At 37.5% G+C, this 57,671-nt stretch carries 59 protein-coding genes and 1 other RNA gene (1 of these 60 running past the window's edge); 33 read left to right on the top strand and 27 right to left on the bottom strand.

The genetic code is table 11. The features are described 5' to 3' along the window. The 3 genes in view from cobU to FEDK69T_RS08580 are tightly spaced (at most 49 nt apart) and all read right to left on the bottom strand, a layout consistent with a single transcriptional unit that may run on beyond the window. A protein-coding gene (cobU, locus tag FEDK69T_RS08590) for a bifunctional adenosylcobinamide kinase/adenosylcobinamide-phosphate guanylyltransferase (RefSeq protein ID WP_023573762.1) crosses the window boundary here: on the bottom strand, positions 1-342 show its 5' portion. The gene continues 171 nt to the left of window position 1, outside the view; the window shows 342 of its 513 coding nt (coding positions 1-342); its start codon is at positions 340-342; the stop codon falls past the left edge of the window. Between the two features lie 35 nt (positions 343-377). After that, positions 378-1,088, bottom strand: coding sequence for a hypothetical protein (locus FEDK69T_RS08585; protein WP_023573761.1), 711 nt, complete (start codon positions 1,086-1,088; stop codon positions 378-380). A gap of 49 nt (positions 1,089-1,137) precedes the next feature. Beyond that, complete coding sequence (locus FEDK69T_RS08580; RefSeq protein ID WP_023573760.1) at positions 1,138-1,518, bottom strand: DUF5522 domain-containing protein; 381 nt, start codon at positions 1,516-1,518, stop codon at positions 1,138-1,140. Between the two features lie 97 nt (positions 1,519-1,615). Here FEDK69T_RS08580 and FEDK69T_RS08575 point away from each other — a divergent pair, with 97 nt between their 5' ends. The 5 genes from FEDK69T_RS08575 (at position 1,616) to FEDK69T_RS08555 (ending at position 6,198) form a co-directional block, all read left to right on the top strand. Further along, on the top strand, positions 1,616-2,758 hold the full coding sequence (locus tag FEDK69T_RS08575) for an ABC transporter substrate-binding protein (protein ID WP_023573759.1): 1,143 nt from the start codon (positions 1,616-1,618) through the stop codon (positions 2,756-2,758). A 1-nt stretch (position 2,759) separates the two neighbouring features. Further along, on the top strand, positions 2,760-3,791 hold the full coding sequence (locus FEDK69T_RS08570) for a FecCD family ABC transporter permease (RefSeq protein ID WP_023573758.1): 1,032 nt from the start codon (positions 2,760-2,762) through the stop codon (positions 3,789-3,791). Positions 3,792-3,806: 15 nt separating this feature from the next. Then, complete coding sequence (locus tag FEDK69T_RS08565) at positions 3,807-4,586, top strand: ABC transporter ATP-binding protein (protein WP_023573757.1); 780 nt, start codon at positions 3,807-3,809, stop codon at positions 4,584-4,586. Between the two features lie 52 nt (positions 4,587-4,638). Further along, positions 4,639-5,412: a dienelactone hydrolase family protein gene (locus tag FEDK69T_RS08560; protein ID WP_023573756.1), complete on the top strand. Its 774-nt coding sequence runs from the start codon at positions 4,639-4,641 to the stop codon at positions 5,410-5,412. Between the two features lie 291 nt (positions 5,413-5,703). Then, on the top strand, positions 5,704-6,198 hold the full coding sequence (locus FEDK69T_RS08555; RefSeq protein ID WP_023573755.1) for a hypothetical protein: 495 nt from the start codon (positions 5,704-5,706) through the stop codon (positions 6,196-6,198). Between the two features lie 85 nt (positions 6,199-6,283). On the opposite strand, the gene FEDK69T_RS08550 is transcribed toward FEDK69T_RS08555, so the two are convergent. The 4 genes from FEDK69T_RS08550 to FEDK69T_RS08535 are packed head-to-tail and all read right to left on the bottom strand — an operon-like array spanning position 6,284 to position 8,767. Then, positions 6,284-6,709: a VOC family protein gene (locus FEDK69T_RS08550; RefSeq protein WP_023573754.1), complete on the bottom strand. Its 426-nt coding sequence runs from the start codon at positions 6,707-6,709 to the stop codon at positions 6,284-6,286. Between the two features lie 44 nt (positions 6,710-6,753). Next, positions 6,754-7,722, bottom strand: coding sequence for an acyltransferase family protein (locus FEDK69T_RS08545; protein ID WP_023573753.1), 969 nt, complete (start codon positions 7,720-7,722; stop codon positions 6,754-6,756). Between the two features lie 4 nt (positions 7,723-7,726). Next, positions 7,727-8,182, bottom strand: coding sequence for a tRNA (cytidine(34)-2'-O)-methyltransferase (locus FEDK69T_RS08540; protein WP_023573752.1), 456 nt, complete (start codon positions 8,180-8,182; stop codon positions 7,727-7,729). 12 nt (positions 8,183-8,194) lie between these two features. Beyond that, complete coding sequence (locus FEDK69T_RS08535; RefSeq protein WP_023573751.1) at positions 8,195-8,767, bottom strand: pseudouridine synthase; 573 nt, start codon at positions 8,765-8,767, stop codon at positions 8,195-8,197. A 104-nt stretch (positions 8,768-8,871) separates the two neighbouring features. On the opposite strand from FEDK69T_RS08535, the gene FEDK69T_RS08530 reads away from it, so the two are divergent. From FEDK69T_RS08530 to FEDK69T_RS08515, 4 genes are all read left to right on the top strand, one after another. Next, complete coding sequence (locus tag FEDK69T_RS08530; RefSeq protein ID WP_023573750.1) at positions 8,872-9,297, top strand: SRPBCC family protein; 426 nt, start codon at positions 8,872-8,874, stop codon at positions 9,295-9,297. Between the two features lie 12 nt (positions 9,298-9,309). Then, positions 9,310-9,717 (top strand): VOC family protein, encoded by a 408-nt coding sequence (locus FEDK69T_RS08525; RefSeq protein WP_023573749.1) that lies wholly within the window; start codon positions 9,310-9,312, stop codon positions 9,715-9,717. Positions 9,718-9,728: 11 nt separating this feature from the next. After that, complete coding sequence (locus tag FEDK69T_RS08520; RefSeq protein WP_023573748.1) at positions 9,729-10,568, top strand: VOC family protein; 840 nt, start codon at positions 9,729-9,731, stop codon at positions 10,566-10,568. Positions 10,569-10,715: 147 nt separating this feature from the next. Continuing rightward, entirely contained in the window at positions 10,716-11,840 is a 1,125-nt protein-coding gene (locus tag FEDK69T_RS08515) for a sensor histidine kinase (protein WP_051385103.1), read from the top strand. Positions 11,841-11,868: 28 nt separating this feature from the next. Here the strand turns inward: FEDK69T_RS08515 and FEDK69T_RS08510 are convergent, their stop codons facing one another. The 5 genes from FEDK69T_RS08510 to FEDK69T_RS08490 all read right to left on the bottom strand — a co-directional run bounded on the left by FEDK69T_RS08510 (position 11,869) and on the right by FEDK69T_RS08490 (position 18,015). Then, entirely contained in the window at positions 11,869-14,058 is a 2,190-nt protein-coding gene (locus tag FEDK69T_RS08510) for a multicopper oxidase domain-containing protein (RefSeq protein ID WP_023573745.1), read from the bottom strand. An 11-nt stretch (positions 14,059-14,069) separates the two neighbouring features. Continuing rightward, entirely contained in the window at positions 14,070-14,543 is a 474-nt protein-coding gene (locus tag FEDK69T_RS15460) for a DUF3347 domain-containing protein (protein ID WP_023573744.1), read from the bottom strand. A gap of 3 nt (positions 14,544-14,546) precedes the next feature. Further along, positions 14,547-14,768 (bottom strand): heavy-metal-associated domain-containing protein, encoded by a 222-nt coding sequence (locus FEDK69T_RS08500; protein WP_023573743.1) that lies wholly within the window; start codon positions 14,766-14,768, stop codon positions 14,547-14,549. 190 nt (positions 14,769-14,958) lie between these two features. Then, complete coding sequence (locus tag FEDK69T_RS08495; protein ID WP_023573742.1) at positions 14,959-17,373, bottom strand: cation-translocating P-type ATPase; 2,415 nt, start codon at positions 17,371-17,373, stop codon at positions 14,959-14,961. A gap of 81 nt (positions 17,374-17,454) precedes the next feature. Further along, positions 17,455-18,015, bottom strand: a complete 561-nt coding sequence (locus tag FEDK69T_RS08490; RefSeq protein WP_023573741.1) for a helix-turn-helix domain-containing protein — start codon at positions 18,013-18,015, stop codon at positions 17,455-17,457. Positions 18,016-18,905: 890 nt separating this feature from the next. Between FEDK69T_RS08490 and FEDK69T_RS08485 the strand changes: the two genes are divergently transcribed. The 5 genes from FEDK69T_RS08485 to FEDK69T_RS08465 all read left to right on the top strand — a co-directional run bounded on the left by FEDK69T_RS08485 (position 18,906) and on the right by FEDK69T_RS08465 (position 23,238). Next, on the top strand, positions 18,906-20,270 hold the full coding sequence (locus tag FEDK69T_RS08485; RefSeq protein WP_023573739.1) for an RCC1 domain-containing protein: 1,365 nt from the start codon (positions 18,906-18,908) through the stop codon (positions 20,268-20,270). Positions 20,271-20,288: 18 nt separating this feature from the next. Next, on the top strand, positions 20,289-20,804 hold the full coding sequence (locus tag FEDK69T_RS08480; RefSeq protein ID WP_023573738.1) for a hypothetical protein: 516 nt from the start codon (positions 20,289-20,291) through the stop codon (positions 20,802-20,804). Positions 20,805-20,942: 138 nt separating this feature from the next. Continuing rightward, positions 20,943-22,313: a DNA recombination protein RmuC gene (rmuC, locus tag FEDK69T_RS08475; protein WP_023573737.1), complete on the top strand. Its 1,371-nt coding sequence runs from the start codon at positions 20,943-20,945 to the stop codon at positions 22,311-22,313. 6 nt (positions 22,314-22,319) lie between these two features. Further along, entirely contained in the window at positions 22,320-22,685 is a 366-nt protein-coding gene (locus FEDK69T_RS08470; RefSeq protein ID WP_023573736.1) for a hypothetical protein, read from the top strand. Positions 22,686-22,689: 4 nt separating this feature from the next. Then, a complete protein-coding gene (locus FEDK69T_RS08465) occupies positions 22,690-23,238 on the top strand; it encodes an acyl-CoA thioesterase (protein WP_035630762.1) in 549 nt (182 codons plus the stop codon). Positions 23,239-23,295: 57 nt separating this feature from the next. Here FEDK69T_RS08465 and FEDK69T_RS08460 read toward each other — a convergent pair whose 3' ends face one another. Beyond that, the gene (locus FEDK69T_RS08460; RefSeq protein ID WP_023573734.1) at positions 23,296-24,174 is read right to left on the bottom strand and encodes a DUF5777 family beta-barrel protein; all 879 of its coding nucleotides are present in this window, start codon (positions 24,172-24,174) and stop codon (positions 23,296-23,298) included. Positions 24,175-24,325: 151 nt separating this feature from the next. Continuing rightward, complete coding sequence (locus FEDK69T_RS08455) at positions 24,326-24,721, bottom strand: OB-fold protein (protein ID WP_023573733.1); 396 nt, start codon at positions 24,719-24,721, stop codon at positions 24,326-24,328. A gap of 93 nt (positions 24,722-24,814) precedes the next feature. On the opposite strand from FEDK69T_RS08455, the gene FEDK69T_RS08450 reads away from it, so the two are divergent. The 4 genes from FEDK69T_RS08450 to FEDK69T_RS08435 all read left to right on the top strand — a co-directional run bounded on the left by FEDK69T_RS08450 (position 24,815) and on the right by FEDK69T_RS08435 (position 29,897). Then, a complete protein-coding gene (locus FEDK69T_RS08450; protein WP_023573732.1) occupies positions 24,815-25,171 on the top strand; it encodes a hypothetical protein in 357 nt (118 codons plus the stop codon). 7 nt (positions 25,172-25,178) lie between these two features. After that, the gene (locus FEDK69T_RS08445; protein WP_023573731.1) at positions 25,179-25,721 is read left to right on the top strand and encodes a YceI family protein; all 543 of its coding nucleotides are present in this window, start codon (positions 25,179-25,181) and stop codon (positions 25,719-25,721) included. Positions 25,722-25,821: 100 nt separating this feature from the next. Further along, the gene (locus FEDK69T_RS08440) at positions 25,822-27,744 is read left to right on the top strand and encodes a transglutaminase-like domain-containing protein (protein WP_023573730.1); all 1,923 of its coding nucleotides are present in this window, start codon (positions 25,822-25,824) and stop codon (positions 27,742-27,744) included. A 5-nt stretch (positions 27,745-27,749) separates the two neighbouring features. Beyond that, positions 27,750-29,897, top strand: a complete 2,148-nt coding sequence (locus FEDK69T_RS08435; protein WP_023573729.1) for a hypothetical protein — start codon at positions 27,750-27,752, stop codon at positions 29,895-29,897. 35 nt (positions 29,898-29,932) lie between these two features. On the opposite strand, the gene FEDK69T_RS08430 is transcribed toward FEDK69T_RS08435, so the two are convergent. After that, positions 29,933-30,892, bottom strand: coding sequence for an ion channel (locus tag FEDK69T_RS08430; RefSeq protein ID WP_023573728.1), 960 nt, complete (start codon positions 30,890-30,892; stop codon positions 29,933-29,935). Positions 30,893-30,979: 87 nt separating this feature from the next. Between FEDK69T_RS08430 and FEDK69T_RS08425 the strand changes: the two genes are divergently transcribed. Next, positions 30,980-31,459 (top strand): GyrI-like domain-containing protein, encoded by a 480-nt coding sequence (locus FEDK69T_RS08425; RefSeq protein WP_035630783.1) that lies wholly within the window; start codon positions 30,980-30,982, stop codon positions 31,457-31,459. Between the two features lie 65 nt (positions 31,460-31,524). Here the strand turns inward: FEDK69T_RS08425 and carB are convergent, their stop codons facing one another. Together carB and rpmH are read right to left on the bottom strand one after the other, a co-directional pair. Further along, positions 31,525-34,377 carry a carbamoyl-phosphate synthase large subunit gene (gene carB / locus FEDK69T_RS08420; RefSeq protein WP_023573726.1) on the bottom strand — a complete coding sequence of 951 codons (2,853 nt, stop codon included), beginning with the start codon at positions 34,375-34,377 and terminating at the stop codon, positions 31,525-31,527. A 114-nt stretch (positions 34,378-34,491) separates the two neighbouring features. Further along, positions 34,492-34,653, bottom strand: coding sequence for a 50S ribosomal protein L34 (gene rpmH / locus FEDK69T_RS08415; RefSeq protein WP_008464848.1), 162 nt, complete (start codon positions 34,651-34,653; stop codon positions 34,492-34,494). Between the two features lie 252 nt (positions 34,654-34,905). On the opposite strand from rpmH, the gene FEDK69T_RS08410 reads away from it, so the two are divergent. Further along, a complete protein-coding gene (locus FEDK69T_RS08410) occupies positions 34,906-35,421 on the top strand; it encodes a hypothetical protein (RefSeq protein ID WP_023573724.1) in 516 nt (171 codons plus the stop codon). A 144-nt stretch (positions 35,422-35,565) separates the two neighbouring features. Further along, positions 35,566-36,270 (top strand): TlpA family protein disulfide reductase, encoded by a 705-nt coding sequence (locus FEDK69T_RS08405; protein WP_023573723.1) that lies wholly within the window; start codon positions 35,566-35,568, stop codon positions 36,268-36,270. On the opposite strand, the gene FEDK69T_RS08400 is transcribed toward FEDK69T_RS08405, so the two are convergent. From FEDK69T_RS08400 to FEDK69T_RS08390, 3 genes are read right to left on the bottom strand one after another with little or no spacing between them, the layout of a single operon-like run. Next, positions 36,271-36,636 (bottom strand): sulfite exporter TauE/SafE family protein, encoded by a 366-nt coding sequence (locus tag FEDK69T_RS08400; RefSeq protein WP_023573722.1) that lies wholly within the window; start codon positions 36,634-36,636, stop codon positions 36,271-36,273. An 11-nt stretch (positions 36,637-36,647) separates the two neighbouring features. Continuing rightward, entirely contained in the window at positions 36,648-37,541 is an 894-nt protein-coding gene (locus FEDK69T_RS08395; protein ID WP_023573721.1) for a lytic transglycosylase domain-containing protein, read from the bottom strand. 9 nt (positions 37,542-37,550) lie between these two features. After that, positions 37,551-38,207: an alpha/beta hydrolase family protein gene (locus FEDK69T_RS08390; protein ID WP_023573720.1), complete on the bottom strand. Its 657-nt coding sequence runs from the start codon at positions 38,205-38,207 to the stop codon at positions 37,551-37,553. A gap of 210 nt (positions 38,208-38,417) precedes the next feature. On the opposite strand from FEDK69T_RS08390, the gene FEDK69T_RS08385 reads away from it, so the two are divergent. Then, positions 38,418-38,702: a GNAT family N-acetyltransferase gene (locus FEDK69T_RS08385; protein WP_023573719.1), complete on the top strand. Its 285-nt coding sequence runs from the start codon at positions 38,418-38,420 to the stop codon at positions 38,700-38,702. Positions 38,703-38,773: 71 nt separating this feature from the next. Further along, a complete protein-coding gene (locus tag FEDK69T_RS08380; RefSeq protein WP_023573718.1) occupies positions 38,774-39,115 on the top strand; it encodes a hypothetical protein in 342 nt (113 codons plus the stop codon). An 85-nt stretch (positions 39,116-39,200) separates the two neighbouring features. On the opposite strand, the gene mtaB is transcribed toward FEDK69T_RS08380, so the two are convergent. Continuing rightward, the gene (mtaB, locus tag FEDK69T_RS08375; RefSeq protein WP_023573717.1) at positions 39,201-40,535 is read right to left on the bottom strand and encodes a tRNA (N(6)-L-threonylcarbamoyladenosine(37)-C(2))-methylthiotransferase MtaB; all 1,335 of its coding nucleotides are present in this window, start codon (positions 40,533-40,535) and stop codon (positions 39,201-39,203) included. 181 nt (positions 40,536-40,716) lie between these two features. Here mtaB and FEDK69T_RS08370 point away from each other — a divergent pair, with 181 nt between their 5' ends. Next, positions 40,717-40,923, top strand: coding sequence for a hypothetical protein (locus FEDK69T_RS08370; RefSeq protein ID WP_023573716.1), 207 nt, complete (start codon positions 40,717-40,719; stop codon positions 40,921-40,923). Positions 40,924-41,046: 123 nt separating this feature from the next. Here the strand turns inward: FEDK69T_RS08370 and aspA are convergent, their stop codons facing one another. The 3 genes from aspA to FEDK69T_RS08355 all read right to left on the bottom strand — a co-directional run bounded on the left by aspA (position 41,047) and on the right by FEDK69T_RS08355 (position 44,080). Next, a complete protein-coding gene (gene aspA, locus FEDK69T_RS08365) occupies positions 41,047-42,441 on the bottom strand; it encodes an aspartate ammonia-lyase (RefSeq protein WP_023573715.1) in 1,395 nt (464 codons plus the stop codon). A gap of 86 nt (positions 42,442-42,527) precedes the next feature. Continuing rightward, positions 42,528-43,703: a GlmU family protein gene (locus tag FEDK69T_RS08360; protein ID WP_023573714.1), complete on the bottom strand. Its 1,176-nt coding sequence runs from the start codon at positions 43,701-43,703 to the stop codon at positions 42,528-42,530. A gap of 125 nt (positions 43,704-43,828) precedes the next feature. Beyond that, a complete protein-coding gene (locus tag FEDK69T_RS08355; RefSeq protein ID WP_023573713.1) occupies positions 43,829-44,080 on the bottom strand; it encodes a type B 50S ribosomal protein L31 in 252 nt (83 codons plus the stop codon). A 229-nt stretch (positions 44,081-44,309) separates the two neighbouring features. On the opposite strand from FEDK69T_RS08355, the gene FEDK69T_RS08350 reads away from it, so the two are divergent. From FEDK69T_RS08350 to FEDK69T_RS08330, 5 genes are read left to right on the top strand one after another with little or no spacing between them, the layout of a single operon-like run. Next, positions 44,310-44,840, top strand: a complete 531-nt coding sequence (locus tag FEDK69T_RS08350) for a DUF4199 domain-containing protein (protein WP_023573712.1) — start codon at positions 44,310-44,312, stop codon at positions 44,838-44,840. Between the two features lie 3 nt (positions 44,841-44,843). Continuing rightward, positions 44,844-45,800 (top strand): glycosyltransferase family 2 protein, encoded by a 957-nt coding sequence (locus FEDK69T_RS08345; protein WP_023573711.1) that lies wholly within the window; start codon positions 44,844-44,846, stop codon positions 45,798-45,800. Positions 45,801-45,813: 13 nt separating this feature from the next. Next, the gene (locus tag FEDK69T_RS08340) at positions 45,814-47,541 is read left to right on the top strand and encodes a phospho-sugar mutase (protein WP_023573710.1); all 1,728 of its coding nucleotides are present in this window, start codon (positions 45,814-45,816) and stop codon (positions 47,539-47,541) included. Further along, complete coding sequence (locus tag FEDK69T_RS08335) at positions 47,542-49,371, top strand: ABC transporter ATP-binding protein (protein WP_023573709.1); 1,830 nt, start codon at positions 47,542-47,544, stop codon at positions 49,369-49,371. A gap of 52 nt (positions 49,372-49,423) precedes the next feature. After that, positions 49,424-50,125, top strand: coding sequence for a DUF2971 domain-containing protein (locus tag FEDK69T_RS08330; RefSeq protein WP_023573708.1), 702 nt, complete (start codon positions 49,424-49,426; stop codon positions 50,123-50,125). Between the two features lie 10 nt (positions 50,126-50,135). On the opposite strand, the gene FEDK69T_RS08325 is transcribed toward FEDK69T_RS08330, so the two are convergent. Genes FEDK69T_RS08325 through FEDK69T_RS08315 form a run of 3 tightly spaced genes read right to left on the bottom strand, consistent with a single transcriptional unit; the run spans position 50,136 to position 55,078 of the window. Then, positions 50,136-50,858, bottom strand: coding sequence for a hypothetical protein (locus FEDK69T_RS08325; RefSeq protein WP_023573707.1), 723 nt, complete (start codon positions 50,856-50,858; stop codon positions 50,136-50,138). A gap of 46 nt (positions 50,859-50,904) precedes the next feature. Then, on the bottom strand, positions 50,905-53,373 hold the full coding sequence (locus FEDK69T_RS08320) for a TonB-dependent receptor (protein ID WP_262488005.1): 2,469 nt from the start codon (positions 53,371-53,373) through the stop codon (positions 50,905-50,907). Further along, positions 53,357-55,078 (bottom strand): M23 family metallopeptidase, encoded by a 1,722-nt coding sequence (locus FEDK69T_RS08315; protein WP_023573706.1) that lies wholly within the window; start codon positions 55,076-55,078, stop codon positions 53,357-53,359. Before FEDK69T_RS08315 ends, FEDK69T_RS08320 begins: the two co-directional genes overlap by 17 nt. A gap of 201 nt (positions 55,079-55,279) precedes the next feature. Between FEDK69T_RS08315 and FEDK69T_RS08310 the strand changes: the two genes are divergently transcribed. The 4 genes from FEDK69T_RS08310 to rny all read left to right on the top strand — a co-directional run bounded on the left by FEDK69T_RS08310 (position 55,280) and on the right by rny (position 57,642). After that, entirely contained in the window at positions 55,280-55,570 is a 291-nt protein-coding gene (locus tag FEDK69T_RS08310; protein WP_023573705.1) for a hypothetical protein, read from the top strand. Between the two features lie 5 nt (positions 55,571-55,575). Next, a complete protein-coding gene (locus FEDK69T_RS08305) occupies positions 55,576-55,869 on the top strand; it encodes a cell division protein ZapA (RefSeq protein ID WP_023573704.1) in 294 nt (97 codons plus the stop codon). A 53-nt stretch (positions 55,870-55,922) separates the two neighbouring features. Then, positions 55,923-56,028, top strand: a non-coding RNA gene (gene ssrS, locus FEDK69T_RS15685) — 6S RNA. 51 nt (positions 56,029-56,079) lie between these two features. After that, positions 56,080-57,642 carry a ribonuclease Y gene (gene rny / locus FEDK69T_RS08300; RefSeq protein WP_023573703.1) on the top strand — a complete coding sequence of 521 codons (1,563 nt, stop codon included), beginning with the start codon at positions 56,080-56,082 and terminating at the stop codon, positions 57,640-57,642. Positions 57,643-57,671 lie beyond the last annotated feature (29 nt).

The following is a 57,671-nucleotide window of genomic DNA, read 5'->3' as shown; positions in this document are numbered from 1 at the left end:
ATCCAATTGATTTGCAATTTTATCGAACTCTGCCTTAGCCTGTTCAAGACTTGCCTGCACATCATTTTTGGTATCAACAAAAAAATTGGTCAGCCAAAGCGTTACGCAATCGACCACAGCCACTTTTCCGGAGAAATCGATTTCGCCCAAGTGCTTTTCGTTTTCTATATTAATCCATCTCTCATCACGATCTTGCTGATGGCGGTCGATGCGTTTTTGGAAATCATCGTCCCATTTCCGGGCTGTGGCCACATACATGGGGCTAGCTGATAATTCTTTTGCCAGATTTTCGGCATAGGAACTCTTCCCGGAGCGTTCCCCTCCTGTTATTAAATAAATCATCTATTAGTATTACTTCTATTTTCTATTCTGTCACTCTATTCTTTTCTCAAAAGTTGTCTGATGGATACCAAATGTCCGAACAAAACAATCGGAACAATAAAAACGGGCAGCCAGATAAACGGAAAATCCAAGAGTGCCACATTCGGTTGATCGAACGCAAATTGCTGTATTGGTATTGGTAATGATAATACTGCATTTACGACAATATTGATTAAAAGTCCGAGACAAATAAAATTCCACATTAAAATAATTTTTCTACTCAATCGTGCTTTTCCGAATCCAAAATAAGCAACAAAAGGAGCTGAAAGCCCCGCAAAGATATCAAAATTACGGCCTGCAAAAGTCATTAATTCGGGAACAGTTTTATTCAGGAACAACCAATACAAAACGAGCTCCACCGGAATCCTTATGGTGTTCAAGTAAATGATGTTCAGTAACGGTAACGAATCGATAAACTTTCGGCCTTTTGCAGTCGCGAACAAAAGAACTATCGTCAGGATTGCAGGCCAAACCCCAAACATCGCAATTTTCGGAGGAAATGAATCCAGATTGGAATTGTAAACATCGTTAAGAGCCAAAACAGCCGTCAAAGCAAGCCAGACAATCATCCCGAAAGCTATGGCGTTTGCTTTTCTTCTGATGCTCTCATTATTCGAATTCTTAATTACGTGATAAAAAAGTAGCAGTGTTGCTAAAGTTGTCAGCACAAAAACAACAGAAATGTAGATTGGCAAATTTGTCATCATAATTTACTATTTTTTATAGTAAATATAAGAGATTTCCGCGACTTCACTCCTATCCCTCCTTTTCAAAACCATACGGACAATGTCGGCATCCATTTTGGCAACAATGTCCTCTTTTTAAATGAAACCAGGCTTTGAAAACATAATTGCCGTTCTCAACATAATAATCGATTCCTTCAATCAGGCTTGTGGTTTTCGGAAGATCTTTAGCTCGATTATCCAATGCAGAATCCGGTGAAACTGTCGTAACGTAGTCTTCAATTTTTACGGCGCAGGCATTCTTAAAACAAACAGGGCAAAGACAATCGACTACATCCGTTGGAGCGAAAATTGGCGGAAAATCATTGCACCAGCATTTGTTTCCTTCCGGTGTGTCTCCACAATTAAAAGCGGTTCCACAACTGGAGCATTTTTTTACTTTTATGGTATTCATGGGGTAAAGATATTATTTGTTCCTTTCTGATGAGTCAAAAATAAGCAGGATTTTTTTGCAAATTCTTATACCTTTGCGGGCATCGAAATACAACATAATGAAGATTTATTTTTATAAAATGATGTTTGTTTTCTTTCTTCTGACCTTCGTAGGATGCAAGAAAAATGAAAAAACAGCAACAGAAAAAAACGTAACTACCGAAAACACAATCAAATATGCCAGCGGATTAGCGATTTACGACTACGATGGTTATTCCGTAGTAAAAGTGACCAATCCGTGGCCTGATGCGAACAAAGACTTCACTTATGTCCTGAAAGAAAAAAACGCCGTAGTTCCCGACAGCTTACAAAATCACATTTCAATTCAGGTGCCATTACAGTCAATCGTTGTTACCTCAACAACCAATGTCCCTTTTTTAGAAATGCTGGGTGTTGAAAAAAAACTGGTTGGATTTCCGCATACAGATTATATTTCATCTGAAAAAACACGTGCCTTAATTGATAAAGGCTTGGTAAAAAATGTAGGACAGAATGAAAAACTTAACATGGAGCAGCTTATCGACTTGGCTCCCGAACTGATTGTAACCTTCGGAGTAGACAATAATAATCCGATGCTGCAGAATCTGGAAAAAAGCGGATTGAAAGTGATGATCCAGGGCGATTGGATGGAGCAGTCACCACTTGGAAAAGCAGAATGGATAAAATTATATGCCGCCTTATTCGGAAAACAAAAAGAAGCCGAAAAATTATTCAACAGCATCGTAAATGATTACAACCAAGCCTTGGAATCCGTAAAAAATTCTAAAGCTGAAACCACGGTTCTTTACGGATCAATGTATCAGGACCAATGGTATGTTGCCAAAGGAAACAGCTGGGTAGCTCAGTTTTTACAGGACGCCAAAGCCGATTATCTTTGGAAAGATGTTGAAGGAACCGGAAGTTTAGGATTGTCTTTTGAAAACATTCTGGACAAAGCCAAAAACGCAGGCTGTTGGATTGCCACAGGTTCTTTTAAGACCTTAGCAGAAATAGAAGAAAGCAATCCGCATTACAATCAGTTTGATGCTTTCAAAAAGAAAAACGTTTATACTTTCGAGGCAAAATTGGGCGCTACCGGAGGAACGGTTTATTACGAATTGGCGCCTAGTCGTCCGGATTTAGTTTTGAAAGATTTCGTAAAGATCTTCCATCCGGAATTACTTCCCGATTATACCTTTACCTTTGCACAAAAGCTGAATTAAGTTGGCGAACAAAAAACGAAATACGATTTTATTTATTCTCCTTGGTTTAGGATTGATTGTACTGTTTCTGATTAACATCAGTTTTGGTTCCGTAACCATTCCTTTCAAAGAAGTTTTCAGCAGTTTGACTGGAGGTCAGGCAACAAAATCAACTTGGGAATATATCATTATCAATTATCGTCTACCAAAAGCCATCACTGCAGTTCTTGTTGGCATGGGACTTTCCATTGGCGGATTGTTAATGCAGACACTATTTCGAAACCCTCTTGCCGGCCCAGATGTCTTAGGATTAAGTTCAGGTGCAAGTTTGAGTGTAGCTTTTACAATATTGGGCGCGAGTTTTATGCCGTCTTTTTTGAGCACCGTTTTACTTTCATCTTATGGTTTGGTTTTCGCTTCGACATTTGGAAGTTTTGTTGTTTTAATAGCTGTGCTATTAGTCTCACAGCGTTTGCGCGACACTATGGCGATATTAATCATGGGACTGATGTTTAGCAGCTTTACCAATTCGTTTGTAAACATATTGACGTATTTCAGTTCAGCAGAGCAGCTTCAGAAGTTTACTTTCTGGTCGCTTGGAAATCTGGGTAATTTGTCCTGGTCTTCCATCGGTATGTTATTCGTTTCGGTAATGATTGGGCTTTTACTGGGGCTTTTCAGTGTAAAACCTTTAAACGCCTTGCTATTAGGTGAAAATTATGCCCGAAGTTTAGGTTTAAATTTCAAAAGAACCCGATTGGTAATCTTATTTGCTACCAGTATCTTAACAGGAAGCATTACAGCCTTTGCAGGCCCGATTGCCTTTATTGGCCTGGCTGTCCCTCATATTGCAAAATTACTGTTTCAGACCAGCAACCATTTTGTTTTATTCTGGTGTACGCTGCTTCTGGGAGCAGCAATAATGCTGATTTGCGATGTCGCTTCACAAATGCCTGGCATGGAAGTTACTTTACCTATCAACGCCATTACTTCCCTGATTGGTGCTCCTGTCGTGATCTGGCTATTAGTTAAAAAAAGAAAGATGATGAACTAACGGCAATACCATCTGATGATAAAAACGATACTACATACCGACAATCTCACTACCGGCTACAAGTCTAAAGCAGGGGAAACTGTCATTGCCAAAAACCTGAATCTGAAATTAAGCACAAGTAAGCTGACCACTTTAATCGGGGCGAACGGGATCGGAAAGTCAACTTTATTAAGAACTATTACCGGAATCCAAAAACCTCTGGCGGGCAATGTTTATCTAAGCGGTAAAAAGGTAACGGATTACGAGCCGCTTGAACTGGCACAAAACCTCAGCGTTGTATTAACTGAAAAATTGCCTCCAAGCAATCTGACTGTTTTCGAATTAGTTGCTTTGGGGCGTCAACCATATACCAATTGGATTGGAACCTTAACCGAAGAAGATATACGTAAGGTACACGAAGCCATGGAGCTAACGCAAATCAGTCATCTTTCCAGTAAAAAACATTACGAGATCAGCGACGGTCAATTGCAGAAAGTACTGGTCGCACGGGCATTGGCGCAAGACACCAACCTTATTATTCTCGATGAACCAACTACCCATCTGGATTTGGTTCACAAAGTATCGCTTTTCAAATTACTAAAGAAACTCACCCACGAAACTGAAAAATGCATTTTATTTTCAACACACGATGTTGATCTGGCCATTCAGCTGAGCGATGAAATGATTGTTATGACGCCCGAAAAAGTGGTTCAGAACGAGCCCTGCAATTTAATTTCGGACGGAACCTTTAACACTATCTTTAAAGACGAGAATATCTTTTTTGACGCAGAAAGAGGTAAATTCATCATCCAATAAACTAAAAATACCTTAAGGTTTTTGTAACTTTATACATCAAAATTCATGATGTATGAAAACAAAAACTCTACTTGTTTTGGTACTGACAATTTCTTCGACAGTACTGGTCCAGGGACAACTGAAAGCTGTTTCTTATGCTGATGGCAATCAAAAATTAGAAGGTTTTTCCGGTAGTCCGAAAAAAAGCAACCCAAAAAAAGCAGGCGTTTTAATTTTACCAGCCTGGATGGGAATCGACGCTCATTCGAAAGAAAGCGCCGAAGCATTATCAAAATTAGGGTATTATACTTTTGTAGCTGATATTTATGGTGTAGGCAACAAACCTGCCAATGCACAGGAAGCCGGAAAAAAAGCCGGTCATTTCAAAACCAATTACAAAGAGTACCAGAAACGTATTCATTTGGCTTTGGAACAATTAATCAAATCAGGCGCAAATCCAAATGACATTGCGGTAATTGGTTATTGCTTCGGAGGTTCAGGGGCTTTGGAGGCGGCAAGAGCCAATATGAATGTAAAAGGAGTGGTTTCCTTTCATGGTGGTTTAGGCCGTGACGCCGCAAGGTCAATTGAACCCATCAAACCGAAAGTCCTTGTGTTGCACGGTGCCGATGATTTTTATGTTTCGGAAACCGAAATTAAAGCGTTTCAGGACGAAATGCGTACCTCGAAAGCGGATTGGCAAATGGTGTATTATGCCGATGCAGTTCACGCATTTACCCAGAAAGATGCAGGAAACGACAAGAGTAAAGGTGTTGCTTACAATGAAAAAGCCGACAAACGCTCCTGGAAAGCCATGCTGGATTTTTTTGGTGAATTGTTTCAATAATAAGTAAAAAAATAGGGTCTTTGAAAACATAACCGACAATACTGGTTCTATATGTTCGCATTTTATTTCCTAAAAAACAGAAAAACAAAAACACCAATTGAAAACGACTTCTCATTATCGCACTGATTGTACCTGCAAAGAAAACGAACTGCATACAACTCCACTCTGGTAGAAAACACTCAAATTATCACACCTATGAGTATCTGAATTAGAGCGTTAAACATATAATATGGTTCCTTACTAAGTATACCTATGCTAAGTTAAATTTTTTAAATTTTAAATTACTATACTATGAATGATGCACATTTACACTTGGTACTGAATCATCTGCCAATTATTATTCCTATAATAGGGCTCTTGGTAATGTTAGGTGGTTTTATTTTTCGCTCTGAAGCTGTAAAACAAACAGCCTATTTCATTTTTATCTTAGGAGCTATTACTACCTTTCCTACATTTAAAACAGGCGGAGGTGCAAAAGAAGTCGTAGAACACTTGCAGGGCGTAGAAAAAAAATTTATCAAAACTCATATACAAGCAGCAAAAACTTTCGCTATGCTTTCTTATGCCTTAGGAGTTTTTTCATTACTTGGTATTTGGGCTAATTACAAACAAAAAAGCTTTTCAAACATTCTTTCAATAGCTACGATGGTTTTTTCAATTATTGTGCTATTCTTTGCAAAACAAACAGGAACAACTGGTGGTGAAATCAGACACTTAGAAATTAGAAAAGATTTTAAACCGCCAAACAAAAATAAGGAAAATACTGAAAAAAGTGATAGTCACTAAAACAAGATAATGCGTTTTCTTTGACGAAATTTTCAAATAAAAAAGGCCCAATAAAGGGCCTTTCTATTTTTTATGATTCCGAAGATTATTTTTGCTCGTAATCGTAGTTAACCATCCAGTTAATTCCGAATTTATCGGTGAACATTCCGAAATAAGCACCCCAAAATGTTTTGTTTAATGGCATGCCCACTTTTCCGCCGGCAGAAAGTCCGTTAAAAATTCTTGTAGCTTCATCTTCACTGTCGGTGTTAATAGAAATGGTAATATTGTTACCTTCTTTAAAATTATCACCAAAACCAGCAGCTGCATCACTCCCCATCAAAACGGTATTCCCGATAGGCAATGAAATGTGCATGATTTTATCTTTTTCTGATTCTGCTATCGGGTACTCAGAAGGCATATCTTTATATTTCCCCGAATAAGGAAAATCGCCTCCGAAAATTGATTTGTAAAAATTAAATGCTTCTTCGCATGTACCGTTAAAGGTAATGTACGGATTAACTGCTGCCATATTTTTTTAAAGTTTTTTGATTAGAATCAAATTTAAAAAATAAACTAAAAGAAGTAAGAAAACCTTCGGTTAATTTTTTCCACGACATACCAAAAAATAATTGCCAGAAGACAAATCATGAAGTATTTCAACACTATGTATTCGAAAGTTCTTTGGGGCAATAATTTGTAAACTAATCGGATTGCATAGGGATGACACAAATAAATTCCCAGAGAAATGGTTGAGTTAATATTCCAATTTAGAGAACTCTGCTTTTCGACCACTATTGAGAATAGTAATAAACTTAAAGGCAATATCGCTATATTAAAATCCAAAGCCCCAATTTTAAGCGTATAATACAGATACACTTCCGAAAACAAAAGCAGCAAAAAAGGCACAAACAGAAAGCTTATTTTAGTGGCAGCTTTGCGCCAATACTCATATAACGTACCCAAGACTAAAAAAGGATACCCCATAAAAATAAAATTGCGCGATGTACCTATCACTTCATATAAAAATTTCAAAGCCGGAACATCATTCAGCAGATTGGTTTTATAAGCCAATTGATAAACATATCCGCCAAAAAATAACAACAGGGCTATTATAATTTTTTTGGATTCCGATTGCATTCTCAGGAAATACAGCATGAAAACGGCGCAGAATGTTGCCTGAAGATACCATAAATGCCAATAACCGTGAATAAGGTATAAAATAAGGTCAAAGGTTGAAAGCTGTCCCAATTTGTAAGGTTGAATCAGACTGAGGAGATAAATAAGCTGCCAGACCAAAAAGAGAATCAGTATCCGTTTTGCATATTTAATCAGATAGGCTTTATCATTTATTTTGTTCCGAAGAAAATAGCCTGAAATAATAAAGAACGTCGGCACCCCAATCCGGGTAATCCCATTTGCTATTTCATAAGAAATCAATCCGGGGATCCCCTTTAGTCCCGAAACCGGAAAAACATGCAATGCCACAATCAGAAAAGACAATCCTAACTTCAGAATATCGATTAAAGAATTTCGTCTTTCCATACTATTATCTTTTCAGGCTAATCTGCCTTTTAGCTTCCCCTACTACAAAAGCAACGGAATTGGCGATATTATAGCTTCTGATTTTATCCGACATCGGGATTGTAAGATGGTTTTCAAATTGACTTAGCACCTCTTGGCTTAACCCTACACTTTCTTTCCCGAAAACCAGCCAGTCGCCATCCTGAAATTCAGTTTCAAGATACGATTTTTCGGCATGGGAACTCATCAGAAAAACGCGTGACAAGTCAGGAATCTGAGCTTTCCATTCGGCTACATTCTGATACTGACACCAATCCAGATGTACCCAGTAATCCAAACCGGAACGCTTTAGGTTTTTGTCTGTGATCTCAAATCCAAAGGGATGAATCAGATGCAGCCTGCATCCGGTCCCCACACATAAACGGCCAATATTCCCGGTATTGTTAGGGATTTCCGGTTCCACTAAAACTACATTTAACATATTTTCTTTTGGTTATTTGGATAGTTGAAAGTCGGAAACTTCTAAAACTTCCCCTGCTTTTAATCCATGTAAATCAATTGTTCCCACACGCACGCGAATCAACCGCAGCGTTGGTAATCCAACTGCCGCCGTCATCTTACGTACCTGACGAAATTTACCTTCGGTCAATGTGATTGAAAGCCAACTGGTTGGTCCGTGCCGCTCATCACGGATTCGTCTGCCCTCGCCTATACAATCCGGTAAATCGGTAATGATTCTCGCTTCACATTCTTTGGTCACATAGCGGATGCCTTTAAAACCGATTTCGACACCGCTTTTTAATCGCATTATTGCTTCTTCAGTTACTATGCCATCTACTTGTGCAAAATATTCTTTTTCGACGGTTTTACTCCTTACGAGTTCACTCATCATTCCGTCTGTAGTTAGCAACAGCAAGCCTTCGGAATCTTCATCCAAGCGACCGATGGCCATTGTTCCTTCAGGAAAATCAAACAACTCTCCCAGCTTTTTCTTAGCGCGCTTCTTCTCATAAATAAACTGACTTAAATAGCCATGGGGCTTATGAAGCAAAAAGTGTTGATGCATTGATTTTTTTTTGCAAAAATACATTTTATGTTTTATCGCTTGGTTAAAGTGTCGTAATTTTATGACTATTCATTTCAACCTTCATCTGACGAAAATAAGAAGCAATGGCAACAAACGAAAGAATAACAATTACAGTCACAACAAGCGTAAACGCTCCTGTCGATAAAGTGTGGAAATTCTGGACACGACCTGAACACATTACCCAATGGAACAATGCTTCCGACGATTGGCACACTCCTCAGGCGACTAATGATTTGAGGCCAAAAGGAAAATTTATATACAGAATGGAAGCCAAAGATGGCACTTTTGGTTTTGACTTTCGTGGTATTTACAGCAACATCAAAATCAATGAACTGATCGAGTATGCCATCAGTGACGGACGGAAAGTACGTATTTCATTTGAAGCCAATGAAAATTTGACAACGGTCACCGAAACCTTTGAACCGGAAGAAGTCAATTCTTTAGAAATGCAGCAAAGCGGCTGGCAGGCAATTCTCGACAATTTCAAAAAATATACGGAATCCAACTAATCAAGATAAATTATGAAATCACAAATTTTTATCAACCTTCCCGTAAAAGACCTTGCAAAAGCAATGGCCTTTTACACTCAAATCGGATTCACCAACAATCCGCAGTTTACAGACGAGACTGCAGCCTGTATGGTTTTCAGCGAAGAAATTTTTGTAATGCTGCTGACCCATGACAAGTTTAAAAACTTTATCGTAAAGGAAATTGCAGACACTTCCAAAACCTGTGCAGTCATTAATTCACTATCCCTTGAAAGCGTTACCAAAATGAATGAAATGGCTGACAAGGCAGTACAAGCCGGAGCAGTAGAATATTCTGATGCCAAAGATTACGGTTTTATGCAACAGCGCAGTTTTGAAGATCTTGACGGTCACTGCTGGGAAGTTTTCTTTATGGATATGAGCAAATTCCCGAAACAATAAATTCTAAAAGCATGAAAAATCCAATATATCCTTGTCTTTGGTTTGAAGGAAATGCCAAAGAAGCTGCCGATTTTTACTGTAACGTTTTCAAAGACACAAAGATTACTGACGAAAATCCAATCGTGGTCATGTTTGAATCTGCCGGGCAAAAATTCATGTGCCTTAACGGAAATCCGCAATTTAATATGAATCCTTCCATCTCATTTTTTGTGGTATGCGAAACGGAGGAAGAACTTATGAAAGCATGGAACATTCTGATTGATGGAGGTTCTATACTTATGGCATTGGACAAATACGAATGGAGCGAAAAATACGGTTGGGTTCAGGATAAATTCGGCGTTAACTGGCAATTGTCTTTTGGTAAATTAGCAGATGTTGGCCAGAAATTCACTCCAACGCTAATGTTTACTGAAAACGTGCATGGTAAATCGGAAGAAGCCATCAATTTCTACACATCGGTATTTAAAAACTCTGACGTAGTTGGGATTTTACGTTATGCCGAAGACGACCATGATGTAACCGGAACCATTAAACATGCACAATTCAAACTGAACAATAATGTTTTCATGACAATGGACAGTGGTTTGGCAAAAGGATTTGGATTCAATGAAACTATTTCTTTTGTTGTGGAATGCGAAGATCAGGGAGAAATTGATTATTTCTGGGAAAAACTAACGGAAGGCGGAGAAGAAAGTATGTGCGGATGGCTGAAAGACAAATATGGGGTTTGGTGGCAGATCATCCCGGAGATTTTAAAAGAATTGATGAGCAATCCCGATAAATCACAAAAAGTTGTAGAAGCCTTTTTGAAAATGAAAAAATTCGACATCAATACATTGGTTAATGTATAATTTGAATTCATAAAAAAATTATAACAATCTCTGTATTTACTACTCTTTTCATATGAAGAAGTAAAATTCCTACTTTGTTTTTTATTCTTACGAAAAAATATATTACTTTAGTTACGCATTTAACATGTTAACTAAATAGGAATCCGTATGAATAAGCAGACCTTTTTAGAGAATTCAAGACAGCCTCTAGGGGTATTCGTTTTAGTGACACTTTTTTTAACATGTTCCTCTTTTATACATTCCAGTCATAGTTCATTAAAAAGAAGCTCTAAAGAACTGGCAATCGTTTCATCGGAATCAAATTTTACAAAGAGGCCAAAACAAATAGTAAACACATCCCATTTAGGTTCGGGCTTTCGAAAAAGATTGGTTTCAAATACACATCTTTTGATGGCCACACCATCTGAAACAGGAAAAAATCAAGTCGTTGCCCCAAATGAAGTCAACTTAAACAATAAAAACTACTTCATTTGGGGCAACGTCATTTTCCTCCTATTGGTAATCTGCCCAATCGTTTTGTATTATAGGTCAACTTTAAAAAATCTTATCCGTTCCAAAAAAGAAACCGAAGAACAAAATAATGATTTAACGGTCGCCAATAAAGAATTATATCGTTTTGTATATAGTGCTTCTCATGATTTACGATCTCCAATCAACTCTGTAAAAGGATTAATTGAAATCGCGCAGGAGGAAGAAGACATTCGCAAGATAAAAGACTACTTAAATTTAATGCATGAAAGTCTTACGCAGCAAGATCAATTTATAAGTGACATTATTGATTATTCCAGAAACAAGCGAAAACAACAATGTATAGAATTGGTCAGTCTGGACAAATTGATTGACGAGATTATCGGCCAGCATCAGTACATGAATAAAGCGCATTCCATTATCTTTACAAAAGACATTTCAGCCGATAATATAATCACAGATAGCTTAAGAGTGAGAATCATCCTGAATAATCTTCTCTCAAATGCTATCAAATATTCCGATGAAAATAAAGATAACAAACAGATTGCAATCAAAACGTATGACCGTAATCCATTTTATGTTATTGAAATTGAAGACAACGGCATAGGGATCAATCGGGAAAATCAGGATAAAATTTTTGACATGTTTTTTGTCACCAATGAAAAAATGGGATCCGGGCTAGGACTTTACATTGCAAAAGAAGCCGCTGAATGCCTTAACGGAAACATTGCAGTACATTCAGAAAAAAATATCGGCACTACCTTTACGGTAACCCTACCCAAATTAAATAAAAACCAAATGTAATTTTCTGCTAAAACTATTTCGGTTCTTCTTAATACTGAAACGTAATTCCGGCACCCCAATTCATATCGCTATCGTAATGCGTTGACAAGGACCAATATTTTGTCATAATATATTTTGCGCCCACAGTCCATTCTTTATCCGTGTTCCACATCCCGCGCAAACGCAATCTTTCCGTCACAGGAATATCATCCCGGGAAAAACCAAATCTAATTTTTGCGTCAGAATCAATTCGGGCATCGGCTACAATAAACCAAGGCATGGTGTACTGCACTCCCATTGAAAAAACACTTCGCTGATCTTTGGTACTCGCCTGATTAAATAAATTTGTTTCGTGTCCACCTCCTGGGCGATATCGAAAATCCCAACCTACATAAGGCATCCAAAATTGGTTTTTACCTAAAAGCCTTCCAAAACGAAGTTCATTTTCATAACCGTATTCTTTTTTAAAACCAACATGCCATTCCGTTTGCAGCATCCATCTGGTATTTGAATACCTAATTTCTCCATCACTGCTATTGCTTTCTAAACCGATTTCTGCTCCCAGATAAAAACGACGGTCGTCCGCGTAGACTTTACGCAACGCTTTTTTTGGGTCGCCTAATTCTGGATTTACAGGCGAATTTTCATAGCTGAAAATCTTCCCCATGCCCGACATCATATGATACAGAATATGACAGTGAAAATACCAGTCACCGTAATTTTCCGAAGCGTGAAACTCAATCACGTTGGTTTCCATCGGCATGATATCCATAACATTTTTCAATGGAGAATAATCGCCGTGCTCATTGACGATACGGAAGAAGTGACCGTGAAGGTGCATCGGATGGCGCATCATCGAATTGTTTTTCAGAATGATACGAACATTTTCACCTTTCTTTATCAGGATCTTATCGGTTTCGGATATCGTTTTATTGTCCATTGTCCAGACATATCGATTCATATTCCCTGTTAATTCAAATGTGAATTCCCGAAAAGGAACATCCGGCAGCTTCGATTTGCTAACCGATTGCAGCATATTGTAATTTAGAGTCACCTTATCTTCCTCAGGAGTTTCGGCGTGATTATGATGATTTTCTTCAACTTTTTTATTCTTTTCTTCCGAATAACTTCCAGTAATCTCAGGATACATTACAGCGTTCATATCCATTTGCTGCAGACTCATGTTCATACCCATGTCGTTCATTTTTCCGCTGACAGTCATCATTTCATTCATCATTTTCATCCCTTCAAAATACTTTAAGCGTTCCATCGGTTTCATTGCCTTTTGGGAACCTTCCCCTAACCAAAGCGACACCGATCCTGTTCGGTCTTCCGAAGTGGCTGAAAATTCATAACTCCCTTTTTCAGGGATAGTAACTATAATATCATACGATTCGGAAACACCTACAATCAATCGGTCAACGGCAACAGGCACAACATCGGCACCGTCACTGGCAACCACTTTCATTTTTCCGCCCGAAAACTGTAGCCAAAAATAGGTTGAAGCACTTCCGTTTATGACCCGAAGCCGTATTTCCTCTCCTGGTTTTAGATCGGAAACTGATTCAGAGAGATTACCATTGACAAGGAACTTTTCATAATAAACGTCGCTCACATCCATGGCCATCATGCGTTTCCATTCGTTTTCCAATTTGGTAGAAAAATGGCCTTCTTTAATCGCCTGGAAATAATTTTGCGTTGCATTTTTTTTTATGGCATACCAATCGGTTGCCTGATGCAATGAGCGCTCAATTTGATGCGGATTTTCATCGCTCCAATCACTCAACAAAACGACTTTCTCTCTTACCCGAGAAGGCTCTTTTTTATGGATGATGAAAGCACCATACATACCACTCTGCTCCTGCAACATGGTATGCGAATGATACCAGTACGTTCCGTTTTGAACTATCGGAAAACGATACACCGCTTCAGAATGAGGCTTGACTGGAGCAGTGGTCAAATAAGGGACCCCATCCATTTCGTTGGGCAAAATAAGTCCGTGCCAATGCAAAGACGTTTCATGATGCATATGATTATGAACATGGATTTCGGCAATATCCCCTTCGGTAAATTCTAAGATAGGCGCAGGAATCTGACCATTAATAGCTATTCCCGGTTTTGTTTTCCCCGTGTAATTCACCAGCGTATCCTTTACATGCAGATCGTAACGTTTTACTTTTTGTCCGATTGCTACAAAAGAGACCGATGATAGGAACAACAAAATAAATAGCCTTTTCATAATAATACTCCTTAATTAATCGTTTTTTTTACACTGCCACATGTTAACATCGCTTTCCCATAATACGGATTCTTAACTGTATTGGAAGCGCTGAGCCAATTAACTTTTTTCATCGGGCAATTCAAAACATATAACTCCTTGCCGGCAAATACTTTTTGCTCCGCCAATGCAATCATGGAACCTGAGATTTTCCCGAATCCGGTTCTTATTTCCTCCAGAGAATCTGATTTCACATATATATCCAGATAGGCTGCCAGAAATTTCAGTTCTTTTTGTTGTGATGTCTTCCCTGTTGTTACAGGCTGTAATTCCAGAACATCTTTTTGCATTTGTATTAAAGCGTCTTTGGCATTGCCAACATTTGAGGCAACCAAGGCATCTTCCACTGCCAGATAATCTTTTAGCAGTTGATCCCACTCTTTGCTTTGCGCCTGGGTTGTCATAATTCCAGCCCAACTCATCAGGATAATAAATAAAGTTTTCATATTTTATTGATTTTGAGTTAATGATTCGATTTTAAATCCAGCGTTCGTAACTTGTTCCACAAGCATTTCTTCATCCAGATTGTCAATGTTGACGGTCAAAATTTTGTCTTTATTTGTGGTATCCACTTCCCAGTGGTCTTCACCCAGCAACGGATTTAGAATCGGAGACACTTTGGCCACACATCCGGAGCAGTTAATATTGGTTTTGAATTGTTTCGTTTTCATATGCGTAAATTATATTTTTTTAGAGGTCACATATGGTATCGCTTTTTATTCATCGGTGTTTGCTTGCGCAAACTTGTTTTTATTGGCGATTTCATAACATCTAATTTAGTGATTATTTATACTACAAATTTCAGATATTGAATTGTACAAATTATTATACAATTTCACTCCGGATTTACAACATTTACAGTTATTTTCTCAACTTCAACCGAAGGCTGTTACTTACCACACTTACGGAACTTAAAGCCATGGCAGCACCCGCAATCATCGGATTAAGCAAAAACCCGTTAATCGGATATAAAAGCCCTGCCGCAATCGGGATCCCGATCACATTGTAAATGAAGGCCCAAAACAGGTTTTGTTTAATGGTAACAACGGTTTGTCGGGAAAGCTTGATCGCTTCCGGCACTTTCAACAAATCCGAAGAAATAATAGTCATATGAGCTACGTCCATAGCAATATCCGAGCCTTTACCCATGGCAATACTCACATTGGCCTGAGCCAAAGCAGCACTGTCATTGATACCGTCTCCCACCATGGCAACCACTTTTCCTTCCTCCTGTAAACTTTTTATGAACGAAAGCTTATCTTCGGGCAACACATTGGCTTTGTATCGGTTTAAACCGATTGTTTTGGCAACGGATTCTGCAGTTTTGTCATTATCACCCGTAAGCATAATCACTTCAATTCCCTGATTTTGAAGTTGCTTTATCGCTGTGGCGGAAGTTGGTTTAATTTTATCGGCAACGGCTATGACAGCCAGGTGTTGGTCTTCACTGAAAAAATACAACAGCGTGTGAGCCAAAGCGGAATGTTCCTTAATAAATTCCGAAAAATTGCTATCAATCGGAATATTGTTTTCTGTTGCCAAACGCTGGTTTCCGACATAATAGGTTTGATTCTCGACTATCGCTTTCACACCAAACCCAGTAATACTCTCGAATTCAGTTACTGATTTGGAATGCATCCCCGAATAATATTTTGCAACAGCCTCAGCTAATGGATGTTCTGATTTGGATTCGATCGAAAATAAAATGTCGTGCAAATTATGATTCTCTTCTTTCCATAAAGCAGCCACAACAGACGGTTTGCCTTCGGTAAGCGTACCGGTTTTGTCAAAAATGATGGTATCAATCTTTTGCGCGAGTTCAAGGCTTTCCGCGTCTTTAATCAGGATTCCTTTTTCAGCACCTTTCCCTACTCCAACCATAATTGCTGTTGGAGTAGCTAATCCTAAGGCACACGGACAGGCAATTACCAGGACGGTAACCATCGCCAAAAGTCCTTGTGTAAAACCGTTTTCGCCACCTAAGACAACCCAGGAAAGTAATGCTGCGACAGAAATCAGAAGAACAATAGGAACAAAAATTCCGGCAATTTTATCGACCAGTTTTTGAACCGGGGCTTTGCTTCCCTGTGCATTTTGTACCATCTGAATAATTTGGGCCAAAAGCGTTTCCGAACCAATTTTTTCAGCCTTATACTGAAAACTTCCCTTCTGATTTATGGTTCCGGCAAAAACAGCATCGCCTGTATTTTTGGCAACCGAAATCGGCTCTCCGGAAATCATGCTTTCATCTACAAATGAAGTTCCTGACACTACTTTTCCGTCTACAGCAATTTTCTCTCCCGGTTTTGCCAAAAGCAAATCCCCCGGAACAACATCACTGATTTTCACTTCTTTCTGCTGACCGTCTTCTGCTAATCGCGTAACGGTTTTAGGTTGCAGTCCCATTAATTTTTTTATGGCCGAAGCGGTATTCCCTTTGGCTCTTTCTTCTAGTACTTTTCCTAAAAGAATAAATGTGATGACTACCGTCGCGGCTTCAAAATATACATGGGCATCCAAACCACGACTGTACCAGAATTCCGGGTTCAACGTATTAAACACACTGAAGATATAAGCGATACCCGTACTTAAAGCTACCAGGGTATCCATATTGGCTTTGCGGTGTTTGGCTTGTTTCCAAGCATTAATGAAGAAACTTTTTCCGAACCAAAACAAAACCGGAGTGGACAATGCCCACATAACCATATTAGCGAAAGGCCAGTGCATGAAAAACATTCCGATAACAAAAACCGGTAGTGTAAATAAGGCTGCTGCAATGGTTCGCTTTTTTAGGATCAGGAATTGCTCGTTTTGACGTTCTTCAATTTCTTCTACCTGATTTTCCGATTCTGCAATAATCAAATCGTAACCAATGCTTTGAATAGCTTTTTTGAAATTCTCCAATTTCGCTATTCCCGGAACATATTCCACCGTAGCCGTTGCATTGGCATAATTAACTGATGAAGCGATAACACCTTCTTCAAAAGAAAGGATGCTCTCCACACTTACGGCACATGATGCACACGTCATTCCTTCGATCGGAAAACTTTTTTTGACCGTTGTAACGTTGTAACCTAAATCCCTGATGTTCTGAACGAGTTGTCCCAATTTGAAAACCTTGGGATCAGTTTCAATTTTTGCCTGATGATTGTTGAGTTCCACTTTATGAGACAAAACACCTTGGGTGTTAGCCAAAGCATCATCAACAATTAGGGCGCAATGTTCACTGTGAACATCCTCAAGTGGAATTATCGTTATTTTATTATTCGTTTCCATAATTCTTATTATTTGATGATACAAAGTTCCGTCGGATAATAAGATAAAGTATTACAGGATTCTTATAACGAATTGTAACTTTTACAGATGATCAAGCGGAACCCGTTTTTGCTGCCCGATAATTTTGAAATGAGAAGGTGTTAATCCGGTTACTTTTTTAAACTGATTGCTGAGATAAGCCACACTGCTGTAGCCTAATAAACTAGCTATTTCTTTTAACGAAAGTTCGTCATAAACGATGAGTTCTTTTACTTTTTCAATTTTTTGGAGGATGACATATTTCTCGATGGTGGTTCCTTCCACTTCCGAAAATAAATTGCTCAGATAATTGTATTCATAACCCAATTCCGAAGCCAGAAAATCGGATAAATTTATTTTGATAAGTTCTTTATCATGATGGATATGTGTAATTATGGCACTCTTGATCCGTTCTATTAACTGATTTTTTTTATCATCAATGAGTTCAAAACCAATCGCCTGAAGTTCTTGTGATAATTTCTCCTTATTATCACTGCCTAAAGAATCCTGAAATTCAATTTCGCCTAAAGTGACGCTTTTGTAATTCAGATTAAGGTTGTCGAGAATTGTTTGTACTGCCAATACGCAACGGTGACAGACCATATTTTTAACGTAGACTTTCATATTGATTCGATTACGTTAAAATTACGAATTCTTTTATAAAAAATAAAAACCTAATCAGTGCTGCCAATAATTATGTCAGAAATAGAAACAAAAAAAGAGGTCTTTTTACAGACCTCCTTACAATGTTTGATTTACTATTACCCTCTAACTATACAAGTATAAACGATCTCGCAAATCTGTCCTCTTTTCACGGATAGACTTCTTTGAATAACAAATCAAATATCGTATATCAAATTTACAGCTTTTATCAATTCAAATCACTGAAAAAGAGAATATTAACACACAAAAGTTATCAACTTTTTTAAATCACTGTCGTATCTGTCAGAAAGCAAATAATAAACAGCATAGTTCACTTAAAAAGTCTGCAAATCATTCAAAAATCTCACATTAACCCCAAAAAAAAGAGGCCCTTTTACAAGCCTCTCTCACAGTATTTGATTTACTATTACCTTATTAACTATAGTCCCAACTACTTCTCACTATCGCTAGTGTAAATTTCATTCAACTATTCTAGCCGCAATGACTCCCGAGGATAATTTTTCACTTCCACGGACCGAAAATGCCCTCTTTTAACGGATGGGCAAATCCGAACAACAAATCAAAAACCGTATATCAAATTTACGATTTTACTCAAAACAAAAACCTGTAAAACAGAATATTAACACCAAAAAGTTATCAACAATCACTCAATCAAAAACACCAAAAAAAGCATTTTATCGAATATAACAGTAAAACATCAAACTAATTCATTTTTTAAATCAATCGTAAGTAAATTAACAAGAAAATCATCAGTTAAACCAAATTTTGAGTTTGACGAAAATGTATTTTTTTTATCAAGAAGTCATCCACTGAAAAACATACCAGGCAGTTAAACTTAACAAATTAAGCCTATGAAAAATTTATTCCTTTTAGTTTTATCCTTATTGTCGCCTATTGCAATTAATGCGCAATGCTGGTCTTCCATATCAGCCAAAAACGGACAATCCGCAGGGATAAAAAACGATGGTTCATTATGGACTTGGGGTTATAATGGTGAAGGACAATTAGGCGACGGAACAACTGTAAACAAAAATACTCCTGTTTTAATATCCGGACCAGCTGATTGGAAAATTATTTCTTCCGGCTATCACCATATGGTCGCATTAAAAAAAAACAACACATTATGGACTTGGGGATCGAACGAAAACGGCCAGTTAGGCAATGGAACAAACACTCCAAGTTCTGTTCCCTTACAAATAGGCTCAGAAACTGACTGGAAAATGGTTTCAGGAGGCGGACGCCATAATTTAGCATTAAAAAATAACGGAACACTATGGGCTTGGGGCGGGAATGTCTATGGCAGTTTGGGCGATGGAACAATCGCTGATAAATTATATCCGACACAAATCGGCACAGATAATAATTGGTTATATATCTGTGCCGGTCAAAACAATTCTTTTGCAATAAAAACAGACGGTACCCTTTGGGCTTGGGGGCAAAATTATTACGGTACATTAGGTGACGGAACAATTATTGACAGGATAGTCCCTACTCAAATAGGCATAGCCTCCAATTGGGCAAAAATAAGCAGTGGATATGGGCATACCATTGCAATCAGAAAAGATGGTACGCTATGGACCTGGGGTTGGAATACTTACGGACAATTAGGCGATAATACCTATATTGACAAATTTTCCCCAACACAGATAGGCACGGATACCAATTGGATAAACATTAATGCCGGAGGGTATCATTCGTTGGCAATAAAAACAAACGGAACTTTATGGGGATGGGGATATAATAATTTTGGACAACTAGGCAATGGCTCTAATACCGGCATCAATTCCCTTATCCAAATAGGAAGTGAAACCAATTGGAGTGACATAGCTCTCTCATTCCAACACAGCATTATCATCAACAATAATGGCAACTTATTTTCCTGCGGTTATAACTCAGACGGGCGATTGGGAATCGGAACAAACCAGCATAAAAATATTCCGACAAATGTCAATTGTCAAAATTTAAATAATGAAAGTTTCCCTGAAACTAGTCCGTTTATCCTTTATCCGAATCCGGTATCCGACAAATTATTCATCATTAATGCTGAAAACAGCATAATCGAAAAAATGTCCTTACATGAAGTAACGGGAAAAACAATCATGGAACTGCAAGGAAACATTTCCGAAATTGACGTACAGCAATTAGAAAGCGGGATCTATTTCCTTCAGATTAGTATCAATGGCAAAAACCAAACGAAAAAAATAATAAAACAATAAATCCATTAAAAGAATCTGATGCAACAAACAAGGCAAATTTCTTTATTTATCGCAATCTTTTTTTGGGCTGTAATTTTAGGCGGACTAACCTATTCCCATATTGTTTACTATCCTAATTATCTTTCTCATTTACCGGAATCAACAATCCTTGTTAACAATAAGTACGGATTGAAGGAAGATAAATTCTGGATAATCATCCATCCGTTGATTATAGTTTCTACAGCAGCTGCCTTTATATTGAATTGGAAAATAACCGAAAGACGCAAATACTTACTGATTACGATTTATATTTATGTTTTGGCCATGGTAGTAACCGCAATCTACTTCTACCCTGAAGTAATTGAATTTTCCCAAAGCAATCGCACAAACACAGTATCTCCAAAGGAATGGCACAAAAGAGGTCAGATATGGTTAGTTTTCAGTTCGATTAGGTTATTTTTTGTATATATAGCCTTTGCTTCGCTCCTGATTGCTGTTACCCGAAAAAAATTAAAACATAAAACCCAAACATCGTCCAATAATTTTTCCGAATAAGTACGATTAATTATACAATCCAAAACGGCAACAAAAAACTTCTGAATTATTTAACCTGAAGATACCTATTCACACAAATCGTTAAAAAACACATTGTATTTTTTGCTACTTTTACAGTAATAAACAAATCCCGAAACCATGTCAGAAATCCTTTTAGTAGTAGCCGCATTTTGCATTGCCTTAGGAATAGGTATTTTCATTGGAAAACTATTATTTTCAGCTAAATCCCAATCGGAAAAATCAGGATTGGAAGAACGCATCAATGGTCTGATAGGCCAGATTGAACAAGCAAAAGAACAATTCCAAAACGAACGCAACAGTTTCGAAAAACAATTACAGTTATTAAATACTGAAAAAGAAAGCATCCGTTCCGAAAAAGAAGCCATTGCCATTCAACTGTCCAAAAAGGAAGTCGATTTTGAAAACCTTTGGGAACGAAATAAGGAACAGAAAGAAGAAGTGAATCGCTTACAGGAAAAATTCACCAAAGAATTTGAAAACCTGGCCAATAAAATACTGGAAGAAAAAACAAATAAGTTTACCGAACAAAACAAGGAGAACCTTAAAAACATTCTTTCCCCGCTTCAGGACAAAATTCAGTTATTTGAAAAGAAAGTCGAAGACACCCACAAAGAAAGCATTGATTATCATGCCGCGTTACGCCAGCAAATTTTAGGGCTGCGCGAAATGAACGAACAAATGAGCAAGGAAACACTAAACCTTACAAAAGCTTTGAAAGGCGACAGTAAAATGCAAGGCAATTGGGGTGAATTAATATTAGAGCGCGTACTTGAAAAATCAGGTTTGGAAAAAGGCAGGGAATATGAAGTACAGCAAAGCTTTGTAACCGAAGATGGCTCACGTGTTCAGCCTGACGTAGTGATTAATCTACCGGACGGCAAAAAAATGATAGTAGATTCCAAAGTATCGTTGACTGCCTATGAACGATACATCAATGAGGAAGATGAAGACACAAAAGTATCCTTTTTAAAAGAACATGTTAATTCCATCAAACGTCATGTTGAGCAATTAAGCGGAAAGAATTATCAGGATTTATATCAGATAGAAAGTCCGGATTTCGTATTGCTTTTCATTCCTATGGAACCCGCTTTTGCATTGGCTTTAAACGAAGACAGTTCACTGTATACCAAAGCATTCGAGAAGAATATCGTAATTGTGACTCCGTCGACACTTTTGGCTACTCTGAGAACGATTGACAGTATGTGGACTAACCAGAAGCAACAGGAGAACGCTTATGAAATTGCGCGCCAGGCAGGTGCTTTATATGATAAATTTGAAGGCTTTATTTCTGATTTGATTAAAATCGGAAAGAAAATGGACGAAGCCAAGAGTGAATACGGTAACGCCATGAACAAGCTTGTCGAAGGAAAAGGCAATCTTGTTACCAGCGTGGAAAAACTCAAAAAAATGGGAGCCAAAGCGAAAAAAGCCTTACCGGAAAGCCTACTGATTCGTGCTTATGAAAAAGAACAAAACATCGAAAATTAAGCTGTCATGAGAAAATACATTTTGTACGGAATCGCTGCTTTATTAGTGATTATATCAGGTTATTTCGCTTTTATCTATTACATACCTTTCAGTGAAGGCGTAAGAGCCGGCGAGCTTATTAAAATAAGCAGAAAAGGTGTCATCATGAAAACATGGGAAGGTGAAATCAGCCAAGGCATTTCCGGGGCACAGATATTCGCTTTTTCAGTTTTGGACAAAGACGCGAAAGTAATTGAGGATTTACAAACCTACCAAGGAAAATATGTAAAAATAAGCTACGTGGAACGCTATAAAACATTTCCATGGTGGGGTGATACAAAATATTTTGTTACGGATGTAAAACAGGAGGAAACTCCACATTTCAGGAAATAATCGAATGGAAAACTTCAAAAAAGTCAGCGATTCTAGAATTACCCTATCCCAGCTGATGTTACCCTCCCACTCTAATTTTAGCGGGAAAATCCATGGCGGTTACATCTTATCGTTAATGGACCAGATAGCATTTGCATGTGCTTCAAAGTATTCTGGAAAATATTGTGTTACTGCTTCCGTTGATACCGTCGACTTTTTAAGCCCTATCGAAGTCGGCAAACTCGTTACGCTAAAATCATCTGTAAATTACGCGGGAAGAACTTCGATGGTTGTCGGCATTCGGGTAACCTCACAAGACATTCAGACCGGAAAAATAAAACACTGCAACTCGTCCTATTTCACCATGGTCGCCAAAGATGAAGACGGAAACTCATCACCTGTACCAGGATTGATCTTGTCAAGCCTTGAAGAAGTGAGACGTTTTTATGATGCATTAAGACGCATAAACAGTAAAAAAGAACACCAGGTCATTGATGAAACTTTCGACTATTCCTCAAAAGAAGCACTACAAAATCTACAAAACTTTAATATAAAACTAAAGATAAATCCATAGAAAAAACAAACTATAGAATACATTCAAAAACTGGCAATCTACCCGAACAGTAAGCCTTTAAAAGACGCGCAGCAAATTAAATCCGAAACATATTTCGCCTTTTGACCAATCACCCGATGTCTGGCCTAAGAAACCAGTTTCATGCATCGCTCTTGAGTTTGTAAAATGCATTTGAAAAACATGTCCTCCAGTTTCCAAATCCACTCCTATGGAAAGCGGATTTCTGTATATTGATTCTGATGCACGATTCAAATGAGCTGCATAATCAATATTCACAGACCAACGCTTGGTTAATTTGTATCGTCCTCCCATACCTATCGCAAATTGACTGTTGTCCTGAGGATTCGGTAAAATTGGTTGTCCGTTCTCATCTAAAATATCGCGAACAGTATTTTCATGAAAATAGGTTGGCACAAGTTCTAAAGATAAATGATCATTGAATTTGCGTGAAACCAACAATTGGGTAACATAGCTCAATCTATTGGCAAATTCCATTCCCGGATAATCTTCTTCTTTCATTTCTGTATTGATTGCAATACTGTTGAATCCAACTAAAGTGACAGGGAAACCGTCTTTCTCCTGACCTTTTAATCTGTATTTGGCCGCCATATCATAGGTTTCCTGAAAACCGCTTCTTGAGACGTGAACTGTAAGCCAGGGCATTACCCCGTATAGGAATTTAAGCTGCGTGTTTGCATTGTCCAGTCCGAAGAAATCATCGAAACCGTTTTTCATATAATCGAATCGGTGTGCTACTATAAAATAAAAATCGCCTTTTGCTGCCAACTTTGTAGATTCGAGATTGACAATTTTGAGCCCTTTAAAAGCAGCTTCAACTTTTGCATCGGCTTTTACAGTATCAATCTCAGCAAGAAGATCATCCTGAGAAAACACACTTAAAGGAAATAGTAAAAGAAGCAGGTAGAGTTTCTTCATAAATTTGTTGATTACCAATTTTTATTTTTTTCACAATAAGACTTATCATTTTCGGAACTATGCCTTTGCAGGAAACATTGATTATATCATTCTTCGAAAAAACTGGTGAACCAAAAGAAAAAGAGTCAAAGTTGCAAATACTCTCTTAATATTATTCCGATTCAAGTACGCATTGATCCATTTTCATCTCTTCGAGCAAATCGTCATACCCCATAAAACGCCCTTTAATTTTCACCTTGGACTGCAGCTTAATTTCTTGCGGCAATTTATCTTTAAAAACCGCAAACATTTTTTCATCAATAACCAACGAATTACCTGCCACATCCATACTGGAAATGGTTCCTGTCACATCTATAGTCTTATCGAGGTACTTTGCATTTGCCTTTGCTTCATCCGCTTTAAATTCCTTGTGAATATCATCGGCAGTAACCGTAAAACTCCCTTTTTCAGAGGCAATATCACGGTGGGATTTATAGACATAAGAATAAACCAAATAACCTGCAATTATGATTAAAATCAAAAATATTGCTATTCTACTTTTTTTCATATTACTTGACCATTTCTTACAAATTTAACTAAAATATTTTTCACTTTAACAATAAAAATTATAACTTTAAGAATATATTTCAACATATCAAAAATGAATATTTCAAAAAGTATTGTAGTAGGTATTTTTGCAGTAGCATCATTGAGCTGTACAAACGACTCAGAGTCCGATTTGATCGACAATAATACCGACGAGGTAACTTATAACGGCACCGTAAAGACAATAATCACACAGAACTGTATCAATTGTCATTCGCAGCCTCCTCAAAACGATGCACCAATGTCACTAATCACATATGATGACGTAAAGAATGCCGTTTTAACCCGTGGCTTAATTGCCCGAATATCGAGTAACGACCCGGCTTTTTGGATGCCACGCGATGGACAACGACTACCACAGTCGCAAATTAATCAGATAATAGCCTGGAAAGACGCAAATTTCCCTGAATGAAAACACCATGAAAACAAAATTAATTTTAGCAATCCTTCTCTCCACAGCATTTTTAGGATTCTCCCAATCCAAAAAAATGACAAAAACCGGAGATGTAAAATTTGAAGCCTCAGTACCTTCTTTCGAAGAGGTAAAAGCTCAAAACTCAACAACAACAGTTGTCTTAAACACAGATAACGGCGATATAGCAGCCTTAGCCCTAATGAAGGGATTCCGGTTTAAAGTCGCGCTAATGGAAGAACATTTCAATGAAAACTACATCGAAAGCGACAAATATCCAAAAGCTACATTTAAAGGTAAAATCGACAATTTCGATATGTCTAAATTATCCGAAGCTGAAAAAGAATTTACTATTAATGGTACATTGGAACTGCACGGGAAATCAAAAAAAATAACAGCTCCGGCAAAAATCAAAAAATCGGGCGACTCAATTTACCTAACCTCTGCCTTCTCCGTAAATTCGGATGATTTCGCTATTGAAATCCCACAAATCGTAAGCAAAAAAGTTTCCAAAAAAGTAAACATCAACGTTGATTGCGTTCTCAAATAAACAAATTGAGTTAGATTAGCTACAAAAACGCTTTATGGAAAACATAAGGCGTTTTTTTATTATCAATTATTACATATATTCGCGTTAAAATTATATTAATATGACAAAAAAATTACTTTTTGCTTCACTAACCTTTTTCCTTTTTCAGTTTTCGTTTTCACAAAAAAACATAGACCCGACAACGGAGGATATTGCATTGGCAAAAAATTTACGTGAAAAATACAAGAAATCGGATATAGCTATTTTATCAAGTTCCGAAAACATCACGTTTGGCCTTAATGCCAAGGAAGAAAAAGTTACTGTTACCCAAAATATACGAGAAAATTTAATGAATGTTACGCATCGTGCCGACATTCAGAAATTTGAGTTTTATGACAGCGAGAGCGAAATAGAAGCTTTCCAGATGAAATTCAGAAATGACAAAAAGGCCGTTTTTATGGTTAATGATGAATTTTACAAAAGCGATGATTTGTTCTATAACGATGCGAGAGTAAAATACATGAATATCGACTTTCCTGTTCAAGGGTACTCCTATTTCTACGAACTCACAAAGAAATACAAAGACGCAAAATATTTTACCACTATCTACTTTAACGACGAATATCCCGTTTTAAAAAAAGAGATAACTATTACTGTCCCGAAGTGGTTGGAACTGGAGATTAAAGAGTTTAACTTTTCCGGATTTGAAATAAAAAAAGAGATCAAAAAAGATCCAAAATCCGAGGATACTGTTTACACATTTACGGTGGAAAATGTAGAGCCGGGTGCCAATGAAAAACTTTCTCCTGGTCCAAGCCATATCTATCCTCATATATTATTAATTGCAAAGTCCTACACCAAAAAAGATGTAAAAACAACACTTTTCAGTTCAACTGCTGATCTGTACAAATGGTACAAATCTCTGGTAAACATGATGAAAGAAGATCCTGCGGCACTTAAGGACAAAGTAAAAGAACTGACAGAAAAGGCAAAAACAGACGAAGAAAAAATAAAGAATATTTACTATTGGGTTCAGGACAACATCCGCTACATCGCCTTTGAAGACGGAATTGCCGGATTCAAACCTGACGAATCGCAAAACGTTTTCCAAAAACGTTACGGTGATTGTAAAGGAATGGCCAATTTAACCAAACAAATGCTGAAACAAGCTGGTTTCGACGCCCGATTAACATGGATCGGAACAAAGAGAATCGCTTATGATTACACGGTTCCGTCACTTTCTGTAGACAATCATATGATCTGTACCCTTTTCCATAACGGAAAAAAATATTTCCTGGATGGCACCGAGAAATTCAACTCTTTCGGTGAATATGCAGAACGCATTCAGGGGAAAGAAGTTTTAATTGAAGATGGAGACAATTTCATCATAGAAAAAATCCCAACTTCCAATGCATTAGCAAATACCGAAACTTTTACCGCTAAACTGCGCATCGAAAATGAATCCATAACAGGTAAAACCTCAAACTCATTCTCAGGAGAAAGCAGATCGGGCTTTTTGTATAGTTATAACAATATCAAAAACAACAACAAAGAAGAAGCACTTCACAATTACCTGACGGATAATGACAAAAATCTCACTATTTCTTCAGTAACCACTTCTGATTTAACCAACAGAGACAAAAAACTATCCATAGAATACGATATAAAAATTGACAATAAAGTTTCCCGTTTTGACAATGATATTTATATCGACCTGGATTTCAAAAAGGAATTCGATTACCTACTTTTCAAGGAGCGTAAAAACGACTTTGAGTTTTCGCATAAGGAAAATTACGAATCGCTGCTTACACTTGAAATTCCGACCGGATACAAAGTCACTAAATTACCTGAATCAGTATCCATCCAAAAACCTGATTACAACATTAGCATAAGCTATGAACTGGTTGGAAATGAAATCCGATATAAAAAGAATTTCGAATTCAAGAATGGCTTGGTAAAAGCATCTGATTTTAAAGAATGGAATGCATTTATCGAGAAAATGAATAAAATTTATAACGAACAAATCACTTTAACAAAATCATAATCAGCATGAAACCATCAATTCTGAAAGTAGCTTTATTGCTTTTTTCCGGAACAGTCTTCGCACAGGATAAGGCAGAAATAAAAGAATTTTTCTGGGGCAATAACGACACTTATAAAAATACCATTGACATCCCTGCAAAATGGAAAAACGAATCGGCAGTAATAATCTATAAAAATGAAGATTATGATTTTCACAAATTCGGAAAAAGTGTTACCTACCGATCTGCCATCAGAGAAAGAATAAAACTTCAGGATCAGGCAGCGGTAACGGAGTTCTCGGAATTCACCTATTCTGAAAAATCAAATCCCAGATATGGCACTGTGGTTAAAACAGTGATTGGTATCAAGGTTTTAAAACCGGACGGAAAAGAAATCGAAATCAATGTTGATAAAGAAGCTGTTACCGTAGACAATCATAAAAAAATTGCAATTCCTAATCTGGAAATCGGAGATGTTATTGACACTTATGAATACAGCACCGAATCTTTCCAGTCAACTTACGACTACGGATTCGATGAAGTAGAAAAAACATTGGGAGGAAAACACCCGATCATGAACTACAAATTAACTTTTCAAACCGAAAATGATTTCTTTGTAAATTTCAACACTTACAATGGTGGTCCGGAACTCAAAGAAATTCCGTTAGAAAAAAGAGGGGAACGAAAATATGAATTGACAGCCTCCGATCTTGAAAAAAACGATTTCCCGGTATGGTTTTATCCTTTGGTTGAATTGCCTTGCTACAAATTTCAGGTATTTTTTGCGCGTTCGGGTAAATTCGAAAAAATGGCCGATGCTTTCCTTCCTGAAAAAGAAGAAATCGTAAAAAAGACAGTATCAAAAGAAGATGTTCTTAACTATTACATGAACAAATTCAGACCATATGGTGATTTGGGAGACATCGAAAGATTTTTAAAAGGCAAAACATTTGCTACCAACGAAGAAAAAGTAAGAGCCGTATATTATTTCACCAGACACTACTACTACACAATGTATTTAGAAGCTTTTGTGGCCAAAGAATCGGAAATAATGTATCCTTTTTATTTATACGGAGCCAATCCTATTTTCTTCCGTTCAGATATTGCATTCATTGACCACTTCATGGCATTTCTTAAGGACAATAAAATTGAATATGATATTATTGTCGGTACCAACCGTCATAACGGACCTATTAAAGACTTATTGATTCAGGAAAATGCAACGGCAATTTTAAGAGTAAATACAGAAAATCCAATTTATATTGATTACTTCTCTCCATTCTCGGATTTGGATAAGTTTTCGGCACAATTGGAAAACACTGATGCTTATGCACTAAAAGTAACAAAACTGAAAAAAGTGGTTGATGTGGAAAATGTAAAACTTCCATCATCGACATACAAGGACAACACATCGAAACAGGTTACTAATGTAAAAATCAATGCTGACTTTAATGCACTTCAGTTAAATCGTGAAACAGCTTTGAACGGTCACAACAAAGATGAAGAGCAATCAGACAAACTATATTTCTTTGACTATGTAAATGAAGATTATACTAAATATGAAACCAAGTCACTTTTAGATCGTGTAAAGAACAAGAAGGACAAAGAAAAGTACACCAAAGAATTTGAAGCCCTTATAAATAAACTCAAAGACAAAAGAAAAGAAGAATTAACAAAAGAAACCGGAAACGAATATGGTGTCGAAATTGAAGATCATTCTCTTGAAATAAAAAACACGGGACGTTTCGGAAAAACAACTCCATTTATTTACAAAGAGGATTTCACCATTAAAAACAACCTGATTAAAAAAGCAGGTGAAAATTACATTTTTGAAATCGGAAAATTAATCGGATCACAATTTGAAGTGAACAAGAAAGAGAAAAACAGAACCAACAATATTTATTTTGCTTTCCCGCGTTCCTTCGATGATGAAATCATTTTAGAGATTCCTGAAGGCTACACGGTAACAGGAATTGAGAAATTGAACAAAACCGTAGAAAACGAAACTGGAGGGTTTACAAGTAAAGCCGTAATTGAAGGCAACAAACTAAAAATAAAAACTTTCAAGTACTATACCAATTATTTTGAGCCTAACAAAAACTGGCCAAAACTGGTAGACTTCCTGGATGCAGCTTATCAGTTTAATCAGGAAAAAATATTATTGAAGAAAAACTAAAAAAGAAGCCTTTCGGAAAATATCCGGAAGGCTTTTTAATTTAATGGCGCTGACTCAAACATATTCAATTTGTCAATAAAAAGTCGCGTGTGGGTATCATCATCACTCCTTGAATACATTGGGACAAATTTGGCGCCGTGAACAATCTCAGAAAAAGTATATGAGGTGCGTTTAACCACAGACGTACTAAACATATCATCAAAAACCCTTACATAAACCACTACTTCCCCATTAATTTTTTCAAAATCTTCTTTTGTGAAATTGTATAACGGGCTTTCTTCCGTAATAGGATGCACCAAAGTCCAACTCAACGTCAAAGCATTGATTCGCTGCAACTCCAGATCCAACGAATAAAACTTGTTCACCGTTTTCCCTTCTTCTTCCAAAATCATTCCTAGAGTCAATTGTGCTTGCGCTTCAGTAAGATTCGTATTTTTAAAAGGAGTCATCCGCAACATCAATGCATTGATATCTTTATAGGGAGCAATGAGCGCATTATCCGAAAAACGAATAAATGCTTTCGGTTTACTGAATCTTCCGTAAAATAAACCTGTTGCAATGGCAAAACTCAACAAACCAAAAAGCGCTTCCACCGAAGCAACAAAACTGGCCCAGAAACCTGTCGGACTAATGTGTCCATACCCCACAGTAGTAAACGTTTGTGCACTAAAGAAAAATGCCTGACCAAATTTATCTATTGGATTATCTGCCGTGATTCCGTTGAGATGCCCAACACCAATAATACAATAAACGCTGGCGAAGAAAAGGTTTACCAATAAATAAAAAAAGAAGATAGTCATCATAAATTTCCAACGGGGAACCACCAACATGGTATGATACCAGCTGATACTTTCCACCAATCCAATACCTTCTTTTTTAACGTTGGCATCTCCATCCTTCGTAATAAAACGACCTCCATAATTAGATGAATTTGTTCCAAATCCGGTATTGGCATCGGTTTTCGCTCTTGCGTTTATTCGTTTCAAAAAGGCCATGACGATATCTTTTTAGTAAAGCTATTAAATTTATGACAGATGATTTACATATTTTATTTGGTATTTTTGATTTATAAACCGAAACCAATGAAACCAAGAATAGAACTATTATCCGCAAAAAAACTGATCGGAAAGCGAAAAAACATGTCATTTGCAAAAAATACAACTTTCGAATTATGGAGAAGTTTCATGAGTACGCGAAAGGAAATTGAGAACGCGGTTGGCACCAATCTTTATTCAGTTCAGGTATATCCGGAAAATTATTTTAAAAAATTCAGTCCGAATACCGAATTCGAAAAATGGGCAACCATGGAAGTAAGCGATTTTGAAAATGTCCCGGATGAAATGGACTCTTTTAAATTACAAGGCGGATGCTACGCTGTTTTTACATACAAGGGATCAAGTACAAGCACCAAAATCTTCGACTATATTTTCACCAAGTGGTTACCTAATTCAGGATACCGATTAGACAACCGTCCGCATTTTGAAATTCTGGGAGAAAAATATAAAAATGCCGATCCGAATTCAGAAGAAGAAATCTGGATCCCCATCAAAGCAAAGGAATAATTCAACAATGTTTTAAAATAAAAAATCCCTCTTTCGAGGGATTTTCTTTTATCTGAATCTGAGTTTTATTTACTCAAATACATTTTTCTTCTTGAATACAATTCATAGAACTGATCGTCTTTCAGGTCATCAATAAACAAGATACTTTCTCCTGTTGATTTCATTTCAGGACCTAAAGCTTTGTTCACGTTTTTGAACTTACTGAAAGAGAATACCGGCTGCTTGATAGCAAATCCTTTTAATTGCGGATTGAAGTTGAAGTCAGTCACTTTATTGTGGCCCAACATTACTTTAGTCGCGTAATTTACATAAGGCTCACCGTAAGCTTTCGCGATAAAAGGAACTGTACGGGATGCTCTTGGATTCGCTTCGATGATGTAAACGATATCATCTTTAATCGCGAACTGAATATTGATCAGACCAACCGTTTTCAGTGCCAAGGCAATCTTTTTAGTATGATCCTTAATCTGTTGCATCACAAATTCACCGATGTTGAATGGCGGTAAAGTCGCGTTACTGTCTCCGGAGTGAACCCCACAAGGCTCGATATGTTCCATGATTCCGATGATGTATACATTTTCGCCATCACAGATTGCATCTGCTTCTGCTTCAATTGCACCATCCAAATAATGGTCTAACAATAATTTATTACCTGGGATTGATTTCAACAAATCGATTACATGTTCTTCAAGTTCTTGTTTGTTGATTACGATTTTCATTCCCTGTCCACCCAATACATATGAAGGACGAACCAATAACGGGAAGTCTAACTTATCAGCTAAAATTGAAGCTTCTTCAGCACTTTCCGCGATTCCGTATTTCGGGAACGGAATGTGCAGTTCAGTCAACAAATCAGAGAAACGCCCTCTGTCTTCGGCTAAATCCAACGCATCGTAGCTTGTTCCTAAAATCTTGATTCCGTATTTAGAAAGTTTTTCAGCCAATTTAAGCGCTGTCTGACCTCCTAACTGAACAATCACTCCTTCCGGTTTCTCGTGACGGATGATGTCGTAGATGTGTTCCCAGAATACCGGTTCGAAATACAATTTATCAGCTGTATCGAAATCTGTTGAAACTGTTTCAGGGTTACAGTTGATCATGATTGTTTCATAACCGCATTCAGCCGCAGCCAAAACTCCGTGAACGCAAGAATAATCAAACTCGATTCCCTGTCCGATTCGGTTTGGACCAGAACCTAAAACGATTACTTTTTTCTTATCTGTTACTATACTTTCATTGTCTACATAACGTGTTCCGTCGGCTTTTTCAATTTCCGCTTCAAACGTCGAGTAGTAGTAAGGTGTTTGCGCTTTAAACTCAGCCGCACAAGTATCAACCAATTTATAAACACGGTTCACACCCATTTGCTCGCGCAGATTGTACACCTGGCTTTCCAGACAGTTCATCATGTGAGCAATCTGACGGTCAGCAAACCCTTTTTGTTTCGCTTCCAAAAGCAATTCTTTTGGTAACGTATCTATTTTGTATTTTGAAACTTCCTTCTCCAATATGTACAATTCTTCATATTGTTTCAGGAACCACATGTCAATTTTAGTGATTTCGTGAATTCTGCTTAACGGAATTCCCATAGCAATCGCGTCATAAATTACAAATACACGATCCCAGCTGGCATGCGTTAATTTGTCGATGATCTGGTCGAAATTCGTGTAACCTTTTCCGTCAGCTCCCAAACCGTTACGTTTGATTTCCAACGACTGGGTTGCTTTATGCAAAGCTTCCTGGAACGAACGTCCGATTCCCATTACTTCACCAACCGATTTCATCTGAAGACCTAATGTTCTGTCGGCTCCTTCAAATTTATCGAAGTTCCAGCGTGGGATTTTCACGATAACGTAATCCAAAGTTGGTTCGAATAAAGCCGAAGTTGATTTTGTAATCTGGTTTTGTAATTCATCAAGCGAATAACCTAAAGCTAATTTTGTAGCGATTTTAGCGATTGGATATCCTGTCGCTTTTGATGCCAATGCAGACGAACGCGATACACGCGGATTGATTTCAATCGCAACAATGTCTTCTTTTTCATCCGGTGAAACAGCAAACTGTACGTTACAACCTCCGGCAAAGTTTCCGATACTTCTCATCATCAAAATTGCCATATCACGCATTCTCTGGAACGTTCTGTCCGAAAGCGTCATAGCAGGAGCTACGGTAATACTGTCTCCGGTGTGGATTCCCATCGGATCCATATTTTCGATAGTACAGATAATTACAACATTATCGTTCTTATCGCGTAATAATTCTAATTCGTATTCTTTCCAGCCTAAAAGCGCTTTGTCAATCAATACTTCATGGATTGGAGAAGCTTCCAAACCACGCGTTAACAAATCGTCGAAATCTTCTTTTTTGTGTACAAAAGCAGCACCTGTTCCTCCCAACGTAAACGAAGGACGAATTACAAGTGGGAAACCAAACTCCTGAGCAATTTCTTTCCCTTTAAGGAATGAATTTGCTGTTTTTGCAGGCGCAACCGGGATTTCGATTTTTTCTAATAATTGTTTGAACTGCTCTCTGTCTTCCGTGATATTGATGGCATTTACATCAACTCCGATCAATCGCACTCCGAAATCCGTCCAGATACCTTTTTCATCAGCTTCCAAACATAAATTCAAAGCGGTTTGCCCACCCATTGTTGGCAAAACGGCATCAATTTGCGGATGCGCTTTTAAGATTTCGATGATTGATTTTGTGGTAAGCGGTTTTAAATAGATATGATCGGCCATGGATGGGTCGGTCATGATAGTTGCCGGATTCGAATTAATCAAAATTACTTCGATTCCCTCTTCTCTTAAAGAACGTGCAGATTGCGATCCTGAGTAGTCAAACTCACAGGCTTGTCCGATTACGATAGGTCCTGAACCAATAATTAAAACCGATTTGATTGAAGTGTCTTTAGGCATTGTGTGTGTTGTTGTAGTTATTGAGACACAAAAACTGTGTCTTTATTATCTCTAAGGTACAAAAAAAGCGTTACCGATAAAAAGTAACGCTCTATGTCATGATTTAAAAAATCATTATTTTTTGTGTCTTGGCTCAGATGAAACCGTTAACTTATGTCTTCCTTTAGCTCTTCTGCGTGCTAAAACTTTTCTTCCGTTAGCAGAAGCCATTCTGTCCATGAAACCGTGTTTGTTTCTTCTTTTTCTTTTTGAAGGTTGGAACGTTCTCTTACTCATTGCTTTTTATCTTTAAATCGTGTTTTAAATATGTTCAGCTTTGAAATTAACCTCGCTTCAAAACCGAGTGCAAATATACAAAGACTTTTATTTCTAACAAGAGGTTTGAAATATTTTTTTTCATTCCCTGTCAGCTTGTTGTTTTTTAATCATTTAGAAATGCAAATTTAAGGATTTTCATTACTTTGAAAAAACTTTTTTTCAGTTGCCCTTTCTATTTATTACATTTGCAAACTTAAAAATAAAACCGCTATGTTTCACAGAAATATTAAATTGATTTTAGCCGGATTGGTTATCGCATTAGGAATTTGGCAATTTACCGAAGACAATATTGGAAACGGTATTTTCCTGATTCTTTTCTCTTCAATCTTTATTTTACTTTATTTCAAAAATGAATTTATCTTACTGGCTTTCCTTCAGTTGAGAAAACAAAACCTGGAAGGTGCAGGCAAATGGCTTGCCTATATTAAAAACCCGGAAACGGCTCTAGTTAGAAAACAACAAGGCTATTTTAACTACCTTAATGGAATCATGGTATCTCAAACCAATTTGTCGGCTGCCGAAAAATATTTCAAAAAAGCTATCGAATTAGGCTTGAACATGGATCAGGATTTGGCTTTAGCTAAATTACAATTAGCCGGAATCGCCATGACCCGCAGAAGAAAAGTGGAAGCTACCAACTTATTAAATGAAGCAAAAAAACTGGATAAACAAAACATGCTTAAAGATCAGATCAAAATGATGAAAGAGCAGATGAAGAAAATATAACTATTTGATTTACAGTATTTAAAGCGCTTTTTTTAGCGCTTTTTTTATTTCAAAATGTATCCTGACGACTATTTATGTTGCTCATCGGTAAAGCAAGTGATTCAGCGATATTAAGCGTAATTTTATCGATTCAAAACGATAAAGATGCTGAAATTTTACTTTAAAATTATAGCCTTTTACCTTCTGTCTTATACAGTTACCGCACAAGACAGCGCACATGAATTGCTTTCTTACAACATCCACAAAAACATAAAACCTTACATCAAAGAAGCTAATGCGGCATTCGAAAAAGGCGAAAACGAACTAGGGAAAACACTCCTCGATTCGCTCGTTCACAATTATCTCATCGGAACAACTTTTGATAATTTCAGCTTTCAGCGTATCAACAAAAAAAGACTTTTTCTCAACAAAGTAAAAAAACCTGTTTACCTTCTCACCTATTCTACTTGGTGCCTTACGGCAAACGGAGAAATTGAAGCACTAAACAAACTGGCAAAAAAATACAGAAAAAACATCCAGATCGTAGTCGTTTTCTGGAACAGAAAAGAGGAAATAAAAAAAATAGCATCGAAGTTTGAAAGTTCAATTGAGGTTTGCTACGCCCATGAAACATACAACAGAGACGATTATCTTGTATCAACTTTAAAACATACCTTAGGCATCCCAACCACCTTTTTAATTGACGAAGGGATGAATCTAATTGACATTCGCAGGGGCGGGATTAATTCAGGAACCAAAATACCTTACGAAGAATCCTTCGACCTCAACTACAATCGCTTTCATGATGCCGTCAGTCCTTTACTCATAAACGAAGCCAACATTAAGGACGGAAACGGGATTTCAAAATAACTATTTACCTAAAATCATTTTACCGGCAACAATCAACAACACTACTCCGAAAATTTTTTTAAGCATCTTAGCATCAATTGTAACCGCCAGTTTACTTCCGAAATAACCTCCAACCACAAAGAAGACCGCTATCAGGACAGCATATCTCCAGTCGAGATAGCCTTCTTTATAATAATTGTAAACTGCCGAAGCCGTCACCGGAAGCAACAAAACAGCCAAACTGGTTCCCTGGGCCGAATGTTGAGAAAATCCCAACAACAATAAAAGCGGAACCATTATTATTCCGCCTCCAATACCGACCAACCCGCTTAACATACCGGCCAGTAAGCCAATAAAAATCAAAGCAATAACTGTAGCTAATGTCATGGTTCTCATTTTTACCTTGTATATCCTTCCAACGGAATTTCAACGGTATAGACCTTTCCGGGCTGCACCACAAGAGATTTATCGCGCAACCAAGGATTATGAATCTTTAAAATTTTGTAATTAATACCCTGTTCGATAGCAAAAGAAGCCAAATCAGGAATATTCTCAGAAACTTCAATCTTTTTGGTCGGGATTGGCTTGTAAAGAATTTCAGAAGGCAACTCGTAACCGTATTTCTTCTGATTCTGCATAATTTCTTTCAACGCCAAAATCCTGAAAACATAACGGGATGTTTCTTCATTCACCAGCAAATCATAATAATCAGTCACTTTTTGCGCTACCATGAAACGATCCATTCCATTCACACCCCCATTATAAGAAGCTGCCGCCATGGTCCAGTTTCCAAATTTAGCTTTGGCTTTCACCAGATACTGACAAGCCAATTCAGTCGATTTTTCCAAATGATAGCGTTCATCCACTATATCATTCACTTCCATCCCCATTTGCTTAGCCGTTTCAGGCATAAACTGCCAAACACCTTTTGCGCCAGATGGTGAAGTAACATTAACCAAGCCACTTTCAATCACGGCCAAATATTTAAAATCGTCCGGTACACCGTATCTTTTCAAAATAGGCTCAATTACCGGAAAAACTCGGTTAGCTCTTTTGATAACCAGTTCGGTCGTAGCGTGAAGATTCACATTTACGGTCAATTCGCGATCAAAACGTTCACTCACATCCGAAATGTTCAACGGAACCTTTTCTCCCGAAAAATCAATATCCGTAGGAATCTGTGTAAATTCATACACTCTCCCTTTTGCTTGTGTAGTTGATGCAGCATAAATAAAAACACCGCTCACAATTACTACTGCCGCAACTGCCGCGACTCTTTTGATCATCTTCATATTCCTTTTTTATTCGGTTATTATTCTTGGGAGATTTTCATTCATCCATTTGTGTTTAAACAGAATCATAGCATGAGTCCCTCCTTTTACCACTATACAATTTTTAATGTTCTTAATCGGAAACACATCGTCCTTATCCCCATGAATATGAACAACTTTTTCGTCGACCTCAGTCCTGCCCCACATCAATACGTTTTCAATCGCCCATGTCAGGTATTTCACATCGTTTACCGAAAGATAAGTCCGATACAACTCCAAACGCTCTTTCATTCTCGGGCTCTTGCTGTATTTCAACAAATATTCCACTTTAGAAAACAGCCTTTTAGGAATGAGTTTATACATTTTAGTATTCCTGACAAACTTCATTCTTCTCGGAAACTCTTTCATGCTCTTTACACTCGAGATAATAATGGTTTTACGGACAGGTTTAATCTTAGCAATTTCCTCAACTAAAATCCCTCCAAAGGACACGCCAATCAAAACCGCATCATCATGCTTAATTTTTTCTGCCATCCTTTTTGCATAACCTGTCAGTGTCTCTTTTTTCTCCGGCAAAAACCATTCCAGCAGATGAACCTCAAATTGATCTTCAGGCAATTTTATTCTTTCGAAAATTTTCGGACTCGCTGCCAAACCCGGCATAAAATAAACAGGTATTCTACTCATTGACTGGTATTTGAATTCAGCTTAAAACAAACTTGAAATTTTCATAAAAATAGTACTTTTTCTCAATTATTTGAGATATCAAAAAACTTAAAATTTTATCTACAACAGTAAACCCTACCTATGTTTTCCCAATACCTCAGCAAACAGTTTGATATTGATTATCAAATGAGTAACTTTGCAGAGTAATTATTCAACAACAAAATCCCTCAAATGGTTATTAAAAACAATGAATTTTCGAGGCAGTTTGAAACGACTGTTGATGGTCAGCTACTCACGATTGAATATTCATTTCAGGAGAAAAAGATTTTTTTATCCAAGGTGAATATCCCAGAGCAATTTGACGGGTCGGAAACCATGTCTGATTTTTTAAAACAGATTCTATTGGTCGCAGAAGAAAAAAAATGGAAAGTAGTCCCCATTCATCCGAAGGTGGCCGCTTTTTTTAGAAAAAATCCGGTTTACAAAGAATTACTTCCGCCTGGAATAAAAATCTAACTAAAAAACAAAAGTCGTTCTAAAAACAGAACGACTTTTTTATTTCTAAAAAATTAATGTATTTTTAGCACATGACACAAGAAGAATTCTACACCGATATCATCCATTTTTTTGAGAATATAGAAAAATATTATGGCAGCAAAACCGAAGTCACCGAAGGCATCTGTTCTTCTGCTGGTGATTTTAACGCCGATACCTCTACGTGGAATTTGTTTGAGTTCGATTTAATCCGTTCTGCTTATCGTAAAAACGGCGACCGATTTATGATGGAAGGCGAAGGCATGTACTACGAAATCGATGCCAACTCCATCGTTTCTTTTACCCAGCCGGGAAGAAATAAATTTGAATTCATAGAGCAGTTGGGAGATAATGTGTTCCGCATTACTAAACTGCGCTTTCATTATAAGTATTAGAAAAAGAATACAGAGAAAACAAAAAAGAGTATAGACACAACACCTATACTCTTTTTTCTATATTCTATATTCTATTTTCTATTGACTATTTTCCCACTTCAGCATTCAAAAACTCCAATCGAACGCTTCCGTCTTCATCAATTCGGGTTAGATTGATTTCATGCAACGTATTTACAAGTTCCGGATTCCAAGGTGTTTTTACTTTTACGTAATTTTCGGTAAAACCATGAATGTAGCCTTCTTTATTTTCCCCTTCAAACAAAACTGTTCTGTTGGTTCCGATTTGACTTTCATAAAATGCGCGTCTTTTTTTAACGGAAAGCCCTCGTAACATCTTGCTGCGTTTTGCCCGTACATTAGACGGAACTACACCTTCCATTTCAGTCGCTTCAGTATTATCTCTTTCTGAATAAGTAAAAACATGCAGATATGAAATATCCAACTCGTTCAGGAAATGATAAGTTTCTAAAAACAATTCGTCGGTTTCTCCCGGAAAACCAACAATAACATCCACTCCAATGCAGGCATGCGGCATCACTTCCCTGATTTTAGCAACACGTTCCGAATACAATTCTCGCATATAGCGGCGTTTCATTTTTTTCAGAACCTCATTGCTTCCCGATTGCAGCGGAATATGAAAATGTGGTACAAACGTTCGGCTTTGTGATACGAAATCGATGGTTTCATTTTTTAACAGATTTGGTTCGATGGATGAAATTCGCAAACGCTCGATTCCTTCCACTTTATCCAGATTCTGAACCAATTCGTAAAACGTATGTTCGTGTTTCTTATTTCCGAACTCCCCTTTACCGTAGTCACCAATGTTTACTCCGGTTAAAACGATTTCCTTAATACCCTGCCCGGAAATTTCTTTTGCATTTTTCAGCACGTTTTCCATCGTATCACTTCGGGAAATCCCTCTCGCCAATGGAATGGTACAATATGTACATTTATAGTCGCATCCGTCTTGGACTTTCAAAAAGGCACGGGTCCTGTCTCCAATCGAATAACTCCCTACATAAAAATCAGCTTCTTCGATTTCACAGGAATGCACCTCGCCCATATCGTTTTTGGACAGATCATTAATATAGTCGGTGATTTTAAATTTTTCTGTAGCACCCAAAACTAAATCCACGCCATCAACATCGGCCAGTTCTTCAGGTTTTAACTGTGCATAACAGCCCACTGCCGCAACAAATGCCTTGTTATTAAGCTTCATTGCTTTTTTTACAATCTGTTTGAATTGCTTATCCGCATTGTCGGTAACTGAACATGTGTTAATCACATAAATGTCGGCCACTTCTTCAAAATCAACACGTTCAAAACCCTCGTCTTGAAAATTTCTGGCAATGGTTGATGTTTCTGAAAAATTCAGTTTACAGCCCAGCGTGTAGAACGCCACTTTCTTTTTATTTTCCATAAGTAAGCTCAATTAATGAAATCGTTGTCAAAAAATTGAGTTGGCAAATTTACGGACAATAATCCGTTTCCTAAAATTATTAATAAGCTATATTCCAGTTATTTGCAAACCGCGAATTAAAAACATAAGTCTTTAAGAATTAACGTATTGAATTTAGTAACTTTGAAAAAAGGAAAATAAAATGAGAAAAGTAATCTACATACTTGCGTTTGCCTCGTTAACATCATTTTCATCGGCAAACGTTTATATCTGCGTTAGTCCGAATGCCAAAAAATACCATTATAACGAAAATTGCCGTGGATTATCCAATTGCAAACATGAAATAAAGAAAGTTTCAAAATCTGAAGCTTTGGATAAAGGTCTGGGACTTTGTGGATGGGAAGATTAATTTCCTAAAAAACGCTCAACTTCTTCAACAGGATAGAACTTTTTTTACCAAGACTAGAAAATCATTAAACAGAGCCAAATTTTAATAAAAAAGCCACGATTTATATTTCGTGGCTTTTTAAGATTATCCTTTTTTGGGAGCAAGCATATTTTCAGGATTCAGTATATCATCTATCTGTTCCTTCGATAGAATATTATGCTCTAGAACCAGATTGTAAACACTTTTTCCGGTTTCCAACGCTTCTTTGGCAATTTTGGTACTGTTTTTATATCCGATGTACGGATTAAGAGCCGTCACAATTCCGATGCTATGCAGCACCATTTCGCGGCAATGCTCTTCGTTGGCCGTGATACCTTCGATACATTTTTGTCGCAACGTATCCATTCCGTTTGATAATAATTGCATGGATTCCATGATTGCATAAGTCAACACTGGTTCCATAACATTTAATTGCAATTGTCCAGCTTCCGATGCCATCGTTACAGTCAAATCATTACCGATTACACGGAAACAAACCTGATTCATCACTTCGGGAATTACCGGATTTACTTTTCCAGGCATAATTGAGGATCCTGGCTGCATTGGCGGTAAATTGATTTCATTTAAACCACAGCGAGGTCCGGAAGAAAGCAAACGTAAATCGTTACAGATTTTCGAGATTTTGATGGCCATACGTTTCAAGGCCGAAGAATAAATCACATAGGCTCCCGTATCCGGAGTGGCTTCAATCAAATTAGGAGCCGACACAATCGCCAGTCCGGTAACCTTAGCCAGATTTTCGGCACACAATTTTGCATAACCCGGAGCAGCGTTAAGCCCGGTTCCGATAGCAGTTGCTCCCATATTGGTTTCCAGAAACAAATTGGAATTTTGTGTCAGTCGTTCGATTTCTTCTTCCAGCGTTACCGCAAAAGCTTCAAATTCCTGACCAAGCGTCATCGGTACGGCATCCTGCAATTGGGTTCTTCCCATTTTCAATACATGCTTAAACTCTTCACCTTTATTTCGAATCGATTTAATCAGATCTTTCAAATGCTCAATCAACAACATGTTGGAACGAACACCTGCTATTCGGATGGCAGTAGGATAAGCGTCATTCGTAGATTGGGATAAATTCACATGATCATTAGGCGAACAATGTTGATACTCCCCTTTTTGATAGCCCATCAATTCCAAAGCACGGTTTGCCAAAACTTCGTTGATATTCATATTTGTAGAAGTACCCGCTCCACCCTGAATCATATCAATAGGAAATTCCTTGTCGAATTTTCCGGCAACAACTTCCTTAGCAGCTTCCACAATGGCATTTTTGAGTTTTTCATCAAGTAATCCCAGTTGAAAATTAGTTTCGGCAGCACCCCATTTTACATAAGCCAATCCTTTAATAAATTCAGGAAACTGATGTAATTTCACTCCGGATATCTGAAAATTATCAATAGCTCTTTGCGTCTGAATTCCGTAATAAGCATTCGCCGGAACCTGCATATCTCCCAATAAATCGTTCTCTATTCTATACATAGCTTTCAAAGTTTAGAGAATAAATTTACAAAAAAAACCACGACTACTCTCGTAATCGTGGTTATATAATTTGCATAAAATTCAGACTATTCTTTTCTGTATTTTTTTGTTTCCTCAAAAACATGCTCCAAAATAGCGGCATCCTGTTCCGTGAATTCCACATGACGACGGGACATCACAATTTTAGCCGTTTCAAATGCCTTTTTGGTGATGTAGGTCGTAAATCCAGACGCACCACCCCAGGAGAAACTCGGTATAAAATTACGAGGGAATCCACTTCCAAAAATATTAGCACTAACCCCTACAACTGTTCCGGTATTGAACATGGTATTGATACCACATTTACTGTGATCACCCATCATCAAACCGCAGAACTGAAGACCTGTTTTGGCAAAACCTTCGGTTTCGTAACTCCATAGTTTCACTTCTTCGTAATTATTCTTTAAGTTCGAATTATTACTGTCGGCTCCAATGTTACACCATTCCCCTAAAACCGAATTCCCTAAAAACCCGTCATGCCCCTTATTGGAATACCCGAAAAGTACAGAGTTGTTTACCTCACCTCCAATACGACTATGTGGTCCAACCGTGGTTGCACCATACACTTTCGTTGCCAGCTTCACCTGCGCTTCTTCACACAATGCAAAAGGACCACGGATCACAGAACCCTCCATAATTTCTGCATTTTTACCAATGTAAATTGGCCCTGTAGATGCGTTTAACGTAACAAACTCTAACTTCGCCCCTTCTTCAATAAAAACATTTTCCGGTGCAATTACGTTGACACTTTTCGGAATCGGCTGCGAAAAACGGCCTTCTGTTATCAAATCAAAATCCTCGCGCAAGGCAGCGTCATTCTTCTGAAAAATATCCCAAGTGTGCTCAATTTTCAGACAGTCTTCAGTGTAATCAATAATGTCATACGTATCAAAATCAACTTCTTCCTGATTTTCTTTACTGTAAAAAGCCACTACCTCATCATTGCAGAAAATAGCCTGATTAGCTTCGAGTGAACGAACCATTTCGGATAGAATTTCATTTGGCAAAAAAGAAGCATTAATCATCACATTCTCTTCCATTTCCACCATTGGATATTTCTCCATCAGATATTCTTCTGTTAACGTCGTAGTAGTGTAGCCCAAATATTTTTCCCATTTTTCACGAATGGTCAAAATCCCTATTCGGATATCGGCCACAGGTCGGGTAAATGTAAACGGAAGCAAAGCGTCGCGAACGGTTCCGTCAAAAAGTATGTAGTTCATATTTTGTTTATTTGTTGATGCGGTCATTTGGTTAACCGAATTCCAAAGTTACAAAGTTTTCCATCAGATAAAAATAAAAAAGCCTCTCAAAACTGAGAGGCTTCCGTATAATGTAAAAACAACAATTATTTGCTGAATTTAGCGTATTTGCTTTTGAATTTATCAATACGTCCTGCAGTATCGATAAGTTTAGATTTACCTGTATAGAAAGGGTGAGATGTTCTAGAGATCTCCATTTTGTATACTGGGTATTCAACACCATCAACAGTGATTGTATCTTTAGTTTCTACAGTAGATTTAGTAATAAATACATCCTCGTTTGACATATCTTTAAATGCTACTAATCTGTAATTTTCCGGGTGAATTCCTTTTTTCATGGTAAATCGTTTTTATTAATTGGTTACAAACCGTTCTGATGCTTTTATATACAAAAGGTATAAACGCTTGTAACTTTTTGTTTATAATCTTTTTATTTATTCAGGCTGCAAATGTACAACTAATTTTTAATATTCAAATTATTGTGTAACTTTTTTTCAATTCTTCAAACTAACTCTACGATAGTATAGAATTCATATATTTGTAAATTATTTAAACCAATAGAAAACTATGAACGAAGTAATTAAAAAAAACGGGATTAACTACGGAATTGTTATCGGTTTTATTTCAATCCTTTTAACAGCATCACTCTATGCCATAGACATAAAACTATTCACAAATCTCTGGCTGGGATTAATCATGATTGTCGTTTACATAATTATTGGGATAGTTTTGGTTTCAAAGACCAAAAAACAATTAAACGGTTTAATTACTTTTAAAGAAGCTTTCACAGTATACTTCATTGCAGGAGCCATTGGAGCAACAATGGCCGTAATTTTCAACATTTTATTATTCAATGTTATAGATCCGGAAGCAAAAGAAACATTGAACAATGAAGTGATTGAATACACTGTAAACATGATGAAAAAAGCAGGCGCACCGACCGAAAAAATAAAAGAAGTTGCCGAAAAAATGCAGAACACAGACAATTATTCTGTTGCAAATCAAGGAAAAGGACTTGTTTTCAATTTTATTTTATCAGCCATTTTCGGGGCACTTCTAGCCTTAATCTTCAGAAACAAAACATCGAACTTAGAATAATTAATGAACTTATCCATTATAATTCCTTTACTCAACGAGCAGGAATCGTTGCCCGAATTGCATTCGTGGATTGTAAAAGTCATGAAAGAAAACAACTTCTCTTATGAAGTTATTTTCATTGATGACGGCAGCACCGACAATTCATGGAAAACTATTGAACAGCTTTCTGCTGAAAATCCTAACGTTAAAGGAATTCGTTTTTTACGCAATTACGGAAAATCACAGGCGCTTCATGCGGGTTTTGCCAAAGCACAAGGTGATGTAATTATCACCATGGACGCAGATTTACAGGACAGTCCCGACGAAATCCCAGGACTTTTCAGCATGATCACCATCGATAATTACGATTTGGTTTCGGGCTGGAAAAAGAAAAGATACGATTCGGTTGTTTCCAAAAACCTGCCTTCAAAGTTATTCAACTGGGCGGCCCGAAAAACATCAGGCGTACAACTGAACGATTTCAACTGTGGGTTGAAAGCCTACAAAAATATCGTCGTAAAAAACGTTGAAGTATCAGGCGAAATGCACAGATACATTCCTGTTTTGGCGAAAAATGCAGGATTTGGGAATATCGGTGAAAAAGTAGTAATCCATCAGGCGCGAAAATACGGTTCCACTAAATTCGGGATGGAACGATTCATAAACGGCTTTTTGGATTTAATCACGATTTGGTTCATCTCAAAATTCGGAAAACGCCCGATGCACCTTTTTGGCGCGCTGGGAGTGGTAATGTTCCTCATCGGGTTTTTATCTGCCGGCTACATCGGTATCATGAAATTATACAAAATATACACTCATGAAGACGCAATTTTAGTAACCAACAACCCTTGGTTTTATATTGCTCTTACTACCATGATTATAGGCACACAACTCTTTCTTGCCGGTTTTTTAGGTGAAATTATCCTAAGAACCAAAAACAATGAAGAACGCTATAAAATTTCTAAAGAGTTAAATCTGTAAATCAGAATTGAAAATGCACATTGAAAAAGCAATTTTAGACAAAGTAAACATCTGGCTAACGCCAACATTTGATAACGACACCCACGAAGCGATTCGTGAAATAATGACAACATCTCCTAAAGAACTGGAAGACAGTTTTTATAAAAACCTGGAATTCGGAACGGGCGGTATGCGCGGAATCATGGGCGTGGGAACTAATCGAATCAACAAATACACCTTAGGAAAAAACACGCAGGGACTGTCAGACTATCTTAAAAAGACATTCCCGAACGAACAATTAAAAGTAGCCATTGCCTACGATTGCCGTCATAACAGCGACACGTTGGCAAAAGTGGTAGCTGATGTGTTTTCCGCAAATGGAATTAAAGTTTTCCTTTTTTCCGATTTGCGTCCGACTCCCGAATTATCATTTGCAGTAAAATATTTGGAATGCCATGCAGGAATCGTCCTGACTGCCTCGCACAATCCGCCGGAATACAACGGATACAAAGTATATTGGCAGGACGGCGGCCAATTAGTTCCGCCTCAAGATCATGAAATCATTCAGGTGATTGAAGCACTGGATTACAGCGAAATTAAATTTGAAGCCAACAACGACTTAATCGAATACATCGACACAGAAATTGACGAAGCCTTTATTGATTCGTCCATTGAAAACGCAACGTTTAATACTTCATCTGCAGCCAAAGAAAACCTTAAAATCGTTTTCACTTCACTTCACGGGACTTCCATAAAACTGGTTCCCGATGTTTTAGCAAAGGCAGGCTATCCGAATGTTGAAATTGTAAAAGAGCAGGCTGAACCAGACGGAAATTTCCCAACAGTTAAATCACCAAACCCAGAAGAACCGGAAGCATTGGCAATGGCAATGGAACTGGCAGAACGAACTCATGCTGACATTGTGGTTGGAACCGATCCGGATTCCGACAGATTGGGCGTTGCTGTGCGGGATGATAATGGAAAGATGACATTGTTAAACGGCAACCAAACCATGGTTGTCATGACACATTTTCTGCTTCAGGAATGGAAAAAGCAAGGAAAACTAACTGGAACGGAATTTGTTGGCTCCACCATCGTTTCAACACCGATGATGCAGGAGCTGGCTTCTGCATATGATGTTGAATGCAAAGTAGGTTTGACCGGTTTTAAATGGATTGCCAAAATGATTAAGGATTTCCCTAATCAGAAATTCATCGGAGGCGGAGAAGAAAGTTTCGGATTTATGGTTGGTGATGCGGTTAGGGATAAAGATGCTGTAGCCTCTACCCTTTTAATGTGTGAAATAGCAGCTCAAGCCAAGGAAAAAGGAAGTTCAATTTATCAGGAATTGCTTCAGTTATACACTGATTTCGGTTTTTACAAGGAACACCTGATTTCCATTACCAAAAAAGGAATTGAAGGCGCTAACGAAATCAAACAGATGATGATTGACCTTCGTGAAAATCCGGTACATGAAATCAACGGAGAACGGGTGGTTTGCATCGAAGACTATCAGAATTCGACGGTACGAAATTTATTTACCGATGAAACAGAACCGCTTTCCATTCCGAAATCAGATGTACTGATTTACTACCTTGAAGACGGAAGTAAAATCTGTGCGCGTCCTAGCGGAACGGAACCTAAAATAAAATTCTACTTCAGTGTCAACTGCGCCATTGAAACTATTGCCGATGTTCCCGAAGCTGAGGCTTATCTGGATACTAAAATCAAAAAAATTATTGCTGAAATGCAATTGAATTAAATGAATAAAATTATATCAAAAATTTTCCCTTTTGTAAAACCTTATAAATCACACGTGATATGGAATGTGATTTATAATGTTTTATACGCTTTATTTAGTACGCTTTCGTTCATTACGCTTATCCCAATGATGAACGTATTGTTTGACAAAACCAAGAAAGTAGTAACCCCTCCCGTTTGGGAAGACTTCTTCCATATTATGGGATATGCTGAAGATTTACTGTACTATAACATTACGCAGTTAACTCATAACAATGGGCCGCAAAAAGCTCTTTTTTTAGTAGTTTCCCTGGTTATCTCGACGTTTCTTTTCAAGAATTTGTTCAGTTATCTGGCATCCTTTCATATGATGCACCTTAAAAACGGGGTGTTGCGTGATTTGCGTAAAACCATGTACGACAAAATAATTGAGTTGCCCATCTCATACTATTCCGAAAAAAGAAAAGGCGACGTGATGGCCAGAATGCTCGGTGATGTAAATGAAGTACAAAACTCCTTTTTCTCCATCCTGGAACTTATCGTTAAGGAACCCATGACCATCATTTTTTCCATAGCCATGATGTTCACCATTAGTTTTAAACTAACGCTTTTCGTTTTTATTTTCATTCCTATTTCCGGACTGATAATCTCTAAAATTGGAAAAAACTTAAAAGCACGATCCTTACAGGCTCAAAACGAAAGCGGACATTTGATTTCCATCGTTGAAGAAAGTTTATCGGGATTAAAAATCGTTAAAAGTTACAATGCGGAAAACCATTTTAAAGGACATTTTAACAATTCCATCAACCGTCTTTTATACCTGTCAAATAAAATCGGCAAGAAAAACAACCTGGCCTCTCCTTTGAGTGAATTCATGGGAATCATCACGATCGCAGTATTGCTTTGGTACGGCGGAAGCCTGGTTCTTATAGACAAAACGCTAGACGGAGCTGATTTCCTGGCATACATGGGATTGGCTTATAACATCCTTACTCCGGCTAAAGCAATATCCAAAGCATCTTATGCCGTAAAGAACGGTATTGCTGCAGCAGAGCGTGTTTTTGCCGTATTGGAAGTTGAAAACGAAATCATCGACAAAACCAATGCGGTTGAAAAAACTACATTTGAGGACAAGATAAGCATCGAGAACATTAATTTCCGTTATACAAAGGAAAATGTCCTGAAAGACTTTTCACTTAACGTCCCTAAAGGAAAAACAGTAGCTTTGGTAGGACAATCCGGTAGCGGAAAAAGCACGATTGCAAACTTGTTAACCCGTTTTTATGATGTTCAGGAAGGAAACATTAAAGTTGATAACACTGACATCAAAGACATGAAAATGCATTCACTAAGAAACTTAATCGGATTGGTGACTCAGGACAGCATTTTGTTTAACGACACGATTAAAAACAACATCCTTTTAGGCAAACAAAACGCTACAGACGAAGAAATCATAGAGGCTTTAAAAATAGCCAACGCCTATGAATTCGTGAAAGACTTACCTGAAGGAATCAACACCAATATTGGTGATGCCGGCAATAAGCTTTCCGGAGGTCAGAAGCAACGTTTATCCATTGCAAGAGCTGTTTTGAAAAACCCGCCAATCATGATCCTTGACGAAGCTACTTCTGCATTGGACACTGAAAGCGAAAAATTAGTTCAGGTGGCATTGGAAAACATGATGCAAAACCGAACTTCTATAGTAATTGCCCACCGACTTTCGACTATTCAAAAAGCAGATATGATTGTCGTTATGAAAAAAGGGAAAATTGTCGAACAAGGAAGACATGACGAATTATTAGCTCAAAACGGCGCTTATTCCAAATTGGTGATGATGCAGTCGTTTGAGTAGATTATTGAAAACTGTTGGATTGTTTGATTTTTAGAATTTAAGATCCGCTAAAATGTACGTAAACAACCCGAATATCAAAATCCCTGAAAATCCGGATACCATCATCTGGAAATACATGGATATGTCTAAATTTTTAGACCTGTTGATTTCGGGTAAAATGTTTATGTCGCGTTCCGATAAATTTGAGGATCAGTACGAAGGCACCTTCAGCGAACCCACGTTTGAAGAAATCAAAAAAATCTCTCAGAACAACCCTAAGTTTTTAAACTATTACAAATCACATCGTGAAAATGTAGTAATCAGCAGTTGGCATACCAATGAATACGAAAGTTTTGCCATGTGGCAGATTTTCACCAAAAACAATGAAGGATTAGCAATACAATCAACCATAGGAAGACTGAAAGAGGCTTTACAGAAGGAAAGGTTTACTGAACAATATATTGGCGAAGTAAACTACATCGATTACAAGAAAGAGCTGATTCCGTTTGATGATGCTTTTTTCCCTTTTCTTTTTAAACGTAAAAGTTTTCAATATGAGAACGAAGTACGAATAATCTCCGATGTTACTTCTCAAAAACTAACCATTAACGATGGCCTGAAAATAGATGTTGACATCAACAAGATGATCGAAAAAATATACATCCACCCCAAAAGCGAAAATTGGTATAAGAAACTGGTTATCGAACTTGTATCCAAACTTGGCTTCGGCTTCGAAATAGAAAAATCAGACCTGGAAAGCGATATTTTGATTTAAATCGGGAAATTTATTTTATTGGCTCATAGGTCTCCACAGCCCAATCTTTTGACAGCAAATTCACGAAATGGTAGTTAACTTTATCATTCTTGTCGAAGGCTCCGTTTTTGTTGATATCCTCAATTGTTCTAAAGTACAGCCTGTTTTGCACTTCCACTACACTCCAGTCTATTAATTCCTGTAATTCTGTAGACAGTTTGGTAAACTTCTGACCACTCATGGTACTAATATAAAGCGCCTTAATATCATTAGCATCCAACTTCCCATCCTTGTTCGTATCAGAATCCACTAAAGAATAAACCAGAATCTGTTGTTTCGATTTATCATAAATCGTATTAAGATAAGTTGCTGTCTGAATCTGCACAGCCTTATCTGTTAGCGGACGTAAATCTGTAGAATCAATATGCTGAAATTTCAAATTCTCGAAATAACCTGTCAGTTCGAAACGATTGTAATTCGAAATAGCATAACTCATCGAATTGGTCTTACTAGATCCGTAACTACCTCCTTCAGCTGATACCCTTACGTCGCCTATAGCGTGAATCAGATATTTTGACCCTTCCATGTAAATAGGCAAATCAGCTATTTTGATTTGTGAAGAATCCTTAACAACTGTTTTTTCCGGAGTATTTTTCTCTCCTTCATAAATTACCTTTGGCTTTTCTGCTTCACCTTTACAACTTGCCAAAAGAGCTAACAAAACTAGTACAGAGTATTTTGAGAAGTTTTTCATTTCGAAACAATTTTGTCTATCAAATATAAAACAATTAAATCAGGAACTACCATCTGGCATTCAATTTTATGTTGAATGTACGAGTCGTCATATAATTGGGAATTGCATACTGGCTCTTCGTATACACATCACGCACCCATGTATTGGTAATGGCATTCTGATTATTAAACATATTATAAATTTCAAATCCCAAACTAAGCTCCTTGAATTTTTTCAGCCAATTTTTAGTTGACTGGATGGTTGCATCTTTAAACACATAAGAAAAACCTACATCGGCGCGACGGTAATCATTAAGACGCAACTGATATAGATATGGATCGGCATAAGAAGGCGAACCTCCTGGCAATCCAGTATTATACACCAAATTCAGGTATAATTTCATATTGGGAAGGGCTGGCATATAATCCTGGAACAGCAATCCGAATTTCAAACGCTGATCCGTCGGACGCGAGATATAACCACGGTCATTCTGATTTTCCTCCGTTTTAAGATAACCGAAACTAAACCAGGATTCAGTCCCAGGAACAAATTCCCCATTCAAACGAAAATCAGCGCCATACACATACGCTACCGCATCATTATTGGCCCTATAGCGAATACGGACATTATCAATTGTGTATGTATTGACATCATCCAAAATTTTATAATACGCTTCCGAAACCAATTTAAACGGTCTGCCGGACAATTTAAAACTGTAATCATTGCTTACGACAATATGATAGGATTTTTGGGCTTTCACATCCGGATTAACTGTTCCACTGTAATCTCTTAGTTCCCTGTAAAAAGGCGGCTGCTGGTACAATCCTCCAGACAAACGAAAAAGCATGTCGGTTCTCCATTCCGGTTTGATAGCGAACTGTGCTCTCGGGCTAAAAACAATTTGATTCTTCCCATTCAGGTTATCTCCCTGAACCTTCCAATCGTGCACGCGGGCACCTGCGTTAACCCAAAACTGACTCGAACCGATAGTCCCTCTGTAGTTCCATTGTCCGTACCCGGAAAAACGATTAATCTGAACAAAATTCGTTGCCCTTACATTCTGATAAGGAGCCAACGGCCCATAATAAGGCGTATACGGCTGATCGTTAGGCAAAACTATATGTGGCTGTGGCAATGAAAAACCTGCCGAATCCACCACTTCCCATTCCACAAGCCTGTCACGGATATCTTCTCTGGTATATTTAAACCCCCATTCTACCTGACTGCTTTTCTTTTTAATATCATGAAACCCCTTTACTTCAGCATTTACTATTAAAGCATCCAAATTATTTCTTGCATGCGTTAGTTGTGATCCCACCCCACGCGAATAAACCACATCACCAAAAGTATCGGAACCAATGTTGGAATCAATTTCCCCCAAACGGTATTGCGCCAGAATATCAAAGTACTCCTGCTCCTGCGTATGGTAGATTGAACCGATAAACTTGTATTTAGAATTTTCATTAGCTTGATATGTTGACTTTATAGCACCAAAATAAGTTACATACTCGTCCTTTTCCTGACCTTCATAAAAAACCTGTAAGGCTATAGGCTCATCGATAGTTCCAAAATTTGTCTGACGCGTTAAGGGTTCGTATTTGTATTTATTTTGAGAAATATTCCCTAGAAAACTCCACTCCCACTTTGCAGAGGCGTCATAATTAATCTGCGTCTGAACATCGGCAAATGTTGGAGTGTAATTAGTTTGTGTTTCCTGACTATTAACAAGCAGACTGTTGTTTCGGTAGCGGATTCCGGTAATATTGCTCCATTTCTGATTTTTGGATACTAAATCAACAGTAGCGCTTCCACCCAGCAAACTCGCATCCAAAGCAGCCCTAAATCTTGTAGGCCTCCTATAAGTAATATCCAGTACAGACGACAATTTGTCTCCGTATTTAGCCTGAAAACCTCCGGCCGAGAAATCCACATTGGAAACCATTTCCGTATTGGTAAAACTCAAACCTTCCTGCTGCCCAGAGCGAATCAGGAATGGTCGGTAGACTTCAATTTCATTAACGTAAACTAAATTCTCGTCATAATTACCGCCTCGAACTGCATATTGCGTACTCAATTCGTTATTCGAATAAACACCAGGCAACGTCTTCAGAATGTTTTCCACACCTGCGTTGGCACCGGGAATCATCCTGATAACCTGGGGTTCTATGGTAGTTACACCCTCAACCCGTTTTCTTCCGCCGCCGGAAATCACAACTTCACCCAATTGTTCCGATTTTTGATTCAAAACAACATTCAGCTCATAGTCCTCGTTATTTTTCAATTCAACAGTAACCGTTGATTTTTTATAGGAAACGTGTGTAATTTCAATTATTACCTTAACATTAGCAGGGATTTTTATCTGAAAGAAACCGTTTTCATTTGATTTAGTTGTTATGTCTCCCACTTTAACGGTAGCATCTTCAATAGGCATATTGGATTCATCCAATAAAACACCTTTTACTCTTGCGGTCTGTGCATGCGAAACAAATCCTGTGATAAAAATAAAGAGAATCAGGAGATTAATTAGTTTTTTCAACTGGTGAATAGGTTTTAGTTTTAAAAAAATGAGTTTCAAAGATAGTGGAATTTCCCATTTTATCGGAAACAACCACTTTTAATTCGTTTTCCCCTTCATCGTAAACAGCGTCACTAAAATAATGCGTCAGGGATTTAGTTTTAAAATCATAATCCATTAAAATCCATTTACCGTTTAAGTAACCATTGTATTCCTTAATACCGGACAAATCATCATTGATACGAACACTGATTGAATCCGAATTATTCAGATTGCTTCCTTCAGAAAAGGAAGGACGGTAAATTTTAGGAGCAACCGTATCGGTCATTATTTTGAATTTTCCCAATTCTTTGGTACGGATGGAAAGCAGATTACCTTTTTTATAGGTTGTAAAATACTCCGCTCCGCCTCCATTCATTCTTGCAATAAAGGATTTTTCACGATTAACATCAGAAATATTCGTAACATCGAAAGTAACCGTCAGGTTATTGTGAACTGGAACCGTTTCGTTATGAAGAAACAGCACATTGTCTTTTACATCGAAATCCAGATAAAAATCATCGTAAAAAGAACCTTCCGGAATAAATACAGAAATATTATCCTTGGTATAATTGTTATCGTTTTTGGATTTTACAAAATATGGTGTCTTTTTTTCCACTTTTGCAATGGTCGGTTCGGCATTGGAATATTGGATCGGAATATTGATCATGCGTTTATTCTTATGAAAATCAGAAATTTCAATGCGATAATTGTAAACCATATCAGGAAGTACAACTACCTGTCCATTTTTATTATTTCTGCTTATCAGAGAAAAAGGATAAGGTTTCTTATAAAACAATTTTTGGACCGTTTGATCTATCGTTTTGTAACGGGAGTAATCTATAAAATTATTGATGTAGCGGGTTTCATCGAAAGCGAATCGGTCAAATTCATACGCAAACAACTTGCTTCCGTTTAAAAAAGTTTCCACTTTGTAAATCCCATTCCAGTTGAAATTTTTATCAGACAAATCATAAGTGTTGATTCCGAAACCGATTGCTCCTTTCGCCAAAACTTTAGAAGCAAGATAACTGCCATCAGGCTGAAGCGACAAACTTACAGGAATAGGCCTTTGCGAATTATTCACAACGGAGCTGTCACCAACCGCATATGCTACAAGATCGTTAATAACAGGAGCTTTCGTGTCCGGCATCAGAATATCAAAACCAAAAAACATCGGATTTATGGTTTCTTCCGTTTTGGTATCACGGATTTCAAAATGCAGATGTGCTCCTCCCGAGCTCCCAGTATTCCCGGAAAAAGCAATCAATTGCCCTTTTTTTACAGGTAACTCACCGGCTCCCGGAAAAATCTCAATCTCATATGATTTTTGGGCATATTGTCGCTTTTCAATAAAATCAGCAAGAGGTTCCTCGAACTTTTTCAGGTGACCATAAACTGTAGTAAAACCATTGGGATGCGTTATGTAAATAGCCTTACCATATCCTTTTTCGGAAATTTTTATGCGCGAAACGAAACCATCTGCAGCTGCATAAACCGGAAGCCCTTCTTTTTGCAGGGTTTTGAAATCCAAACCTGAATGAAAATGATTTCCTCTAAGTTCCGCAAAAGAGCCTGAGGCATACAATGGGATATCTAAGGGGGTACGGAAATAATCTTTGGGGTACTCTTGGGTTTGACCAAGGCAAATGGCGGATAAAAACAGTAATAAATACGGCAATTTCATATATAATAATTTTGGCTAATAGTTAGCTAAGATAGAAAAAAACCGCTATTAAAAGAACAGCACAACAAATTTTATATAACTGACTACACCACAAATTATTACCAAAAGAGTTGAAACATTTTTTAAAATTTAAACAAAAGTATTGTTATTTATCAAATGGAATACTAACTTTGTAAAATCGTGTAATGAAACAGGTCTGTAATGAGTGAATTAACTGAAATCATTGATTCTCTTGAAATTAAATTCTCTAAATTAGTCCAAAAGCTGGATAATTTAGAAAAAACAAATCAGGAATTGCGAAATGATTTATTGAAGTCTTCAAACATTATCGGCAAGCAGTCAGAGGAAATTTCCACATTGAAAAACCAATACGAAACCCTCAAAATGGCTAATTCATTACTTGGCAGTGACGAAAATAAAAGAGAAACGAAACTCAAAATAAATTCATTAATTCGCGAAATCGATTATTGTATAGCACAACTTTCTGATTAAAAAGAATGAGTGAAAAGCTTAAAATAAAAATATCAATTGCAGACCGCGTATATCCCTTAACCGTGGATTATTCGCAGGAAGAAGGCTTAAGGACAGCCTCAAAGAAGATTGATGCCATGATTAAGCAATTCGAAGAAAACTATGCCGTAAGAGACAAACAGGATGTGTTGGCCATGTGCGCACTTCAGTTTGCTTCGCAAGTGGAACAAAAAAAAATTGACCAATCTACCGATATGGAAAAAGCTTTTGACCGCTTAAAAGAAATAGATGAAAAGATGAGTAGAATTCTTTCTAAATAAACACGTTCTTTACATAAACTAAGATACTGCCTACATTAGTACCTATTTGATAAACTCAACACTAACAAATTAAAATGAGTGAATCTTCGTTTCTAAAGCAAACTGCCCTGAGCAGGTCCTTGAACAGCGAGTTAACTCAAAACTTGTCTTCACGAGTTTATGCAATACCCCTAATGTAGGCTTTTTTTATATATAATTTTCAAACACACTATGAGCACATTAATTATAATTATTGGCTGTCTTGCCGGAATCGGAATTGGTTTTGGGATTGCGAAATATTTAGAGAAAACAAATGTTTCCAATCTGATTAAAAACGCTAAAAAAGAAGCTGCTTCCATCTTAAAAGACGCAAAAGTTGAAGCTGAATCCATCAAAAAAGATAAATTACTTCAGGCAAAAGAAAAATTCCTGGAACTGAAGTCTGAGCATGAAAAAGAAATTTTAGCCAAAGACAAAAAAATTGCAGAAGCAGAGAAAAGAACCCGTGATAAAGAATCTCAGGTTTCAAACGAATTGGCTAAAACCAAAAAATTAAACGATGAAGCCGATAACAAAATAAACGACTACAACAATCGTTTAGAACATATCGAGAAAAAACAAGTAGAAATAGACCGTCTTCATAAAAGCCAGGTAGAACAACTGGAAACCATTTCCGGACTTTCTGCCGATGAAGCTAAAAATCAATTGGTGGAAAGCCTGAAAGCCGAAGCGAAAACAAACGCTATGGCACACATTCAGGAAACAATTGAAGAAGCAAAACTTACTGCTCAGCAGGAAGCCAAAAAAATCATCATCAACACTATTCAACGTGTAGGGACAGAAGAAGCAGTGGAAAACTGTGTTTCTGTTTTCAACATTGAATCTGACGATGTAAAAGGACGAATCATCGGACGTGAGGGACGCAACATCCGTGCCTTAGAAGCCGCTACCGGTGTTGAGATTATAGTTGACGATACACCGGAAGCTATCATCCTTTCTTGTTTTGACCCTGTACGCCGTGAAATTGCACGTTTAGCTCTACACAAACTGGTAACAGACGGACGTATCCACCCGGCACGTATCGAAGAAGTTGTTGCTAAAACAGCAAAACAAATCGATGACGAAATCATTGAAGTTGGTAAACGCACTGTTATCGATTTAGGGATCCACGGATTACACCCTGAGTTGATTAAAATTGTGGGACGTATGAAATACCGTTCTTCTTACGGACAAAACTTATTACAACACTCCAGAGAAGTTGCCAAACTTTGTGGTATCATGGCTGCTGAATTAGGCTTAAACGTTAAATTAGCGAAAAGAGCCGGTTTACTTCACGACATAGGAAAAGTTCCTGATACAGAAAGCGAATTGCCACACGCCATCTTAGGTATGCAATGGGCAGAGAAATATGGAGAGAAAGAAGAAGTATGCAACGCGATTGGAGCACACCACGATGAAATTGAAATGAAATCATTGATTTCTCCTATCATCCAGGTTTGTGACGCCATTTCAGGAGCTCGTCCGGGCGCAAGACGTCAGGTATTGGATTCATACATCCAACGTTTGAAAGACCTTGAAGATATAGCTTACGGATTTAACGGCGTTAAAAACGCTTATGCTATCCAAGCTGGACGCGAACTACGCGTGATTGTAGAAAGCGAAAAAGTAAGCGACGAAATGGCCGGAAACTTATCATTTGATATTTCACAGAAAATCCAAACCGAAATGACTTATCCAGGTCAGGTGAAGATTACGGTAATCCGCGAAACCAGAGCGGTTAATATTGCTAAATAACAAAACACTTATAAACTAAAAAAGGTCTG

The sequence above is a fragment of the Flavobacterium enshiense DK69 genome, assembly GCF_000498495.1.
Classification (GTDB): domain Bacteria; phylum Bacteroidota; class Bacteroidia; order Flavobacteriales; family Flavobacteriaceae; genus Flavobacterium; species Flavobacterium enshiense.
The sequence above is the reverse complement of the archived record's forward strand: the minus strand, read 5'-3'. Positions and strand labels throughout refer to the sequence as shown.

Coding starts and splice junctions, on each gene's coding strand:
- FEDK69T_RS08510 (WP_023573745.1), bottom strand. CDS start 14,058: ATGAAAAGGCTATTTATTTTGTTGTTCCTATCATCGGTCTCTTTTGTA.
- FEDK69T_RS08540 (WP_023573752.1), bottom strand. CDS start 8,182: ATGTTAAATGTAGTTTTAGTGGAACCGGAAATCCCTAACAATACCGGG.
- FEDK69T_RS08530 (WP_023573750.1), top strand. CDS start 8,872: ATGGCAACAAACGAAAGAATAACAATTACAGTCACAACAAGCGTAAAC.
- FEDK69T_RS08330 (WP_023573708.1), top strand. CDS start 49,424: ATGTACGTAAACAACCCGAATATCAAAATCCCTGAAAATCCGGATACC.
- FEDK69T_RS08470 (WP_023573736.1), top strand. CDS start 22,320: ATGAGAAAATACATTTTGTACGGAATCGCTGCTTTATTAGTGATTATA.
- FEDK69T_RS08545 (WP_023573753.1), bottom strand. CDS start 7,722: ATGGAAAGACGAAATTCTTTAATCGATATTCTGAAGTTAGGATTGTCT.
- FEDK69T_RS08355 (WP_023573713.1), bottom strand. CDS start 44,080: ATGAAAAAAGGAATTCACCCGGAAAATTACAGATTAGTAGCATTTAAA.
- FEDK69T_RS08360 (WP_023573714.1), bottom strand. CDS start 43,703: ATGAACTACATACTTTTTGACGGAACCGTTCGCGACGCTTTGCTTCCG.
- FEDK69T_RS08335 (WP_023573709.1), top strand. CDS start 47,542: ATGAATAAAATTATATCAAAAATTTTCCCTTTTGTAAAACCTTATAAA.
- aspA (WP_023573715.1), bottom strand. CDS start 42,441: ATGTATAGAATAGAGAACGATTTATTGGGAGATATGCAGGTTCCGGCG.
- FEDK69T_RS08535 (WP_023573751.1), bottom strand. CDS start 8,767: ATGCATCAACACTTTTTGCTTCATAAGCCCCATGGCTATTTAAGTCAG.
- rpmH (WP_008464848.1), bottom strand. CDS start 34,653: ATGAGTAAGAGAACGTTCCAACCTTCAAAAAGAAAAAGAAGAAACAAA.
- FEDK69T_RS08340 (WP_023573710.1), top strand. CDS start 45,814: ATGCACATTGAAAAAGCAATTTTAGACAAAGTAAACATCTGGCTAACG.
- FEDK69T_RS08430 (WP_023573728.1), bottom strand. CDS start 30,892: ATGGCCTTTTTGAAACGAATAAACGCAAGAGCGAAAACCGATGCCAAT.
- FEDK69T_RS08325 (WP_023573707.1), bottom strand. CDS start 50,858: ATGAAAAACTTCTCAAAATACTCTGTACTAGTTTTGTTAGCTCTTTTG.
- carB (WP_023573726.1), bottom strand. CDS start 34,377: ATGCCTAAAGACACTTCAATCAAATCGGTTTTAATTATTGGTTCAGGA.
- FEDK69T_RS08315 (WP_023573706.1), bottom strand. CDS start 55,078: ATGAAATTGCCGTATTTATTACTGTTTTTATCCGCCATTTGCCTTGGT.
- FEDK69T_RS08520 (WP_023573748.1), top strand. CDS start 9,729: ATGAAAAATCCAATATATCCTTGTCTTTGGTTTGAAGGAAATGCCAAA.
- FEDK69T_RS08405 (WP_023573723.1), top strand. CDS start 35,566: ATGCTGAAATTTTACTTTAAAATTATAGCCTTTTACCTTCTGTCTTAT.
- FEDK69T_RS08485 (WP_023573739.1), top strand. CDS start 18,906: ATGAAAAATTTATTCCTTTTAGTTTTATCCTTATTGTCGCCTATTGCA.
- FEDK69T_RS08380 (WP_023573718.1), top strand. CDS start 38,774: ATGACACAAGAAGAATTCTACACCGATATCATCCATTTTTTTGAGAAT.
- FEDK69T_RS08515 (WP_051385103.1), top strand. CDS start 10,716: ATGAATAAGCAGACCTTTTTAGAGAATTCAAGACAGCCTCTAGGGGTA.
- FEDK69T_RS08495 (WP_023573742.1), bottom strand. CDS start 17,373: ATGGAAACGAATAATAAAATAACGATAATTCCACTTGAGGATGTTCAC.
- FEDK69T_RS08525 (WP_023573749.1), top strand. CDS start 9,310: ATGAAATCACAAATTTTTATCAACCTTCCCGTAAAAGACCTTGCAAAA.
- mtaB (WP_023573717.1), bottom strand. CDS start 40,535: ATGGAAAATAAAAAGAAAGTGGCGTTCTACACGCTGGGCTGTAAACTG.
- FEDK69T_RS08445 (WP_023573731.1), top strand. CDS start 25,179: ATGAAAACAAAATTAATTTTAGCAATCCTTCTCTCCACAGCATTTTTA.
- FEDK69T_RS08575 (WP_023573759.1), top strand. CDS start 1,616: ATGAAGATTTATTTTTATAAAATGATGTTTGTTTTCTTTCTTCTGACC.
- FEDK69T_RS08390 (WP_023573720.1), bottom strand. CDS start 38,207: ATGAGTAGAATACCTGTTTATTTTATGCCGGGTTTGGCAGCGAGTCCG.
- FEDK69T_RS08560 (WP_023573756.1), top strand. CDS start 4,639: ATGAAAACAAAAACTCTACTTGTTTTGGTACTGACAATTTCTTCGACA.
- FEDK69T_RS08455 (WP_023573733.1), bottom strand. CDS start 24,721: ATGAAAAAAAGTAGAATAGCAATATTTTTGATTTTAATCATAATTGCA.
- FEDK69T_RS08435 (WP_023573729.1), top strand. CDS start 27,750: ATGAAACCATCAATTCTGAAAGTAGCTTTATTGCTTTTTTCCGGAACA.
- rmuC (WP_023573737.1), top strand. CDS start 20,943: ATGTCAGAAATCCTTTTAGTAGTAGCCGCATTTTGCATTGCCTTAGGA.
- FEDK69T_RS08565 (WP_023573757.1), top strand. CDS start 3,807: ATGATAAAAACGATACTACATACCGACAATCTCACTACCGGCTACAAG.
- FEDK69T_RS08395 (WP_023573721.1), bottom strand. CDS start 37,541: ATGAAGATGATCAAAAGAGTCGCGGCAGTTGCGGCAGTAGTAATTGTG.
- FEDK69T_RS15460 (WP_023573744.1), bottom strand. CDS start 14,543: ATGAAAACTTTATTTATTATCCTGATGAGTTGGGCTGGAATTATGACA.
- FEDK69T_RS08400 (WP_023573722.1), bottom strand. CDS start 36,636: ATGACATTAGCTACAGTTATTGCTTTGATTTTTATTGGCTTACTGGCC.
- FEDK69T_RS08385 (WP_023573719.1), top strand. CDS start 38,418: ATGGTTATTAAAAACAATGAATTTTCGAGGCAGTTTGAAACGACTGTT.
- FEDK69T_RS08585 (WP_023573761.1), bottom strand. CDS start 1,088: ATGATGACAAATTTGCCAATCTACATTTCTGTTGTTTTTGTGCTGACA.
- rny (WP_023573703.1), top strand. CDS start 56,080: ATGAGCACATTAATTATAATTATTGGCTGTCTTGCCGGAATCGGAATT.
- FEDK69T_RS08345 (WP_023573711.1), top strand. CDS start 44,844: ATGAACTTATCCATTATAATTCCTTTACTCAACGAGCAGGAATCGTTG.
- FEDK69T_RS08555 (WP_023573755.1), top strand. CDS start 5,704: ATGAATGATGCACATTTACACTTGGTACTGAATCATCTGCCAATTATT.
- FEDK69T_RS08310 (WP_023573705.1), top strand. CDS start 55,280: ATGAGTGAATTAACTGAAATCATTGATTCTCTTGAAATTAAATTCTCT.
- FEDK69T_RS08425 (WP_035630783.1), top strand. CDS start 30,980: ATGAAACCAAGAATAGAACTATTATCCGCAAAAAAACTGATCGGAAAG.
- FEDK69T_RS08550 (WP_023573754.1), bottom strand. CDS start 6,709: ATGGCAGCAGTTAATCCGTACATTACCTTTAACGGTACATGCGAAGAA.
- FEDK69T_RS08480 (WP_023573738.1), top strand. CDS start 20,289: ATGCAACAAACAAGGCAAATTTCTTTATTTATCGCAATCTTTTTTTGG.
- FEDK69T_RS08440 (WP_023573730.1), top strand. CDS start 25,822: ATGACAAAAAAATTACTTTTTGCTTCACTAACCTTTTTCCTTTTTCAG.
- FEDK69T_RS08500 (WP_023573743.1), bottom strand. CDS start 14,768: ATGAAAACGAAACAATTCAAAACCAATATTAACTGCTCCGGATGTGTG.
- FEDK69T_RS08350 (WP_023573712.1), top strand. CDS start 44,310: ATGAACGAAGTAATTAAAAAAAACGGGATTAACTACGGAATTGTTATC.
- FEDK69T_RS08450 (WP_023573732.1), top strand. CDS start 24,815: ATGAATATTTCAAAAAGTATTGTAGTAGGTATTTTTGCAGTAGCATCA.
- FEDK69T_RS08305 (WP_023573704.1), top strand. CDS start 55,576: ATGAGTGAAAAGCTTAAAATAAAAATATCAATTGCAGACCGCGTATAT.
- FEDK69T_RS08460 (WP_023573734.1), bottom strand. CDS start 24,174: ATGAAGAAACTCTACCTGCTTCTTTTACTATTTCCTTTAAGTGTGTTT.
- FEDK69T_RS08490 (WP_023573741.1), bottom strand. CDS start 18,015: ATGAAAGTCTACGTTAAAAATATGGTCTGTCACCGTTGCGTATTGGCA.
- FEDK69T_RS08370 (WP_023573716.1), top strand. CDS start 40,717: ATGAGAAAAGTAATCTACATACTTGCGTTTGCCTCGTTAACATCATTT.
- FEDK69T_RS08465 (WP_035630762.1), top strand. CDS start 22,690: ATGGAAAACTTCAAAAAAGTCAGCGATTCTAGAATTACCCTATCCCAG.
- FEDK69T_RS08410 (WP_023573724.1), top strand. CDS start 34,906: ATGTTTCACAGAAATATTAAATTGATTTTAGCCGGATTGGTTATCGCA.
- FEDK69T_RS08580 (WP_023573760.1), bottom strand. CDS start 1,518: ATGAATACCATAAAAGTAAAAAAATGCTCCAGTTGTGGAACCGCTTTT.